52 protein-coding genes and 1 tRNA gene (1 of these 53 running past the window's edge) are annotated in these 57671 nt (G+C 68.2%); 18 read left to right on the forward strand and 35 right to left on the reverse strand.

Going from position 1 to position 57671, the window contains the following annotated elements; translation table 11 throughout:
• The first annotated feature begins 592 nt into the window (after positions 1-592).
• From glgC to GLP40_RS31720, 3 genes are all read left to right on the forward strand, one after another.
• Positions 593-1807: a glucose-1-phosphate adenylyltransferase gene (glgC, locus tag GLP40_RS31710; protein ID WP_328290892.1), complete on the forward strand. Its 1215-nt coding sequence runs from the start codon at positions 593-595 to the stop codon at positions 1805-1807.
• Positions 1808-1935: 128 nt separating this feature from the next.
• Positions 1936-3120, forward strand: coding sequence for a DUF7373 family lipoprotein (locus GLP40_RS31715; protein WP_154791709.1), 1185 nt, complete (start codon positions 1936-1938; stop codon positions 3118-3120).
• A 61-nt stretch (positions 3121-3181) separates the two neighbouring features.
• The gene (locus tag GLP40_RS31720; protein WP_154791710.1) at positions 3182-4393 is read left to right on the forward strand and encodes a DUF7373 family lipoprotein; all 1212 of its coding nucleotides are present in this window, start codon (positions 3182-3184) and stop codon (positions 4391-4393) included.
• Between the two features lie 18 nt (positions 4394-4411).
• Here GLP40_RS31720 and GLP40_RS31725 read toward each other — a convergent pair whose 3' ends face one another.
• The 6 genes from GLP40_RS31725 to GLP40_RS31750 all read right to left on the reverse strand — a co-directional run bounded on the left by GLP40_RS31725 (position 4412) and on the right by GLP40_RS31750 (position 9517).
• The gene (locus GLP40_RS31725; protein WP_154791711.1) at positions 4412-4882 is read right to left on the reverse strand and encodes a hypothetical protein; all 471 of its coding nucleotides are present in this window, start codon (positions 4880-4882) and stop codon (positions 4412-4414) included.
• 72 nt (positions 4883-4954) lie between these two features.
• The gene (locus GLP40_RS31730; protein ID WP_154791712.1) at positions 4955-5173 is read right to left on the reverse strand and encodes a hypothetical protein; all 219 of its coding nucleotides are present in this window, start codon (positions 5171-5173) and stop codon (positions 4955-4957) included.
• A 205-nt stretch (positions 5174-5378) separates the two neighbouring features.
• Positions 5379-7040: an ABC transporter permease gene (locus tag GLP40_RS31735; RefSeq protein ID WP_154791713.1), complete on the reverse strand. Its 1662-nt coding sequence runs from the start codon at positions 7038-7040 to the stop codon at positions 5379-5381.
• Positions 7037-7972 carry an ABC transporter ATP-binding protein gene (locus GLP40_RS31740; RefSeq protein ID WP_154791714.1) on the reverse strand — a complete coding sequence of 312 codons (936 nt, stop codon included), beginning with the start codon at positions 7970-7972 and terminating at the stop codon, positions 7037-7039. The genes GLP40_RS31735 and GLP40_RS31740 overlap by 4 nt, the downstream gene beginning before the upstream one ends.
• Before the next feature lie 33 nt (positions 7973-8005).
• Complete coding sequence (locus GLP40_RS31745; protein WP_154791715.1) at positions 8006-8641, reverse strand: TetR/AcrR family transcriptional regulator; 636 nt, start codon at positions 8639-8641, stop codon at positions 8006-8008.
• 228 nt (positions 8642-8869) lie between these two features.
• Positions 8870-9517, reverse strand: a complete 648-nt coding sequence (locus GLP40_RS31750) for an O-methyltransferase (RefSeq protein WP_328290893.1) — start codon at positions 9515-9517, stop codon at positions 8870-8872.
• 234 nt (positions 9518-9751) lie between these two features.
• Between GLP40_RS31750 and sigE the strand changes: the two genes are divergently transcribed.
• The 5 genes from sigE to GLP40_RS31775 all read left to right on the forward strand — a co-directional run bounded on the left by sigE (position 9752) and on the right by GLP40_RS31775 (position 14362).
• Entirely contained in the window at positions 9752-10441 is a 690-nt protein-coding gene (gene sigE, locus GLP40_RS31755) for an RNA polymerase sigma factor SigE (RefSeq protein ID WP_230330136.1), read from the forward strand.
• 92 nt (positions 10442-10533) lie between these two features.
• Entirely contained in the window at positions 10534-10938 is a 405-nt protein-coding gene (locus GLP40_RS31760; protein ID WP_154791716.1) for a hypothetical protein, read from the forward strand.
• A 10-nt stretch (positions 10939-10948) separates the two neighbouring features.
• Positions 10949-12496: a S1C family serine protease gene (locus GLP40_RS31765; RefSeq protein ID WP_328290894.1), complete on the forward strand. Its 1548-nt coding sequence runs from the start codon at positions 10949-10951 to the stop codon at positions 12494-12496.
• 535 nt (positions 12497-13031) lie between these two features.
• Entirely contained in the window at positions 13032-13469 is a 438-nt protein-coding gene (tatB, locus tag GLP40_RS34275; protein WP_328290895.1) for a Sec-independent protein translocase protein TatB, read from the forward strand.
• Positions 13470-13528: 59 nt separating this feature from the next.
• Positions 13529-14362, forward strand: coding sequence for a hypothetical protein (locus GLP40_RS31775; RefSeq protein ID WP_154791718.1), 834 nt, complete (start codon positions 13529-13531; stop codon positions 14360-14362).
• Positions 14363-14510: 148 nt separating this feature from the next.
• Here GLP40_RS31775 and GLP40_RS31780 read toward each other — a convergent pair whose 3' ends face one another.
• The 6 genes from GLP40_RS31780 to dapE form a co-directional block, all read right to left on the reverse strand.
• On the reverse strand, positions 14511-15434 hold the full coding sequence (locus GLP40_RS31780) for a glucosyl-3-phosphoglycerate synthase (protein WP_328290896.1): 924 nt from the start codon (positions 15432-15434) through the stop codon (positions 14511-14513).
• Positions 15431-16303 (reverse strand): dihydropteroate synthase, encoded by an 873-nt coding sequence (gene folP / locus GLP40_RS31785; RefSeq protein WP_154791719.1) that lies wholly within the window; start codon positions 16301-16303, stop codon positions 15431-15433. Before folP ends, GLP40_RS31780 begins: the two co-directional genes overlap by 4 nt.
• Positions 16304-16445: 142 nt before the next feature.
• Positions 16446-18215 (reverse strand): long-chain-acyl-CoA synthetase, encoded by a 1770-nt coding sequence (locus GLP40_RS31790; RefSeq protein WP_328290897.1) that lies wholly within the window; start codon positions 18213-18215, stop codon positions 16446-16448.
• A gap of 114 nt (positions 18216-18329) precedes the next feature.
• On the reverse strand, positions 18330-18881 hold the full coding sequence (locus GLP40_RS31795) for an LOG family protein (RefSeq protein WP_328290898.1): 552 nt from the start codon (positions 18879-18881) through the stop codon (positions 18330-18332).
• Positions 18875-19681, reverse strand: coding sequence for an LOG family protein (locus GLP40_RS31800; protein ID WP_154791720.1), 807 nt, complete (start codon positions 19679-19681; stop codon positions 18875-18877). Before GLP40_RS31800 ends, GLP40_RS31795 begins: the two co-directional genes overlap by 7 nt.
• 399 nt (positions 19682-20080) lie before the next feature.
• Positions 20081-21184, reverse strand: coding sequence for a succinyl-diaminopimelate desuccinylase (gene dapE, locus GLP40_RS31805; RefSeq protein ID WP_328290899.1), 1104 nt, complete (start codon positions 21182-21184; stop codon positions 20081-20083).
• A 109-nt stretch (positions 21185-21293) separates the two neighbouring features.
• Between dapE and dapD the strand changes: the two genes are divergently transcribed.
• Positions 21294-22256: a 2,3,4,5-tetrahydropyridine-2,6-dicarboxylate N-succinyltransferase gene (dapD, locus tag GLP40_RS31810; RefSeq protein WP_328290900.1), complete on the forward strand. Its 963-nt coding sequence runs from the start codon at positions 21294-21296 to the stop codon at positions 22254-22256.
• A 60-nt stretch (positions 22257-22316) separates the two neighbouring features.
• Here the strand turns inward: dapD and GLP40_RS31815 are convergent, their stop codons facing one another.
• The 3 genes from GLP40_RS31815 to GLP40_RS31825 all read right to left on the reverse strand — a co-directional run bounded on the left by GLP40_RS31815 (position 22317) and on the right by GLP40_RS31825 (position 24548).
• Complete coding sequence (locus tag GLP40_RS31815; RefSeq protein ID WP_154791722.1) at positions 22317-22631, reverse strand: hypothetical protein; 315 nt, start codon at positions 22629-22631, stop codon at positions 22317-22319.
• A gap of 104 nt (positions 22632-22735) precedes the next feature.
• Positions 22736-23104 carry a PPOX class F420-dependent oxidoreductase gene (locus tag GLP40_RS31820; protein ID WP_154791723.1) on the reverse strand — a complete coding sequence of 123 codons (369 nt, stop codon included), beginning with the start codon at positions 23102-23104 and terminating at the stop codon, positions 22736-22738.
• Between the two features lie 34 nt (positions 23105-23138).
• On the reverse strand, positions 23139-24548 hold the full coding sequence (locus GLP40_RS31825; RefSeq protein ID WP_154791755.1) for an acyl-CoA synthetase: 1410 nt from the start codon (positions 24546-24548) through the stop codon (positions 23139-23141).
• A 133-nt stretch (positions 24549-24681) separates the two neighbouring features.
• Here GLP40_RS31825 and GLP40_RS31830 point away from each other — a divergent pair, with 133 nt between their 5' ends.
• On the forward strand, positions 24682-25536 hold the full coding sequence (locus GLP40_RS31830; RefSeq protein WP_154791724.1) for an oxygenase MpaB family protein: 855 nt from the start codon (positions 24682-24684) through the stop codon (positions 25534-25536).
• A gap of 13 nt (positions 25537-25549) precedes the next feature.
• On the opposite strand, the gene GLP40_RS31835 is transcribed toward GLP40_RS31830, so the two are convergent.
• Complete coding sequence (locus GLP40_RS31835) at positions 25550-26182, reverse strand: TetR/AcrR family transcriptional regulator (RefSeq protein ID WP_154791725.1); 633 nt, start codon at positions 26180-26182, stop codon at positions 25550-25552.
• Between the two features lie 146 nt (positions 26183-26328).
• Here GLP40_RS31835 and GLP40_RS31840 point away from each other — a divergent pair, with 146 nt between their 5' ends.
• A complete protein-coding gene (locus tag GLP40_RS31840) occupies positions 26329-27192 on the forward strand; it encodes an oxygenase MpaB family protein (RefSeq protein WP_154791726.1) in 864 nt (287 codons plus the stop codon).
• Positions 27193-27399: 207 nt separating this feature from the next.
• Here GLP40_RS31840 and GLP40_RS31845 read toward each other — a convergent pair whose 3' ends face one another.
• From GLP40_RS31845 to GLP40_RS31875, 7 genes are all read right to left on the reverse strand, one after another.
• Positions 27400-28356: a proline dehydrogenase family protein gene (locus GLP40_RS31845; protein WP_328290908.1), complete on the reverse strand. Its 957-nt coding sequence runs from the start codon at positions 28354-28356 to the stop codon at positions 27400-27402.
• A gap of 70 nt (positions 28357-28426) precedes the next feature.
• Positions 28427-30064 carry an L-glutamate gamma-semialdehyde dehydrogenase gene (pruA, locus tag GLP40_RS31850; protein WP_154791727.1) on the reverse strand — a complete coding sequence of 546 codons (1638 nt, stop codon included), beginning with the start codon at positions 30062-30064 and terminating at the stop codon, positions 28427-28429.
• Between the two features lie 151 nt (positions 30065-30215).
• Positions 30216-31703: a GMC oxidoreductase gene (locus GLP40_RS31855; protein WP_196054876.1), complete on the reverse strand. Its 1488-nt coding sequence runs from the start codon at positions 31701-31703 to the stop codon at positions 30216-30218.
• Positions 31704-32163: 460 nt separating this feature from the next.
• Positions 32164-32237: transfer RNA gene (locus GLP40_RS31860), tRNA-Asp, on the reverse strand.
• 70 nt (positions 32238-32307) lie between these two features.
• Entirely contained in the window at positions 32308-33414 is a 1107-nt protein-coding gene (gene dapC, locus GLP40_RS31865) for a succinyldiaminopimelate transaminase (protein WP_154791729.1), read from the reverse strand.
• 9 nt (positions 33415-33423) lie between these two features.
• The gene (fdxA, locus tag GLP40_RS31870) at positions 33424-33747 is read right to left on the reverse strand and encodes a ferredoxin (protein ID WP_040812194.1); all 324 of its coding nucleotides are present in this window, start codon (positions 33745-33747) and stop codon (positions 33424-33426) included.
• Between the two features lie 143 nt (positions 33748-33890).
• On the reverse strand, positions 33891-36509 hold the full coding sequence (locus tag GLP40_RS31875; RefSeq protein WP_154791730.1) for a bifunctional FO biosynthesis protein CofGH: 2619 nt from the start codon (positions 36507-36509) through the stop codon (positions 33891-33893).
• A gap of 341 nt (positions 36510-36850) precedes the next feature.
• Between GLP40_RS31875 and GLP40_RS31880 the strand changes: the two genes are divergently transcribed.
• The 3 genes from GLP40_RS31880 to GLP40_RS31890 all read left to right on the forward strand — a co-directional run bounded on the left by GLP40_RS31880 (position 36851) and on the right by GLP40_RS31890 (position 40641).
• Complete coding sequence (locus GLP40_RS31880) at positions 36851-38284, forward strand: hypothetical protein (protein WP_154791758.1); 1434 nt, start codon at positions 36851-36853, stop codon at positions 38282-38284.
• Between the two features lie 180 nt (positions 38285-38464).
• Positions 38465-38971 carry a PH domain-containing protein gene (locus GLP40_RS31885; protein WP_154791731.1) on the forward strand — a complete coding sequence of 169 codons (507 nt, stop codon included), beginning with the start codon at positions 38465-38467 and terminating at the stop codon, positions 38969-38971.
• Positions 38968-40641: a PH domain-containing protein gene (locus tag GLP40_RS31890; protein ID WP_154791732.1), complete on the forward strand. Its 1674-nt coding sequence runs from the start codon at positions 38968-38970 to the stop codon at positions 40639-40641. Before GLP40_RS31885 ends, GLP40_RS31890 begins: the two co-directional genes overlap by 4 nt.
• Before the next feature lie 115 nt (positions 40642-40756).
• Here GLP40_RS31890 and GLP40_RS31895 read toward each other — a convergent pair whose 3' ends face one another.
• From GLP40_RS31895 to typA, 6 genes are all read right to left on the reverse strand, one after another.
• Entirely contained in the window at positions 40757-42067 is a 1311-nt protein-coding gene (locus GLP40_RS31895; protein WP_230330137.1) for an FAD-binding oxidoreductase, read from the reverse strand.
• A gap of 91 nt (positions 42068-42158) precedes the next feature.
• Positions 42159-42620, reverse strand: a complete 462-nt coding sequence (locus GLP40_RS31900; protein ID WP_230330138.1) for a hypothetical protein — start codon at positions 42618-42620, stop codon at positions 42159-42161.
• 32 nt (positions 42621-42652) lie between these two features.
• Entirely contained in the window at positions 42653-42811 is a 159-nt protein-coding gene (locus GLP40_RS33450; RefSeq protein ID WP_196054872.1) for a hypothetical protein, read from the reverse strand.
• Positions 42812-42823: 12 nt separating this feature from the next.
• Positions 42824-43717, reverse strand: a complete 894-nt coding sequence (gene mshB, locus GLP40_RS31905; protein ID WP_328290902.1) for an N-acetyl-1-D-myo-inositol-2-amino-2-deoxy-alpha-D-glucopyranoside deacetylase — start codon at positions 43715-43717, stop codon at positions 42824-42826.
• Positions 43714-45435 (reverse strand): ABC transporter family substrate-binding protein, encoded by a 1722-nt coding sequence (locus GLP40_RS31910; protein WP_154791761.1) that lies wholly within the window; start codon positions 45433-45435, stop codon positions 43714-43716. The genes mshB and GLP40_RS31910 overlap by 4 nt, the downstream gene beginning before the upstream one ends.
• A gap of 302 nt (positions 45436-45737) precedes the next feature.
• Entirely contained in the window at positions 45738-47636 is a 1899-nt protein-coding gene (gene typA, locus GLP40_RS31915; protein WP_328290903.1) for a translational GTPase TypA, read from the reverse strand.
• Positions 47637-47805: 169 nt separating this feature from the next.
• Between typA and GLP40_RS33455 the strand changes: the two genes are divergently transcribed.
• Positions 47806-47982: a hypothetical protein gene (locus GLP40_RS33455; protein ID WP_196054873.1), complete on the forward strand. Its 177-nt coding sequence runs from the start codon at positions 47806-47808 to the stop codon at positions 47980-47982.
• A 20-nt stretch (positions 47983-48002) separates the two neighbouring features.
• Positions 48003-48296, forward strand: coding sequence for a 4a-hydroxytetrahydrobiopterin dehydratase (locus GLP40_RS31920; protein ID WP_154791735.1), 294 nt, complete (start codon positions 48003-48005; stop codon positions 48294-48296).
• Here the strand turns inward: GLP40_RS31920 and GLP40_RS31925 are convergent.
• Both GLP40_RS31925 and GLP40_RS31930 read right to left on the reverse strand, forming a co-directional pair.
• A complete protein-coding gene (locus GLP40_RS31925) occupies positions 48238-49458 on the reverse strand; it encodes a mannosyltransferase (protein ID WP_328290904.1) in 1221 nt (406 codons plus the stop codon). The genes GLP40_RS31920 and GLP40_RS31925 overlap by 59 nt on opposite strands.
• 151 nt (positions 49459-49609) lie before the next feature.
• Entirely contained in the window at positions 49610-50809 is a 1200-nt protein-coding gene (locus GLP40_RS31930) for a mannosyltransferase (protein WP_154791763.1), read from the reverse strand.
• 375 nt (positions 50810-51184) lie between these two features.
• On the opposite strand from GLP40_RS31930, the gene GLP40_RS31935 reads away from it, so the two are divergent.
• Together GLP40_RS31935 and GLP40_RS31940 are read left to right on the forward strand one after the other, a co-directional pair.
• On the forward strand, positions 51185-51940 hold the full coding sequence (locus tag GLP40_RS31935) for an Rv1157c family protein (RefSeq protein WP_196054874.1): 756 nt from the start codon (positions 51185-51187) through the stop codon (positions 51938-51940).
• Between the two features lie 175 nt (positions 51941-52115).
• The gene (locus GLP40_RS31940) at positions 52116-52484 is read left to right on the forward strand and encodes a hypothetical protein (RefSeq protein WP_154791736.1); all 369 of its coding nucleotides are present in this window, start codon (positions 52116-52118) and stop codon (positions 52482-52484) included.
• A 67-nt stretch (positions 52485-52551) separates the two neighbouring features.
• On the opposite strand, the gene GLP40_RS31945 is transcribed toward GLP40_RS31940, so the two are convergent.
• The 4 genes from GLP40_RS31945 to GLP40_RS31960 all read right to left on the reverse strand — a co-directional run.
• A complete protein-coding gene (locus tag GLP40_RS31945) occupies positions 52552-53277 on the reverse strand; it encodes a DUF1906 domain-containing protein (RefSeq protein WP_154791737.1) in 726 nt (241 codons plus the stop codon).
• A gap of 293 nt (positions 53278-53570) precedes the next feature.
• Positions 53571-54791 (reverse strand): hypothetical protein, encoded by a 1221-nt coding sequence (locus GLP40_RS31950; protein ID WP_154791738.1) that lies wholly within the window; start codon positions 54789-54791, stop codon positions 53571-53573.
• Positions 54792-54947: 156 nt separating this feature from the next.
• Positions 54948-55586, reverse strand: a complete 639-nt coding sequence (locus tag GLP40_RS31955; RefSeq protein ID WP_230330139.1) for a CHAP domain-containing protein — start codon at positions 55584-55586, stop codon at positions 54948-54950.
• A gap of 90 nt (positions 55587-55676) precedes the next feature.
• Positions 55677-57671: the 3' portion of a BTAD domain-containing putative transcriptional regulator gene (locus GLP40_RS31960; protein WP_154791739.1), read on the reverse strand. 2019 nt of this gene lie beyond the right edge of the window; 1995 of the gene's 4014 nt are visible here — the last part of the coding sequence; its start codon lies beyond the right edge, outside the window; its stop codon occupies positions 55677-55679.

Raw genomic sequence — 57671 nt, forward strand, 5'->3', positions numbered from 1 at the left:
ACCCTGCTAGCTCGGTTCTTCACTCCTCCGCTCAGTCGCTACGCTCCCTCACTCCCTCGCTGCAGAACCGAGCCGGGCCGCGAACCGCATCCAATTGCCTCCGCTCCGCTCCGGCCGTCCGCGACCCTGCTAGCTCGGTTCTTCACTCCTCCGCTCAGTCGCTACGCTCCCTCACTCCCTCGCTGCAGAACCGAGCCGGGCCGCGAACCGCATCCAATTGCCTCCGCTCCGCTCCGGCCGTCCGCGACCCCGCTAGCTCGGTTCTTCACTCCTCCGCTCAGTCGCCACGCTCCCTCACTGCAGGACCGAGCCAGGCCGGGAAGTGTGGGACGCGTCCATCCCAAGGGGTTCCACCTGATGCTCGCACGGGTCCAACGTAGACGTTTACCGGGGAGCCGACCATTCCCCGAGCGCGTGCCCACCGGGTTCGCGGCCGTCTCGATTCTGGACCGACCGAGCGGGGTGCGAAGCGGAGGAGGGAAGAATCGAGACCTCGAGGCCGCGAACCCACCCCGAAGCGAAGCGGAGGGGTTATCGAACACAGCACATGCTGGACATTCGGTGTTGGGGCACAACCGGTAGTTTCAGGAGTGTGAGGAGCCAGCCGCACGTACTCGGGATCGTGCTCGCCGGTGGCGAGGGCAAGCGACTCTTTCCGCTCACCAAGGACCGCGCCAAGCCCGCGGTTCCCTTCGGTGGCGCGTACCGGCTCATCGACTTCGTGCTGTCGAATCTGGTGAATGCGGGTTACCTGCGCATTTGCGTGCTGACGCAGTACAAGTCGCATTCGCTGGACCGGCATATCTCCCAGACCTGGCGGCTGTCGGGCTTCGGCGGGGAGTACATCACCCCGGTGCCCGCGCAGCAGCGGCTGGGCCCGCGCTGGTATACCGGCAGCGCGGACGCGATCATGCAGTCGCTGAACCTGATCTACGACGAGGACCCGGAGTACATCGTGGTCTTCGGCGCGGACCACGTGTACCGGATGGATCCCGAGCAGATGGTGCAGGCGCACATCGACTCCGGCGCGGGCGTGACGGTGGCGGGCGTCCGGGTGCCGCGCAGCACGGCGAGCGCCTTCGGCTGCATCGATTCCGATGAATCCGGCCGCATCATCGGCTTTCTGGAGAAGCCGGTGCACCCGCCGGGTACCCCGGACGATCCGAACGTCACTTTCGCCTCCATGGGCAACTATGTGTTCAGCACCAAGGTGCTGGTGGACGCCATTCGCGCCGACGCCGACGACAACGACTCCGACCACGATATGGGCGGCGACATCATTCCGGGCCTGGTGCGGACGGGCGTGGCCGCGGTCTATGACTTCTCCACCAATGTGGTGCCGGGCGCGACCGAGCGCAGCCGCGGCTACTGGCGTGATGTCGGGACCATCGACGCCTTCTACGAGGCGCACATGGATCTGGTGTCGGTGGACCCGGTCTTCGATCTCTACAACCGGCACTGGCCGATTCGCGGCGCGGCCGAGAATCTGCCGCCCGCCAAGTTCGGCCGCGGCGGGCTGGCCCAGGAGTCGATCGTGGGCGCGGGCAGCATTCTGTCGGCGGCGACCGTGCGCAACTCGGTGTTGTTCTCGAATGTGCTCGTGGAGGATGGCGCGACGGTGGAGGGCAGTGTGCTCATGCCGGGCACCCGCATCGGCCGGGGCGCGGTGGTGCGGCACGCCATCCTGGACAAGAACGTGGTGGTGTCGGCGGGCGAGATCATCGGCGTGGATCGGGAGCGGGATCGGGAGCGTTTCGCGGTCAGCAATGGCGGGGTGGTGACCGTCGGCAAGGGCATCTGGGTCTGACCAGCTGGCATTTCAATCCGTCCTGCCGTCCGGGGCGAGGCGGATAAGAGTGGACAGTCGGCCGATTCTGGTCCGAAAATCTCTGCATTAGGAGCGCCGCCGCCGACGGCCGCGCGGGAGGGATCACCATGGGCCGTCCGGCACGTGTCGTCACCGCCATCACCTGCCTCGCCTTGACCGCGTTACTGGCCGGATGCGGCAAGTCCGGCATCGCGATTCCCGGTGAACTCGATGTCCGCACCCTGGACACCGGGTCCTATCCGGTGAACCGCTACACCTACGACCGCAACAACGGCGGCAAGGGCGACACCCTCGAGGGCATCCGCATGGCCGCGGCTGTCGCGCCGGCGGTGAAGATCGATTCCAAACTGAACATCGGCCGCGGCGGCGTGGTGCTGTCCACGGTCGACGATGTGGTGAATGTCAGCCACCTGTCCACCGCGGTCAAGAGCGTGCTGACGAACCGGGGCTTCATGGCCGGCTTCGCGGCCAGCGGATCGGACCGGGAGGACATCGGCGACAATCCGGATCCGAACGGCACCACCATCACCACCCGCGTGCTGCGCTTCCCGTCCGCCGACAGCGCCAAGCTGGCCGCCCGCGAACTCGAGGACGCCGATTTCAATGTGGCGCTGAACGTGAACCAGAAGCTCACCCTGCCGGACTATCCGGACGCCTACGCGCACTGGCGGCCGGGTGTGCCGAACATCGGGGTGACCATGGCGCGCAAGGACTTCGTGATCTCGCTGTTCGTCCTGCGCCCCAGCGCGGACCAGAAGGATCTGCTGTCCTGGGCCAAGAAGACCCTGGATGCCGAAGCGCCGACGCTGGACGCGTTCTCGGCGACCCCGAACGACCAGGTCTCGCAACTGCCGGTGGATCCCGATCGACTGCTGGCCCGCACCCTGGTGGCCGACCGCGACAAGAAGACCGTCGACCCGGACAATTTCGCGGTATTCCCGGCCAATTGGCTCATCCTGCCTGCCGACGACATGGGCTACTGGACCAAGCTGGTAGCGGACGCGGGCGCGGACGAGATGTCGGTCGCGGACGGTAATTTCGTGATCCGGGTGCGAGATGCCAAGGCGGGCGCGGATTTCGTGACCGGCATGACCGGCAATTTGCACGAGACGGCGACCAGCGCGCCGAACAAGGTGCCCGACGCCACCTGCGTGCACCGGAACTCGGACAAGTCCCCCAGCCGCTGCTATGTCCGCTACAAGCAGTACGTGGGCGTGGTGAACGGCACCAGCGATTCCGACGCGCAGAAGAAGGCGGCGGCGCAGTACGCGCTGCTGGCCAACAGCCTGTAGCGCGAAACCTGCGCGGGGGCGCCGGTCCGGTCCGATAATCGATGGGGTGGGAGGAAGCACCATGGACCGAAGTGCCAGGGGCGCAACGATTGTCGTCTCGATCTGTCTGGCGCTGACCGGGCTGCTGACGGGATGTGCGCAGTCCGGTCATCCGCTCGCGGGTGAAATGGATGTCCGCACCCTGGATGTGGGCGGCAATGCGGTGGACCGCTTCCACTACGACACCGCCGCCAATGGCCACGGCGATGTGCTGGAGGGCATTCGGATGGCGGCGGCCGTGGTGCCGACCATGAAGATCGATCAGAGCCTGAATGTCGGCCGCGGCAGCTTCGTGCACACCAAGATCGCGGATCTGGTCAAGTACGACGGGTTGCCGGACGTGGCCAAGCCGATCCTCGAGCGGCGCGGTTTCATCGTCGATTACGCGACCAGTGGGTCGGACCGCCCCGATCCGAAGGGCAGCGACCACGCCGATCCGAACGCCAATGCGGTGACCATGGTCCTCATGCGCTTCCCGACCGCGGACAATGCCAAACTCGCCGCCCGCGAGATGGAGGACGCCGATTTCGCGGTGGCGTTGCAGCAGAACGTGAAGCTGACCGTCGCCGAGTATCCCGACGCGCTGGCCCACTATCGGCCGGGCGTGAACAATGTCGGCGTGCGCATGGCGCGCAAGGACTTCGTGCTCTCCATTTTCGCCAGCCGCCCCAGCGCCGATCAGCGCGATCTGCTGAGCCTGGTGAAGCGCACCCTGGATGCCGAGGTCCCCGCCATCGACGCCTTCCAGGAGACCCCGGCCGACAAGCTGGACACCCTGCAGCCGGACCCCGACAACCTGCTGGCCCGGGTGCTCGCCGACAAGCGCGACGCGGGTCGCGCCCCGGACCCCGACACCTTCGCGGTGTGGAACACGAACTGGAACATCGACTCGGCGCTGGATCAGGCCGCCCGCAAGGCGCTGCTGGAGAAGACCGGCACGGACGCTTTCGGTTTCGTCGACGACAACGAGATCTTCCGGGTGCGAGATGCGGCGGCGGGCGAGGATCTGGTGAACGGGCTCGTCACCGTGCTGGGCAGCGGCTTCGCCACCGACTCGGCACCGGACAAGGTGCCCGGCACCCGGTGCGGGCACTGGACCGATTCCAGCGCCGATGACGCCTACCGCTGCTGGGTCGGCTACCGCCGCTATGTCGCGGTGGTGTTCGCGCCGAATCTGGCGACAGTGCAGCGCAAGGCGACGGCGCAGTACGCGCTGCTGGCCAACAGCCTGTAGCGATTCCGGTGCGGCGCTTCAGAATCGGAGGAGGTCGGCGTCCAGCAGCCGCCACGCGGCCGGTCGCGATGCCGGGCGGTGCGCCCGCTCGGCGTCCGGCGACTCGGTGTCGGGGCAGCGGTGACAGTCGGCTTCCACGATCGCGCGGTCGCTCTCCTGAACGGTGGGCGCGCCGCGCGAGACCGGATGCCCGGTGCGGGTGAGCCCGCTGCGCGGCGAGCTGTCGTCACGGAACCAGTAGTCGCGGAAACCGAAGGGCTGCAAGAGCGCTCGCAGGAAGGCCGGCCCGTCCGCGGGCAGCACGGCGCGGTTCTCGCCGAGGATGTCGACGCCCTGGTGGTACCAGACGCGTGCGACCAGGCCCTCGATCGGGTCCACCGCCCGGAAGGTGGCGCGACCGTCCGCGGCCAACCGGAATTCGGCGATGCGCCGCCACTGCCCGGCCACGCGGAAGTACAAACCGACCACGGCCGGGATCCGCTGCCCCATGGGAACCCCTACTCGTCGAACTATTCCCGTGGAGTATCCGCGAATACGGTCCGGAAACCTCTACCCGACCGTTCAGTTCGAATGCCCGGGAACCGGAGTGCGTGCACCGCAGAAGGGTTCGCACGCACCGGTCGTCATGGGCACGTAATGCGATGCGTGGTCGTCGAAGCGGGCTCCGCTCACCAGCAGCAGGACCAGCAGCCCCACGAAGAGGATGCCGCCGAAGAAGACCAGTGCCGGCCAGAGCCATCCCGACGGCAGGTGTACCCCGAGGGCCAGCCCCTCGAACATAGTCCCCACCTCCTAGCAAAAATCGATCCCCTTCTGCTGTACCACTTTCGCCGTGACCGTATCCAGACCTCGGCACTGCCCCTGCGCCGCCCTCCCTGCCATTGCGCCACACCTGCGCCGGCAACTGAGGAGTCGCGGGTGCACTGCCGCGCGCTGAAACGGCCACCCCGGATGCCCGGGATGGCCGTTCACGGGGCGGCCGCCGTCAGGCCGAACGCAGATCCCGACGGCGGAAGGCCATGAGCCCCAGCGTGATCAGGCCCACGTCCACCAGCAGCAGGATCACGATAGGGGTCGCGGTGAACGCCTCACCCGGCATCTTCGGCGCGTGCTCGAAGGGATTCAGGTCGCGGAACCACTGGGGCGCCCCGGCCAGCGAACCCAGCAGGAAGACCGCGATGGCGGCGGTCAGCAGGCCCCAGGCCACGGTGCTCCAGCGCGGCAGCAGCCCGAACAGCGCCACGGTGATGGCGGCGAAGGTCCACACCGCGGGCACCTGCACCAGCGCGGCTCCCAGGGTCTCCCCCAGTTTGCCGCCGACGTCACCGGCGGTGCGGCCGTAGATCAGTCCGGCCAGCACGCCCGACACCAGGAGTGCCAGCAGGGGGCCGAACAGCCCATAGACCAGATGCGAAGCCAGCCAGCGGGTTCGGGACACCGCGCCGGTGAGAACGGTCTCCGCGTGCGCGGTGCTCTCCTCGGCGTGCAGGCGCAGCGTCGCCGACACCGCGTACGCGGCCGCGCCCACCGCGACCATGGTGAAGGCGTAGCTGATCAGCGCCTTCTCCAGCGAATCCGAGCCGCCCATGCGGGTGATCAGATCCTTGATCGTCTGGCTGGTCCCCAGCTCGTCGCCGATGCCGTGCACCACGCTGCCGATGAGCAGCCCGTACAGGCCCAGCCCCACGGTCCAGGCCAACAGCGTGCCGCGCTGCAACCGCCACGCCAGTCCGAACGGGCCGCTCAGCGTCTCCCCGGCCGCGGCGGCACCCGGTCGTTCCGCGATCAGGCCCGCGCCGATATCCCGATGCGCCAGCAGGTAATACGCGATCACGGTCAGCACCATCGTGGTGGCCAGGTGCAGCAGCAGGATCGCGAAGTGGTCGTCCGCGAACGGCCGCACCTGCAGCGACCAGCCCTGCGGCGCCATCCAGGTGAACGGGCTGGTGGGTCCGTCGCCGGCGCGCGCGTCACCGATGGCCCGCAGCGTGTAGGTGACGCCGAGCACCGCGAAGGCGACGCCGCGCGCCACCCGGGCGCTGGCCGACAGCTGCGCGGTGACCGCCGCGACCGAGGCGAACACCATGCCGGACCCGGCCAGCGCCAGCCCGAAGGCCAGCGATCCCGAGCGCGGCACCGAAGTGGCCGCGAGACTGAGGAATCCGATGAGCCCGGTGGCCAGTGCCGCGCCGTAGGTCATGATCAGCACCGCGGTGAGTTCCGCGAACCGGCCGACCCGGGTGGCGGCCAGCAGTTCGGCGCGGCCGGTCTCCTCGTCGGCGCGGGTGTGCCGGATGACGGTGAGGATGGTGGCGATGCCGACGAGGGTGTAGAACATCCCCGCTTTCCAGATGCCGACGGCGCCCAGGCTGGTGGGGTTGTAGACCGGTCCGTACATGGCCAGCTGGGCCGGGCTGGCCAGGACGCTCGCCGCGAAGTGGACGAGATCCGCGGGCGTACTGTACACCTTCTCGACGCTCTTGATGTAGACGCTGCCCAGCGGCAGTGACAGCAGCAGCACCCACAGCGGCAGCACGATCCGGTCGCGCCGCAGATACAGCCGCAGCAGCCGCCCGGTGCCGGTGAAATCGACTGTGCGCACCGGTGATTCGAGGGCCCGGGGCGCACCGGCGGTGACGGCGGTCATTTCGACACCTTCTCACGCTCATCGGCGGGCGCTCGACCGTCGAGCGAATAGTGGCGCAGGAACAGCTCTTCCAGCGTCGGCGGCTGGCTGACCAGGCTGCGCACCCCCGCGTCACCGAGCACCCGGATGAGTTCGCCCAGGTGTTCGCTGTCGACCTGGCAGTGCAGGGTACTGCCCTCGATGCTGATGTCCTCTACGCCTGGAATCCGACTGAGATCGCTCGGGCTGCCGAGCATTTCGGCGGTGATGGAGGTGCGCGACAGGTGCCGCATCTCGGCGAGGGTGCCGGTCTCGACGGTCCGGCCCGCCCGGATGATGGTCACCCGCTGGCACAGCTTCTCCACCTCGGACAGGATGTGGCTCGACAGCAGCACCGTGGTGCCGCGCGCCACCGCCTCACCTACGCATTCGTTGAAGATCTGCTCCATGAGCGGGTCCAGGCCGGAGGTCGGCTCGTCCAGCATGAGCACGCGCGCGTTCGACGAAAACGCCGACACCAGAGCGACTTTCTGCCGGTTGCCCTTGGAGTAGGCGCGCGCCTTCTTGGTCGGATCCAGTTCGAACCGCTCGATCAGCTCGGCGCGCCGCCGCTGGTCGATGCCGCCGCGCATGCGGGCCAGCAGGTCGATGGTCTCGCCGCCGGACAGCGACGGCCACAGCGTGACATCACCGGGCACATAGGCGACATCGCGGTGCAGTTCGACCGCATCGACCCACGGATCCTGCCCGAGCACCTGGGCCTCGCCCGAGGTGCGCGACAGGATGCCCAGCAGGATGCGAATGGTCGTGGACTTCCCGGACCCGTTGGGCCCGAGAAAGCCGTGCACCTCGCCCTCGGCGACCTCGAGGTCGAGGCCGTCCAGGGCGCGCACCTGCCCGAAGTTCTTGTGCAGATCCCGGACTTCGATCACCGGGTTGGCAGGAACGTTCATCGAGTCTCCTCATAGGAAAACGACGTTGATGGGTTATTGCTCGGCCTGTGTGGTCAGTGCGTCCAGCGCCGTGGAATCGGTGAGCAGGCCGTGGGTGTAGATCTCCAATGCGGGCAGCATCATGCGGTCGGCGTATTCGCGCAGCGCCTTGCGGAAGTCGATGGGACCGGACTGCTCGGTCGCGTAGAGCTGCAGGAACATCATCATGCCGCCGCCGTTGTTGGTGGCGACGTAACGCGCCGTGGCCCGTACGTCGCGCATCGGCTTGACGGATCCGGCCGCGACACCCGCGCGCAGGTACTGCTCGGTGTCCTCGACCATGTGCTCGAAGAAGGTCTTCATCAGCGATCCGCCCGCTTGGAAGCTGCGCATCAGATAGGCCATACCCGGGGCGAACTCCTCGATCTCGGCCAGCTGCCGCATGAGCCCGCCGGGCGAGGGGTTCTCGATGTACTCCATCTTGGCGGCCCGGATGGTGTCGCGAACCCATTCGTCGCACGCCTCCCGCAGCCCGTCCTTGGACCCGAAATGGTGATTGACCAGCCCGGGAGAGACTCCCGCCGCGGCCGCGATGGCCCGCACGCCGACCCCGAACCCTTGCTCCCCGAACACGGTGATCGCGGCGTCGCGAATCCGCGCTCGGGTTGTCAGATCGTCGGTTGAACGCATGTTTAATACTTTAAACGCGCGTTCAGCAGGCGGGCAAGAGCCATTCGGCTCGAGGAGTGGGGATTTACGAAATCCAGACGCCCGGGCACTTTGTCATCGGAGACTTCCGCGCGCGGAAAACTCTCCGGCCGCAGTGGTTGCGTCGCGGACTATCGACGGGCGGAACACTCCGGTGGAGGCGAAATCACCACCGGGCATTGGGTTTTCAGCCGCGCGAAGCGCGGTCGCTCACCCGCGCGAAGCGCAGAGCAGCCCATCGCCGATCGGAATCAGCACGCTGGTCAGGTCCGGGTCCTCGGCGATCGCACGGGTCGCCGCGCGCACGGCCATGGTCTGCGGGTCGCGCTGCGCCGGATCGGGAACCCGGCCACCGAGCAGGGCATTGTGCAGCAGGATCGCGCCGCCCTCGCGTAGTAACCGCACCGCCTGCGCCACGTACTGCGGGTGCTCGAGCGGCGCCGCGTCGATGAAGACCAGGTCATAGGCCCCGTCGGCGAGCCGCGGCAGCACATCCAGGGCCCGGCCGTTGATGAGCCGGGTCCGCGCGGGCGCGATCTCGGCCGACCGGAACGCCTCCCGGGCCGCCCGCTGGTGCTCGGGCTCGGAGTCGATGGTGGTCAGGGTGCCGTCCTCGCGCATGCCGTCCAGCAGCCACAGCCCGCTCACCCCGGCCCCGGTGCCCACCTCGACCACGGCTCGCGCCCCGAGCAGCTGGGCGTACATGCTGAGCAGCGCGCCGACCGCCGGCGCGATCGGCGCGGCCCCGAGTTCGAGGGCGCGTTCGCGCGCGCCTACGAGGATGTCGTCCTCGGCGACGGATTCCTCCACGTAGGCGAGGTTGCGCTGCAGGTTCTGTGCCGCGGGAGTCTGGCTCACGAAGTAGAGGCTAACGGCGATACACCGGTAAGGCGTGGCGGTGACCGGACGGTGTGGCGATTTTTCTCAGGTGTCCCTCAGCCTCTGCATACGGCGGCCACATCACGACCGGCCAGAGTATTGCTCACGCCAGGCCAGCGACCGTGGGCCCGGAAACGGGAACAGCTGATTCACCCGATCAGTTGTAACCGGAGCCGGGGTTCATGGTCCCGAGTAGGAGGTAACCCCATCCACATGGTCGACGCGGCGCACGAAAACGCCAACACTCTGCACCCGCAGATCACACCGCTGGACAGCGACACCACGCTGGACGGCGATCTTCTCCTCTCCCCCGCCGACGACGAGGCCGCCCTGTCCGGGACCGCCGCCTTCGACGCCACCGGCGACCGCACCATGATGCCGACCTGGGACGAACTGGTCCGCGAGCACGCCGACCGCGTGTATCGCCTGGCCTACCGCCTCACCGGCGATCAGCAGGACGCCGAGGATCTGACCCAGGAAACCTTCATCCGGGTCTTCCGATCCCTGCAGAACTATCAGCCCGGCACCTTCGAGGGCTGGCTGCACCGCATCACCACCAACCTGTTCCTGGACATGGTCCGCCGCCGCAACCGCATCCGCATGGAGGCGCTGCCGGAGGATTATGACCGCGTGCCCTCGGAGGGCCCCGGTCCCGAGCAGGCCTATCACGACGCCAACCTGGATCCGGATCTGCAGTCCGCGCTGGACTCGCTGGCCCCGGAGTTCCGCGCCGCGGTCGTGCTCTGTGACATCGAAGGCCTGTCGTACGAGGAGATCGGCGCGACGCTGGGCGTCAAACTGGGCACCGTGCGCAGCCGCATCCACCGTGGACGTCAGGCACTGCGTGAGCACCTCGAGCATAATGGGGTAGAGCGGCGTTTCGCCGCCGACAAGGTCGGGTGAACGGCGGGCCCTGCGTCCGCGTGCCGTGGGCGCTGCGCCCACGCTCAGGTGTCGCCCGAACAGCTCGAGTCGTCCGGAAGGGTGTGCAGCGTATGAGTGGCGAGGACAGACCGCACCGTCGTCCACCGCGTTTCGCCCCCACCGAGCATCTGGCCAGTGAGGCCATCGCCGCCTACGTGGACGGCGAACTGCGGATGAACGCGTATCTGCGCGCCGCCCACCATATTTCCATGTGCCGGGAGTGCGCGGCCGAGGTGGACGCGCAGCAGCAGGCGCGAATCGCGCTGCGGCAGTCCTCGGATCAGATCTCCGCGCCGCTGAGCCTGCACGACACGCTCAGCCGGATTCCGCGGGCGTTGCTGCAGGAGTGCGGCAACCACCAGACTCCCGATCCCGCGGAACGCGATCGCGGTCCGCTGGCGCGCGGCATGAGTTCCTTCGGGCTGCGCCACGATTCGTTCGACAGCAGGCGGTGGACCTCATGGTGGCGCAAGTAGAGTCCATAGCGTGACCACCGAATCGAAGAACACGGGCCCGGGGCCCGAGCGGGACGCGGCTTCCGATTCGGCGGCCAATCGGGGGAACCTGAGGCCGTCGGACGCACCGGTGCTGGGGCCGCGGCCGGTCTACCGGCCGCATGTCGACAAGCACACCGCGCGCGCCTTCCGCCGCCCGAACGGCCAGCAGGGCTCGTTCGCCACGCGGCCGGGCGGTGCTCACGAGACCGCGCCGCAGGGGGATACCGAGATTCGTAACCGCCCGCCGGACGCGGTGCTGGCGGAGGCGTTCGGCCGACCGGAGGGTTCGACCGAACTGCTGCAGCGGGATCCGGAGGCCAAGACCGAGACGGCTGCCCCGGCCGCGCCCGCCGATCCGTGGCGCGACCCGAATTCGACCGCGCGCCTTGGCACTCCGGCCGTGGGACAGGCTCAGCCGCAGGCGCTGACGCCCGGACCCAAACTGGGCGCCCGGGAGCTGCTGTTCGGTGGTCGAGTGTCCTCGAAGGCGCTGGCGCTGCTGGCGGCCGTCGCGGCGGTCATCGGTTTGATCGGCGGATTCGTCGGGGCGTTCACCGGCTCGTCGGCCTCCGTGCTGACCTCGCGCAAAGTGACCCTGCAGTCCGCGCCCGCGGGCAGCGAGTCGCACAACCAGATCACCAAGGTGGTCAATGCCGTCATGCCCGCGGTGGTCACCGTCCGGGCGTGGCTGGGCGACACCGGGTCCACGGGTTCGGGCGTGGTGATCGACGGGGCGGGCTACATCGTCACCAACAACCACGTGATCTCGCTGGCCGCCAATGACAAGTCGGGCAAGGCCAAGCTGGATGTGGTGTTCTCCGACGGCTCGCGGGTGCCGACCCAGATCGTGGGTCGCGACACCAAGTCGGACCTGGCGGTGATCAAGGTCGATGTGAAGAACCTGTCGGTGATCCAGCTCGGCAATTCCAATGATGTGCAGGTCGGTGACGACGTGCTGGCGCTGGGTTCGCCGTTGGGCCTGGAGAAGACGGTCACCTCCGGCATCGTGTCGGCGCTGCACCGGCCGGTGAAGGTCGGCGGCGAGGGCACCGACACCGATGCCACCCTGGACGCCGTGCAGACCGATGCCGCCATCAACCACGGCAACTCCGGTGGCGCGCTGGTGGATATGCAGGGCCGGCTGATCGGCATCAACTCCGCGATCAAGTCCGAGAGCGGCGGTTCGGTGGGTCTGGGCTTCGCGATTCCGGTGGATCAGGTCAAGCGCATCTCGCAGGCGTTGATCCGCGACGGCTCGGTGCACCACCCGCGGCTCGGGGTGAGCGCCAAGACCAAGATCGTCGCCAATGACGTGATGAGCGGTGCCGCGGTGGCCGATGTGCAGGCCGGGAGCCCGGCGGCCAAGGCCGGCATCGTCGAGGGCGACGTGATCGTGAAGGTCGGCGACCGCGATGTGTCCGGCCCGGAGGAACTCACGGTCGCCGTGCAGTCGCACGAGATCGGGCAGACCGTGACGGTGCGCCTGATTCGCGACGGTCGCGAGGTCGATGTCCCGGTCACCTTGGAATCGGACTGACCCAACCAACCAATCACGTTGGAATCGGACTGAGAGGTCGAACCAGGAGATCGAACAGCCCACAGTTCGCGGCCCGGTCACCGGTATCGCACTGAGCGCGCCCACCACGGCTGACGAAGGAGAACCGCTCTCATATCGAGCACGCTGCCGGAGTCGTCCGCCAGGCCCGTGTGGTGCTGGAATACGAGCGACTGCGAATTGGCCGGGCGGGTCGGCGTCGCCCGGTCAGGAACCTCACAGTCCGGGACCCCGCCGAGGTCGGGAACCGCCCACAGTCCGCGGCCCCGCCAAGGTCAGGAACCGCTCACAGTCCGCGACCCCGCCAAGGTCAGAACCGCCCACAGTCCGCGACCCCGCCAAGGTCAGAAACCGCCCACAGTCCGCGGCCCCGCCAAGGTCAGGAACCACTTACAGTTCGCGGCCCGCCCCGGTCTGGACTGACGGAGCGGGGGAGCGAAGCGGAGGAGCGGAGGAGGGAAGACCTGGTTACAGGGTCGCGAACCGCCTGGAGCGAAGCGGAAGGCAAAATAGACCTGTGTTCAGCAATATCGGCTGGGGCGAGATGTTGATTCTGCTCGTCGCCGCACTTGTGATTCTGGGTCCGGAGCGACTGCCCGGCGCCGTTCGCTGGACCGCCCAGGCCCTGCGGCAGGCGCGCGAGTACGCCACCGGCGCGACGCAGCAATTGCGCAATGAGCTCGGGCCGGAATTCGACGAGATCCGGAAACCGCTGGAGCAGTTGAACGAACTGCGCAGTATGAATCCGCGGTCCATGGTCACCAAACACCTCCTCGACGGGGATGATTCATTCCTGAACAATCTGAGTGGAATGACCAATTTCGACAAGCCGCTCAGCACACCGAACAGCGGAAACGGTTCCACCAATATCGGATCGGGCCCGGTTTCGATGCCCAGGGAACAAAAACCGCTGGAGCGCAACGAACGTCCGCCGGTGGACCCCGACGCCACCTGAGATCACATCTGTCCAGCGGACTTGACACATGATGCTGTCCAGCTATCTAGACTGCGCACATGTCGGCCGACGAGGTGGCACGGGTATTCGCGATCGAGGACAAGGTCGAACGCCTGAAAGCCGCCACCGAAGGCGTGGCAGCCGCGCAGCAGCAGATCAATGAGCTGACTCGCATCCGCCGCGCCGTCATCCGCGAACTGCATGCCGAGGGCTGGACGTTCGCGAGAATAGGTGCGGCCGCGGGGCTTTCCCGGGCCCGCATTCATCAGGTCAGTACGCAGGGTCCGGTACCGGAGGGTCTGTTCTTCGGGCATGGACCGCTCACCATCCTGACTCCGGACGTACGCACCACCCGCGCCGTCGCCCTGGTGGGCGCGCCGGATGCGGCGGCGCCGCACCGGCTGGTGGAGCTGTTGCGGGAGCTCGGCTTCACCGCCAATGTCCAGCGCTTCCTGCCGGGCCGTCCGCTCGACCTCGACCGCGACGGTCTGATCGTGCTCGGCGGTCCCGAGTTGTCGCCCAGCCTGCGCTATCTGGTGGCCGCCGACCCGCGCCTGCGCCGCACGGTGGCGCGCGCCGGACGGGTGCGCCGTGGTATCGAGGACCGCGCCGCCCGCCGGGTCTACCGGCCGGGCGGCACCGAGCCCTACGACATCGCCTATCTGGCCCGCCTGCCCCGCCCGGACGGCAAGGGCAGCGTGCTGGTCATCGATGGCCTGCACCCGCCCGCGTCCCTGGGCGCGATCCGGTTGCTGGCAACCAGACTCGCGACCCTGCACGAGCGCGCGAGCACCCACCCGTTCTCGGCGGTGGTGGGCGTCCGCTACGACCGTTCCACGGGCGAGCCGATCGAGGCCGATCTGCTCACCCCGATCTATCGCCACGACCGCTAGGCCCCGGCATCGTGGCGCACCGGAATCACCTGCCACGTCCGCGAATTCGACAGCGTCGCGGGTGCGGCGCGATCGTCGGGAGGCAAGCCGTCCGGTGTTCGAGGCGACGACGCGGGTGACGCATCGCGCCGCCGTCCCGGCCGTCGGGTCAGGCGGCGGCCTCCTCCGGGCGCAGGGTGTTCATGGGCGGCCGGTCGGCGAGCGATACTTCCGTGGCGTGGGCGATGAATTCGCCTGCCACCATGGGGAATTGGGTCAGCGCCGCGCCCGAGTCCTGAATCCCGCTGCGGCCCAGGACGGTGCCCAGGATCTGGCGGCTCATGACGCCCAGGTCGGCGAGCGGGCGGTTGCGGTGCTGGCGGACACCGAGGTTGACCTGTCCGATGCTGGACAGGCCCAGCAGGTCGTACGTGTCGAGCAGCAGGCCGATTTCGACGCCGTAACCGGGCGCGAACGGCACCGAGGTGAGCAGCTCGCGGGTGCCGGCGTACTCACCTCCCAAGGGCTGCAGCACATTCGACAGTTCCGGGCGAAGCGCGGCCAGCAGCGGGCGGGCCACCAGTTCGGTGACGCGGCCGCCGCCGTGGTGGTCCACCGACTCGCCGGTGCGCAGCGGACGGCGGTAGTACGCCTTGACCAGGTGCATACCGTCGACGGTGAGCAGCGGGCCGAGCAGTTTCGGGACGAAACTCGGGTCCGGGTCGATGAGGTCGGAGTCCACGAAGGCGATGAGGTCCCCGCTGGTGACGGCCAGCGAGCGCCACAGGCATTCGCCTTTGCCGGGGACGGGGTCGAGTTCGGGGACGGCTTGTTCGCGGGTCACCACGTGGGCTCCGGCGGCCTGTGCGCGGGCGGCGGTGGCGTCGGTCGACCCGGAGTCCAGGACGACGAGTTCGTCCACCAGCGTGCCGAGCAGAGGCCGGATGCTGGCCACCACGGCGGCCACGGTGGCTTCCTCATTGAGGGCGGGCAGCACCACGGAGACGGTGCGGTCGCCCTTGGCGGCGGTGAGTTCCTCGACGGTCCAGTCGGGGCGGTCGAAGGTGTTGGTGTTCACCCAGTCTGTTTTCACGCGAGACCTCGCAGGGTACGGGCGGGTGGGCGGTGACCCTGGATGGCGGCGATCATGTCCACCACCCGGCGGGTGTGAGCCACCTCATGCACTCGAAAGACACGAGCACCCGCGGCGGCGGACCAAGCAGTCGCTGCCAATGTGCCCTCCAATCGTTCGGACAGCTCGACACCAAGAGTCTCTCCGATGAAATCCTTATTGCTCAGCGCCATCAAGACGGGCCATCCGGTTTTCACAAGAACGTCTATCGCACGCAACAATTCGAGCCCGTGATAGGTATTTTTGCCGAAATCATGGGTCGGATCGATCAAAATCGAGTCCTTGGCCACCCCCGCTGCCGCAGCATTTTCAGCCGCCGCGACGACCGTCTCGGTGACCTGGGTCACCACATCGGGGTATCGAACCCGGTGCGGACGGGTCCTCGGAATCGCACCCCCGGTGTGTGAGCACACGATTCCCACACCCAGTTCGGCGGCGACGCCGACCAGGTCCGGATCCGCGCCCGCCCAGGTGTCGTTGATCAGATCCGCGCCCTCGGCGACCGCGGCCCGCGCCACCTCCGCCCGCCAGGTGTCCACGCTGACGAGCAACTCCGGATAGCGCTCGCGGATGGCCGCCACGAACGGCACCACCCGGCGGGACTCCTCCGCGGCGTCCACCTCGGACCCCGGCCCGGCCTTCACCCCTCCGATATCGACCAGATCCGCGCCTTCGGCGACCGCCTTGTCCACGGCCCGCATGGCGGCCTCATCGCTGAACGTCGCGCCTTTGTCATAGAAGGAGTCCGGCGTCCGGTTCACGATCGCCATGACGAGCGCCCGATCCGTCGCCACCGGCTTCCCGCACAATGTCGGCAACGGCGCACACATGCCCTCGACTGTACCGAGGGCTGTGGCGCCATTGCTGGGCAGCCGACCGGAACGAATCGCCCGTCATCCCGGCAGGCTGTCGGCCGGGATCTCACCGGCAGGGTGGATTCCGGCGAAAACGCGCCGGAATGACGGGAGGTTCTCAGTTGGCGGGGACCCGACCAGCGGCTACCTCGGCCGGGTACTCGGGGTAGGCGGGAACGTAGCCCACGGTGCGGCCCGCGAGGACGTAGAGCGCGCTCTCGCCGTCGGGGCTGTAGCCCTGCTTGCGCAGTTCCACCTTCCGGTTCTTGAACGTGGAGGTCTGCTCCAGCTCGGGCACCACGCGGATGAACAGCGGCACCGCGTAGGTCGGCAGGTGGTCGAAGAGCGTCTTGGCGGCGACCTTGCCGTCGAAGTGCGCGCCCTCGTGCAGCGTCACCGCGGCCATACCCGCCTTGCCGTCCGTGCCCGGGATGTCGACGCCGAAAACGACTGCCTGCGTGACCGAGTCGATGCCGTCGAAGGCGCCCTCGACCTCGGTGGTGGCGACGTTCTCGCCCTTCCAGCGGAAGGTGTCGCCGAGGCGGTCCACGAACGCGATGTGGCCCCAGCGCTGATCGCGCACCAGGTCGCCGGTGTCGAACCAGCAGTCGCCCGCCTTGAAACCGTCACGCACGAGCTTGGATTCGGTGGCGGAGGCGTCGGTGTAGCCGTCGAAGGGCGAGCGCGAGGTGACCTTGGCCAGCAGCAGGCCCACCCCGCCCGGCGGGACCCGGCGCAGGCGGCCGTCCGGGTGGCGCAGTGCCTTGCCGGTGGCGTCGTCGTATTCGACGATGGCGAAGGGCAGCGGGGTGAAGCCGGCGGTCCGGGGAAGGGAGAAGGCGTTGATGAAGGCGACGTTTCCCTCACTGGCGCCGTAGAACTCGACGATCCGCTCGAGCCCGAAGCGTTGCTGGAACTCGTCCCAGAGCTCGGGACGCAGGCCGTTGCCGACACACAGCCGAAGGGTGTGGGCGCGGTCGGCGGGCGTGGGCGGCTGGTTGAGCAGGTAGCGGCACAGCTCGCCGATGTAGATGAAGGCGGTGGCCCGGTTGGCGATGACCTCGTCCCAGAAGCGGGTGGCCGAGAACTTGCGGCCCAGCGCGAAGGTCGCGCCGCCCGCGATGACCGAGGACAGCGCCACGGTGAGCGCGTTGTTGTGGTAGAGCGGCAGGCAGCAGTACAGGGTGTCCCGGCCGTCGAGCCGGACGCCGAGCCCGCCGATGCCGGCCATGGACTTGGTCCAGCGCAGGTGGGTCATGACGCTGGCCTTGGGCAGGCCGGTGGTGCCGGAGGTGAAGATCAGGTAGGCACGTTCCTTGGCCGTGATCTGTTCGGTCACAGCGGGATTCGACGCGTCTGCGGTGCGGGCCTCGGCGGCCAACCGCTCGGACCAGAGCAGAGCGGGCCGGGCCGCGGTGAGGGTGTCGAGGGCGTCGGTGCACTCCTCGCCGATCACGTCCAGCACCGAGTTCAACAGTCCGAAGCTGTGCTGCAGCACCACGTCCCGCTGATTGTGATTGAGCAGGCCCGCGGTGGCGCCGAGCTTCACGGCGGCGAGCACGGTGAACAGCGTCTCAGGGCGGTTCACCATCAGGATGCCGACCACATCGCCACGCGTGACGCCATGCGCGGCAAGCACATTCGCGTACCGATTGACCTCGGCATTGGCCTCGCCCCAGCTGTACTCGCGCCCTTCGAATCTCAGGAAGGGCCGGTCCGGATGCCGGGCCGCGCCACGCTGGAAGAACAGTCCGATGGACGCCTTGTCACCGGAGTTCACCAGCATGTGCACGACATTGCGGAGCATGCCGGGGGCCTGGATCGCCATGCCGGGCAGACTGCGGGCCAGGTCCATCAGGCTCACCGTCGAACGGGGGTACGTGTTCACTTCGCTGTGCTCCTCACCGGGTCGCGCTCACTCCCCCGATGCCCACCCTTGCCGATTCACCCGATCTTGTCGAGTGAAACTAGTTGGTTTCGCTAGGGGTTCGCTGGTTACCGCTCAGCGACTTGGTCGCAGGGCGGCGAAGGCGGTATCGAAGTCCTTGGTCACCAGCACCCGGTCCACGGCTTCCCGGCCCGCGAACCCGCGCAGCCGCAGCTCCTCGATCCACTCGAACAGCCCCCGGTAGTGGTCCTGCGGATCGAGTACCACCACCGGTTTGGCGTGCACCCCCAGGTACGCCCCGGTCCAGGTCTCGAAGAATTCCTCGAGCGTGCCGATGCCGCCGGGCAGGGTCAGGAAGGCGTCGGCGCGGTCGTCCATCACCTGTTTGCGCTCACGCATGGTGTCGGTGACGATCAGCTCGTCGGCGTCGGTGTCGGCGACCTCGCGGTGCACCAGCTTCTTGGGGATCACCCCGATCGTCTTGGCCCCCGCGGCCCGCGCCGCCTGCGCCACCGCGCCCATCATCGACACATTGCCGCCGCCGGACACCAATTGCCAACCGCGACGCCCGATTTCGTCGCCCACCCGGGTGGCCAGATCCAGCGCCACCGAATCATCCACGCTCGCCGAGCAATACACGCACACCGCGTAGCTCTCGCTTACCACTGTTCCTCCAGCGCACCGGTCTCACTCAGCTCGTGGCGGGCCTGCGCGGCCTCCACGATGATCCGCACGACCTCGTCGACGCTGTCGGTGAGGTGCAGCAGTCCCATGTCGCCGGGCGCGATCTTGGCCGAGCCGAGCAGCGAGTCACGTATCCAATCCATCAGACCCGTCCAGTATTCGGTGCCGAACAGGATGATCGGGAAGCGGGTGATCTTGCGGGTCTGCACCAGGGTCAACGCCTCGAACAGCTCGTCGAGGGTGCCGAATCCGCCCGGCAGGCAGACGAAAGCCTGGGAGTACTTCACGAACATGGTCTTGCGCGCGAAGAAATATCGGAAGTTGATGCCGAGGTCGACCCACTCGTTGAGGTGCTGTTCGAACGGCAGCTCGATGCCCAGTCCGATGGAATAGCCGCCTGCCTCCGATGCGCCCCGGTTCGCCGCCTCCATGACGCCCGGACCGCCACCGGTGATGACCGCGAAACCGGCTCGGGCCAAGGCGCTTCCGATGGCCAAGCCGGCCTGGAACTCGGCCGAGTCGGAGTGGGTGCGGGAGGACCCGAAGACCGCCACCGCGCTCGGCACCTCCGCCAAAGCACCGAAGCCCTCGATGAATTCGGCCTGGATGCGTAGTACGCGCCAGGGGTCGGTGTGCACCCAGTCCACCGGTCCGCGCTCGTCGAGCAGGTGCTGATCGGTGGTGCCTATCCCCTTCTTGCGATCCCGCCGCAGCATGATCGGCCCGCGGAAGCGAGGGGTCTTGGGCGAACGCGCACCTTCGAATTCGGCGTCAGCAGACATGTAGGAAGTATCTATCTTGCCCTCCGCTTCGCTCCGGGCGGGTTCGCGGCGCTGGAGGTCTCGATTCTTCCCTCCTCCGCTCCTCCGAGGCGCAGGTCTATGGAGCCGTTCGCTCCCCCGCTCCAAGCGCGGGGAGGCGAAGCGCAGTCCAGAATCGAGACGCGCCGCGAACCTTTTGGTGTAGGTACCCCAGGTTTGGTCAGCCTTTGACGCCGGGGCGGGGGTTGTGACGCTGGAAGTCTCGATTCTTTTCCCTCCACTCCCCAAAGCACAGGTTTGTGGAGCCGTTCGCTCCCCTGCTCCAAAGCGGAGGTCTATCGAGCCGCAGTCCAGAATCGAGACAGGCCGCGAAACTTTGGTGTGGCTACCCGCAGGTTTTGTCGGCCTTTGGCAGCGGTGTCAGGGTTTGGCACCGGTGAGATAGCTGCGCAGCATCGACGTCACCTGGGTGATCTGGTCGACGGGCAGATGCTCGTCGACCTTGTGTGCCAGGTTGGGGTCGCCCGGACCGAAGTTGACGGCCGGGATGCCGCGGGCGGCGAACCGCGAGACATCGGTCCAGCCGTACTTGGCGCGGACGCCGCCGCTGCCGTACGTGTGCACGATTTCGATGAGGTCCTTGGCGGCCGGGTTGGACAGTCCGGGCAGGGCGCCGGGCGCGCCGTCGGTGCGCTCGAAATCCAGGTCCAGACCGGCGAAGACCTCGCGCACATGTTCGGTGGCCTGGTCCAGGGTGCGGTCGGGGGCGAAGCGGAAGTTCACATCCACGGTGGCCACGTCCGGCACCACGTTGCCGGCGACGCCGCCCTCCACGCGGACCGCCGACAAACCCTCGAGGTAGGTGCAGCCGTCGATCTCGACGGCGCGCGCCTCGTAGCGGGCCAGCCGTTCGAGGATCGGGGCGAGGCGGTGAATGGCGTTGTCCCCCAGCCAGGCTCGCGCGGTGTGCGCGCGCACGCCGGAGGTGGTCAGGCGCACCCGCAGGGTGCCCTGGCAGCCGGCCTCGATCCAGCCGCCGGAGGGCTCGCCGAGGATCGCGAGGTCGCCGTCGAGCCAGCCGGGCAGTTCGCGTTCGATGCGGCCGAGGCCGTTGAACTCGGCGGCGATCTCCTCGCAGTCGTACAAGATGAGGGTCAGGTCGTGCACCGGCTCGGCCACGGTGGCGGCCAAGTGCAGGAAGACCGCATCACCGGACTTCATGTCGACGGTGCCGCATCCCCACAGCTGCCGTTCGCCGTCCGCGGTGGTCTCGAAGTGGCCGGGGACATTGTCGGCGATGGGCACGGTGTCCAGGTGCCCGGCGAGAATGACCCGGGTGGGCAGGCCCCGATCGGTGCGCGCCAGCACGGTGTTGCCGTGCCGCACGATCTCGAATCCGGTGGTCTGTTCCTGCAGCGCCTTTTCGACGATGTCGGCGATGACCTTCTCGTTCTGAGACACGCTGGGAATGTCCACGAGCGCGGCGGTGAGTGAAATGGGATCGGCACTCAGATCGATGGTCACTCGATCCACCCTAAAGGAGGAATATGATCCTTTCTTCACACGGTGTCTGCGCTGGCACAAATCGGCACCGCATGCCGTAGGAATTCACGGCCCGGTAACGTAACGGGACGTGAGTACTCAGGGAGCATCAGCAGTCGGCCTCGCCACCATCACCGTCAATGGCACGGTCCTGGACACCTGGTACCCGTATCCCAGCCTCGGGGACTTCTCCGCCGACGAGGTGGGCACGGTGCGGCTGGACGCCTCCGACCCCGAATACGCGAAGTTCGCCGCCTCGGCCGGCTCGGACGAGGACCGCCGCGTCGAAATCGTAGTGGTGCGCACCGTCATCGCCGATCTCGCCGCGGCGCCGATCGACACCCATGACGCCTACCTGCGCCTGCACCTGTTGTCGCACCGGCTGATTCGTCCGCACGGCGCGAACCTGGACGGCATCTTCGGCCTGCTGGCCAATGTGGTGTGGACCAACCACGGCCCCTGCTCGGCCGAGGAGTTCGAGCTGACCCGCCTGAAGCTGCGCGCCCGCGGCCCGGTCACCGTGTACGGCGTGGACAAATTCCCCCGACTGGTGGACTACGTGCTGCCCTCGGGCGTGCGCATCGCCGACGCCGACCGCGTGCGCCTGGGCGCGCACCTGGCCCCGGGCACCACGGTCATGCATGAGGGCTTCGTCAACTTCAATGCGGGCACGCTCGGCAATTCCATGGTGGAGGGCCGGATCTCGGCCGGTGTCGTGGTCGGTGACGGCTCCGATGTCGGTGGCGGAGCGTCCATCATGGGCACGCTGTCCGGCGGCGGCAAGCAGGTCATCTCGCTGGGTGAGCGCTGCCTGCTGGGCGCCAACTCCGGCCTGGGCATCTCCCTCGGCGACGACTGCGTGGTGGAGGCGGGCCTCTACGTCACCGCCGGCACCAAGGTCGCGCTGCCGGACGGCCAGGTCGCGAAGGCCGGCGAGCTGTCGGGCAAGTCGAACCTGCTGTTCATCCGCAACTCGGTGACCGGCGCGGTGGAGGTCCGGCCCCGCAAGGGCACCGGCATCGAACTGAACGCGGCGCTGCACGCGAACGACTAGGCGAGAGCACGCGAAAACCCCTGCCGGCCTTCGCCGCCAGGGGTTTTCGTCATGTCGCGCTCAGTGGTAGAGCCCGCACCAGGGTGCCGCGGAGCCGTCCATGACGGGGAACGGCATGGTGCCCGAGTTGCACTGGCCCGACCCGGTCTGGAACGCCTTGATCAGGTTCGATGAGCCGGTGGGCGACGGATCGAAGGATCCGGTGCCGGTGGGCCCGGTGTTCACCGAGCCGGTGCCGGTGGTTCCGGCGACCGGCTCGACGGGCTGCTGCATGGGGGTGAGGGGCAGCGCGTCGGCGGTCGCCGCGGCGGCGGGGGCGAGCAGGCCGGCGAAGACGGTGGCGGCCGCCACGGTGGTTCGCAGAGGGGTGAGCATCGGGCGAATCTCCTAGGGAACGTTACTCTTTCGCTTCCAGCAAACTAGCCGTTCACTCGGATTCGCCACGAGACCCCGAAATCTCCGGCACCGGAACTCAGGTGTCAGATACCGAAGGCGATGACCCGCTCCGGGGTGATGCGGATGAGTTCCGGGGACAGGCCCGGGTACCACGGCTCGACATCGCGCAATGCCTGGGCGGTGCCGCGGATTTCGAGGCAGCGCACCGTCCACGGGTCGAGGGACGCGATGTCGTCGACGACGAAGGCGACGCGGTCCTCCTTGGCGAGGTTGCGGAACTTCTGACTCGCGCCCAGATCGCGACCGCCGATGTCGATGGTGCCCAGCGCCACGTTGTAGCGGAAGCCCACCGGGTTGTTCTGCGGTGAGCCGTCGGGGCGGATCGTGGCCAGCCGCCCCAGTCGCTGGCTGTTCAAGTAGTCGATCTGGGCGGGTGACAGGGATGCGGTCATACCGATCACGCTAGGACCTCGAGTGCGCTCGAGGTCAAGACAGCAGCTTCTTCTGCACCTTGCCCATGGCATTGCGCGGCAGCCGGTCCACCACCCGCACCTCGCGCGGACGCTTGTGCACCGAGAGTTCGCCCGCCACATGGGCGATGAGCTCCTCGGCGATGGACTCTCCCGCCCCGTCTCGCAGCACGACGTAGGCGACGATGCGCTGCCCCAGATCGTCGTCCGGGACGCCGATGACCGCGGTCTCGGCCACCGCCGGATGCCCCAGCAGGGCGGTCTCGATCTCGCCCGCGCCGATGCGATAGCCGCCGGACTTGATGAGGTCCACCGATTCCCGGCCCACGATGCGGTGGAAGCCCTCGGCGTCGATGACGGCCACGTCGCCGGTCTTGAACCAGCCGTCGGCGGTGAAGTTCTCGGCGGTGACCTCTGGCTTGTTCAGGTAGCCGTCGAACAGCATGGGACCGCGCACCTGGAGCCCGCCGACGCTCTCCCCGTCGTGCGGCACCGGCGCGCCCGTTTCGTCACGCAGGCGAGTCTCGACCCCCGCGACGGGGGTTCCGACCCAGCCCGGGCGGCGTTCTCCGTCCGGCCGGGTGGAGAGGGTGATCATGGTTTCGCTCATGCCGTAGCGCTCGATAGGCGCGTGCCCGGTGAGCTCGGCCAGCCGCTCGAACACCGGCACCGGTAGCGGCGCGCTGCCGGAGATCAGGATCCGCGCCTTCGCCAATTCCCGTGCGGCCTCTGGTTCTTCGGTAACTCGCGACCACACGGTGGGCACACCGAAGTACATGGTGCCGTGTGCGTCGGCGTACGCCCGCGGAGTCGGCTTGCCGGTGTGGACGAGCGGGCTGCCGACCCGCAGCGGGCCCAGCACGCCGAGGATCAGGCCGTGCACGTGGAACAGCGGAAGACCGTGCACCAGAATGTCTTTCGAAGTCCAGCCCCACGCCTGGATCAACGCGTCGAGCCCCGCGGCGATGGCGTCGCGACTGAGCATCACACCCTTGGGCGCGCCGGTGGTGCCCGAGGTGTAGAGGATGAAAGCCGTTGCCTTCCCGGCGGGTTCGGCGTAGCGATGCCAGGATCGCGCGTGTTTGCGCACCGGGATCACCGGCAGTTCGGAGCCATCCGGAGCCTTCCCCAGCCAGGCCTGCGCTCCCGAATCCCGGAGGATATGAGCCAGTTCCGCGCTGCCCGCGTCCGGCGGCACCGGCACCACGGTCACCCCGGCGATCAGGCAGCCGACCACGGCGAGCACGGTGGCGACGGTCGGTTCGGCCAGCACGGCCACCCGCCGCGCCTGGGCGACGCGTTCGGCGACGGAGGTGGCCGCGCCGAGCAGATCACTGCGCGACAGGGTTTCCCCATCGATGGTGACGGCATCCGGGACATCGGCTCCGGCGGCGATGGCGGCCGGGTTCAGCGAGCTCAGCAACAGCGGCGACACGGGCCCACGCTACCGGAGGCGGTCGGCAACGAAACGCTTGCGAAGCTGCCGAGCCGGTTGACAGGCAACCCGAGTGGGTAAGAAAGTTTCTGTATAACCTTCTCACCTGAGGATGTGGTCAACGATGACCAGGCCGCGGCATGAACCGTTCGAATCCACAGCCCCCGCACCGGAGATCGACGTCCGCCGGTACCTCGACGGCGCGGCCGGCTTCTTCGGCGCGGCGGCGAACGTGATCATGCAGCTCTCCAACCCGCCGGTCGGCTACGGCGTGGTGGAGAGTCCGGTGGAATCCGGGAACGTCATGGTCCACCCGATCAAACGGCTGCGCACCACCCTCACCTACCTGGCCGTCGCCCTGCTGGGCACCGAGGCGGACCGCGCGGCCTACCGGCAGGCCGTGGATTCGGTGCACAAGTACGTTCGCTCCCGCGCGGGCAGCACGGTGAAGTACAACGCCTTCGACCCGCGGCTCCAGCTCTGGGTGGCGGCCTGCCTGTACTGGGGAGCGCGCGATCTCTACGAACGCATGCACGGCCCCATGGACGACGACGCCGCCGATGCCTTCTACCGCTACGCCGCCCGGTTGGGCACCACGCTGCAGGTACGCCCGGACATGTGGCCCGCCGATCGCATCGCCTTCGACCGCTACTGGGACGAGAACCTGGCGAAGACCCGCATCGACCCCACGATCAAGGCCTACTTCGAGGACCTCATCGACCTGAAGATGCTCCCCAGGCCATTCCAGCTCGCATTCGGCGGCCTGCACCGGTTCCTCGTGACCGGGCTGTTGCCGCCACACCTCCGCGACGAGATGGGCATGACCTGGACGCCGCGCCAGGACCAGGCGCTGGCCCGGATGCTGCGGCTGGCGGGTGCGGCCGAGTCCGTCGTGCCGGCGGCGCTGCGGTCGTTCCCACTGAACGTCTATTTGACGGATATGCGCCTGCGCCGCAGGCTCGGGCTGCGGCTGGTGTGAAAGCCGTTGCCGGTCAGAGGATCCGGAACCCCGGGACGATGTGGTCGCGGGCGAACTGTCGCAGTGCGTCCGGATCGTCGAGCGGGATGACGGTCTGCGGCGTCAATGCCAGCGACAGCGCGGCGCGGGCGATCGTCTCGGCCAGCGGCAGCGGATCGTACTGCGGCAGTTTGCCTTCCGCCTGCAGCCGGGCGATGAACTCGGCCAGGTAGTCGCGGCCGAGTTCGATCACCGGCGCGCCCTGGACGGTCAGGTAGGGCAGTACGATCTCGGGTTCGGTCTTGAGCAGCCGGCCCAGCAGTTGGTTGCCGCGCAGGCCCTCGATGAAGGCCACGAACAGCGCGATGATCTGTTCCTCGGCGCTGGCGTCGCGTTCGATGGGCCCCTGCACGGCGGCGTCGACCTCGTCGACGAGCTGGCGGGCCTGCCGCAGCCCGACGGCCTGGATGAGATCGTTCTTGCCGGCGAAGCGGCGATACAGGGTGGCCAGCGAGACTCCGCCGCGGCGGGCGACCTCCACCATGCTGGTGCGTTTGATGCCGAAGTCGAGGAAGGCCATGAGGGCGGCGTCGAGGACCTTGGCCTGGTTGTGATCCTCGGGGCCGGATCCGCGGACGAGCGGCAGTAGTTTGGCCAGTTTGGCCATGGTCCGGGCCCTTTCCGGTCGCAAAGAAACGGTGAGGCACTCATCTTCGCACATTGACACGACCACTCCGCAGTGAGAAGGTGAGGAGCAATATTTCTCACACTCTCCTCACGGATGAGGAGTGACGACGAGGAGCCGAGTCAACGATGACCGCACCCCTGCGCAAGTTCGACGACTTCCCACCGGCCGCCGAGCCGATGACCCCGGAATCGGTGCGCGAGCACATTGACGGCATCGCGGCCTTCCTCGGCGGCGCGTCGAACGTCATCATTCAGCTCTCGCTGAAACCCGTCGCGTACGGCGTCATGGAAAGCGATGTCGACAGCGGCAAGCTGACGCTGCATCCGATCAAGCGGCTTCGCACCACCCTGACCTATCTCGCGGTCGCCCTGCTCGGCACCGAGGAGGACCGCGGCGACTACCGCGAGGCCGTCAACCGCTCGCACCGCAGCATCCGCTCCAAGCCCGGCAGCCCGGTCGCATACAACGCCTTCGACCCCAAGCTCCAACTATGGGTGGCGGCCTGCCTCTACTGGGGCGTCGACGACCTCTACCACCGCATGCGCGGCCCCATGAATCCCGAACTGGCCGAGGCCTTCTACCAGTACTGCGCCCGCCTGGGCACCACGCTGCAGATGCGCCCCGAGATGTGGCCCGCCACCCGCGACGAGTTCTACGTGTACTGGGAGGAGAACCTCGCGACCAAGTCGATCGACGGTCCCACCCGCAAGTACTTCAACGATCTCGCCGACCTGAAGATGCTCCCCTGGCCACTCCGGATCGCCTTCGGGGGTTTCCACCGCTTCATCGTCACCGCCCTACTCCCCCCGCACCTGCGCGACGAGATGGCCATGACCTGGACCGCCCGCGACGAACGCATCTTCGCCGGCTTCCTCCGCCTCATCTCCGCGGTCTGGAACCGCCTGCCCACCCCAATCCGCCTGTTCCCCTACAACTTCTACCTGGCCGACATGCGCCTCCGCCGCCGCCTCGGCCGGCCACTGGTCTAGCCGGCGCAAGAGTCCCCGATCTCCCATTGGAGTAGCCCACCGACAGTGGCAACGTCGCAGCCGAGGTTGTCGGCGACGGAAGTCTCGCAACAGCGAAGTCCGGGCTGTCATCGAATGTCGATGTGTGGGCGCCGACGTCGCATGCTGTTCCAGAAACCGACGACCACGCCGCTGATCTTCGTTTCGTTCTGGGGTGAGCCGGCGGTCTCAGCGGTCGGTCAGGGCGCGGAGGAAGAAGGCCAGGTTGGCGGGGCGTTCGGCCAGGCGGCGCATGAGGTAGCCGTACCACTGGGTGCCGTAGGGGATGTAGACGCGCAGGGCGTGGCCTTCGGAGACCAGGCGACGCTGTTCGGCATCGCGGATGCCGTAGAGCATTTGGAATTCGAAATCGCCTGGTTTGCGGTTGTTTTCAGCCGCCAGGGCGAGGGCGGCGGCGATCATGGCGGGGTCGTGGGAGGCGATCATGGGGTACCAGGCGGTATGCATGAGGACGGCGAGGCAGCGCAGGTAGGAGGCGTCGACCTCGGCTCGGCGCTGGTAGGCGACCGTCCCCGGCTCCTGGTACGCGCCCTTGCACAGGCGGATTCGGGTGCCGGCGGCGGCCAGGTCGCGGGCGTTGCCCTCGGCCTGGCGCAGGTAGGTCTGCAATGCGACGGCGAGCCAGGGGAATTCGGCGCGGGCCTGGCGGACCGCCTCCAGCGTGTCGGCGGTGGTGCTGTGGTCCTCGGCGTCGACGGTCACCCAGACGTGACGTTCGACGGCCTTGGCGCACAGCTTGTGCAGGTTCTCGGCGGCGATGGCCGGACCATCCTGACCGAGGGACTGGCCCAGTGCGGACAGTTTGAGCGAGACCTCGACGCGCGGGATGTCGCTGTGCGCGCCCGGTACCGTGTGGTCGGCCTCGGCCAGGTCGTCGATGAGCGATAGGTATTCCGCCACCGCGGCATCGGCTTGCCCGCGATCGGTGGTGTATTCGCCGAGGAAGTCGACGCTCACCGCGCGGCCGCTCTCCAGCAGCGCCCGCGCCACCGGCACCAGTTCGGCGCGGGTCTCCCCGGCGACGAACCGCCGGACCACGGCGGCCGTCACCGGTACCCGCGTGATGGCCCGCTTCATCCGCGCGGATCCGGCCGCGGCCAGGATCGCGGGGCGCAGGGGGTTCACCGCCACGCCCGAACACACTGGCGCGGAGCGGATGCCGCCGCGCGTCGAAGCTGCCCGGTGCACCGATTGGTCATCGCGTCTCCATGTGGGGGTAGCGGTAATCGGTCGGTGGAACGAAGGTCTCTTTCAGCGTGCGGGGCGCGACCCAGCGCAGCAGGTTGAGGTAGGAGCCCGCCTTGTCGTCGGTGCCGGAGGCGCGGGCCCCGCCGAAGGGCTGCTGTCCGACCACCGCGCCGGTGGGCTTGTCATTGATGTAGAAGTTGCCCGCCGCGAATCGCAGTGCTTCCGAGGCGGATTCGACCGCTTTGCGATCGCGGGCGAAGATCGCGCCGGTGAGAGCGTACGGCGAGGTCGCGTCCACCACCTCGAGGATATCGGCGAAGGCGTCGGGGACGCTGTCGTCGTAGATGTACACCGCCAGGATGGGCCCGAAATACTCGGTCTCGAAGGCCTCGTCGCCCGGATCGTCGCCGAGCAGCACCGTCGGCCGCACGAACCAGCCCTCGCTGTCGTCGTAGTTCCCGCCGGCGGGGACGGTGAACCCCGCTTCCTTGGCGCGCTCGATGGCGGTCACGCACCTGTCATAGGAGCGGTTGTCGATCACGGCCCCACCGAAATTCGACAGGTCGGCGACGTCGCCATAGGTCAACGATTCCACCTCGGACAGGAAATCCTGCCCCATCCGCTGCCATACCGACCGCGGGATGTAAGCCCGTGAGACGGCCGAGCACTTCTGCCCCTGGTACTCGTAGGCGCCGCGAATCAACGCCACGCGCAGCGCATCCAGATCGGCGGAGGAGTGGGCGAGGATGAAGTCCTTGCCGCCGGTCTCCCCCACCAGCCGCGGATATCCTTGGTAGCGGCCGATTTTCGAGCCCACGCGCTGCCACAGGTACTGGAAGGTCCGGCTCGACCCGGTGAAGTGGATGCCCGCCAGCCGCGGATCGGCCAGGGCCACCTCCGACAGGTGAATCCCGTCGCCGGTCACCATATTGACGACGCCCGGCGGCAGTCCGGCCTCCTCCAGCAGCCGCATGGTGTGGTAGGCCGAAAGCGTCTGCGTCGGTGCGGGTTTCCACACGACGGTATTGCCCATGAGCGCGGGCGCGGTGGGCAGGTTCCCGGCGATGGCCGTGAAGTTGAACGGCGTGATGGCGTAGACGAACCCCTCCAGCGGCCGGTAGTCCATCCGATTCCACACGCCCGCCGCCGATTCCGGCTGGGCCTGCAGGATCTGTCGGGCGAAGGCGACGTTGAACCGCCAGAAGTCCACCAGCTCGCAGGGTGCGTCGATCTCGGCCTGATGCGCCGTTTTCGACTGGCCGAGCATGGTGGCGGCGGCGATGGTCTCGCGACGAGGTCCGGCCAGCAGATCGGCGGCCCGCAGCAGGATGGCGGCCCGCTCCTCGAAGGGCATCGCCCGCCAGTCGGGCGCGGCGGCCGTCGCCGCCGCGATGGCCGCCCGCGCTTCGTCGTGGGTGGTGGTCGTGTAGGTCCCCAGCACATGCCGGCGCCGGTGCGGCATCACGATGTTCAACCGTTCTCCGCCGCCGGGCTGATGCTTGCCGCCGATGACGAGCGGAACATCGACGGAGTCGGCGGAGAGTTCGGCGAGCCTGCCGGTCAGCAGCTCGCGTTCGCGGCTGCCCGGAGCGTAGGTGTGCACCGGTTCATTGGCGGGAGCAGGGACAACCGTGACAGCGTCCATATCCAAGGCTAACCCGCCTCCGCGCAAATTCAGCGGACGCCGGGGCGGCGTTTACCGCCGGCAACCCGTGCCGGCGGTAAGGAGCCGAACCTGGCGCGGACGTACCCGGTGAGTCACCCGCACCGTACGAAACCCGTCGTCACCTCGGGATTCAGTGGAAGTCCTCCGCGATGATCTTCTCGATATTGCGTTCCGCGAGCGCGGTAATGGTGACGAATGGGTTGACGGTGGTGAGGCCCGGGATCAGCGAGCCGTCGATGACGTACAGGCCCGGATACGGAGTGAGCCGCCCGTAGTTGTCGGTGGACACGTTCAGCACGCAGCCGCCGAGCGGGTGGTAGGCGAAGTCGTCGCCCCAGGTCTTGTATTCGCCGAACAGGTCGGTCCGGTAGATGGTGCCTTCCTTGCTGTTGATCTTGTCGAAGATGCGCTTGGCGCAATCGATACTGGGCTGGTTCCAGGCGGTCTGCCAGTTCAGGTCCACGCCACCGGTTCCCGAGTTGTAGGTGAAGGTGCCGCGGTTCGGGTTCTTGGTAATCGCCAGGTACAGGCTGGCGAAGGTCTCGATGCCGGCCGGGAACGGCGACACCTCCGCGAAGGCCGGGCCGCCGCTGTCGGCCCAGTTGTCGATGCCGACACAGGGTATGCAGGACTGCAGGCTGCCGGTGGCGTCCCAGGCCTGGTTCTGCCGGGCCACCATCACATTGCCGTTGTTACCCCAGCCGGTGCCCACCGAGTCCGGCAGGTTGGGCAGCTTGCCGGTGGCCTTCTGCGTAACCAGCAGCTTGCTGGTGCCGACGCTGCCCGCCGCGAAGAAGACCTTCTGCGCCGTAACGGTTTTCGCCTTCACGGTATTGCCGCTGGTGTCGATCTGGTTCATCGACACCGAGTAGCCACCGCCATTGGCCGGCGCCACGGTGGTGACCACGTGCTGCGGCACGATGGTCACCTTGCCGGTGCCCGACGCCGCCGCCAGATAGGTCTTGTCCAGCGAGTTCTTGCCGTAGTTGTTGCCGTAGATGACCTCGGCGTCGAGCGCCGACCGCGGGGCGGTGCTGGCCTGCTCCTGCTTCATGTAGTTGAAGTCGTAGACGTTGGGCACGAAGGTGTACGCGAACCCGGACCGCTGAGCCTGTTTGATGCCGACCCGCGCGAACTGATAGCAGTCCGCGCCCTGGAACCAGGTCTGGTCGATATTGTTCACCTTCAGCCCGGCGTTGGCGCGCGGATAGTAGGTGCTGTACATCGGGCCGGCGTCCACCGACGGCAGGATGCTCGCGAAGTTCTCCTGCTTGGGCGTCACCGCCATGCCGCCGTTGACCAGCGAGCCGCCGCCCACGCCGCGTCCCTGATAGATCCGGATCCCGCTGAACTGCTCGGAATCCAGCACGCCGGTGTAGCTGGAGATGGACTTGTTGTAGGGCGCGCCCATGAAGTGGTTGATCGGCTGGTCGGTCTCGGTGCGCAGCCAGTAGGACCGGCCGTCCGGATTGAGCATGTTGCAGAAGACCTTGCCGTCCGAGCCGGGCTGGGTCCAGGACATGCCCTTCTCGACCATGATCACGTTCTGCCCGGCCTGCGCGAGCCGCAGAGCCGCGACCGCGCCGCCATACCCGGTGCCGATGACCAGGACGGGCATGGTGTCGCCGTCATTGATGGATCCCGTGGGTAGGGCCCGAGCCAGAGGCGCTTTCGGTAGTAGCGCAGCCGCCCCCAAAATGACACCTGTTGCAGCTAGGAACCCACGCCGGCTGACATTGCTGCCATAGACGCTCTTACCGGGGATTTCATAAGAAAGACCACGCACTGAAAGACTCCTCATCGAGTTGCGATGAGAACCTGTTATAGATGGAGTGAAGAGAACGTGTGTCAGTTTTGCGAAAAATCGAGAGGCGCCCACTGATTTCGCGAGGAGGCGCCCACAGATTTCCGAGGAGGCCCACTGATTTGGCGAGATGGGGGTAACTCCCCGGGTACGCCCAGAATTGGTTCGGCACCCAACGCCGACACGGGTTGCCAGCCGTAAACGAATCTCAGCCGTCCGCAAGTTATGCGGGGAGGCGGAGCCGTGAGACGGAGCCGTGAGGCGGTACAGCCAGCGACCCTGACGGGACTCGAACCCGCGACCTCCGCCGTGACAGGGCGGCGCGCTAACCAACTGCGCCACAGGGCCTTGCACGTCGCTCGGCCACAAGGCCTCGCAACGTCGTAGACGCTATCACGGGCCCGGTGGTAACGGAAAATCAGCTGGTCAGGCGATCAGCGGCCGCGGCGATGCGCTCGTCCGTCGCGGTAAGCGCAATGCGCACATGCTGATTCCCCCGCGGGCCGTAGAACTCGCCGGGGGCCGCCAGAACGCCGCGCTCGGCCAGCCAATCCAGCGTTGCGCGGCACGCCTCGCCGCGCGTCGACCACAGGTACAATCCGGCCTCGGAATGGTCGATCCGGAAGCCCGCGCGCTGCAAGGCATCTCGCAGCACGACGCGCCGCGCCCGGTAGCGGTCCTTTTGCTGAACCTCATGCGCGTCATCGCCGAGGGCAGCGGTCATGGCGGCCTGAATCGGGAAGGGCAGCATCATGCCGGAGTGCTTGCGCACCTCGAGGAGCTCCGCGATGAGCGCCGGATCGCCGGTCACGAAACCGGCCCGATAACTGGCCAGATTCGAGGTCTTGGACAGCGAGTGGATGGCCAGCAGGCCGGTGTGGTCGCCGTCGCACACCTCGGGATCGAGGATGGAGACCGCGCGGCCCTCCCAGACCAGGCCGAGGTAGCACTCGTCGGAGGCGACGATCGCGCCGCGCTCCCGGGCGAACTGCACCACCTTGCGCAGGTGGTCGACGCCCAGCACCTTGCCGGTCGGATTGGACGGCGAGTTGAGGAAGATCAGTGCGGGCCGCTCCGGGCCCAACTGCGCGGTGCCGTCGGCGCGCACGTAGCGGGTCCCGGCGAGCAGCGCGCCGACCTCGTAGGTCGGGTAGGCGACCTCGGGGATGACGACCAGGTCCTGGGAACCCAGGCCGAGCAGCCGCGGCAGCCCGGCGATGAGCTCCTTGGTGCCGATGGCCGGCAGCACCGCCGCAGGGTCCACCCCCGTGATCCCGAATCGCCGCTTCAGCGCCGCGACAACGGCTTCGCGCAATTCGGGTGTGCCGTGCGTGGTCGGGTAGCCGGGCACCTCCGCCACCGACGAGAGTCCCTCGCGGATCAGCGGATCCACCGGATCGACCGGCGTCCCGACCGACAGGTCGACGATGCCGTCCGGATGCGAAGCCGCCTTCGCCTTCACCGAAGCGATGGTGTCCCAGGGGAAATCGGGTAGCAGAGCGCTCACCCGGCCACGCGTGGTCAAATGCTCGTCCTACTCGCTGGCCATCGGCGGCAGCGCGGCGATGAACGGCGGGTCGTAGTCGACCTTGCCGACCTTGGTGGCGCCGCCCGGCGAACCCAGGTCGTCGAAGAAGTCGACATTGGCGTTGACGTAACCGGCCCACTGATCCGGGGTGTCGTCTTCGTAGAAGATCGCTTCCACCGGGCAGACCGGTTCACATGCACCACAGTCCACGCACTCGTCCGGTTGGATGTACAGCATGCGACCGCCCTCGTAGATGCAGTCCACGGGGCATTCCTCGATGCACGCCTTGTCCTTCACGTCAACGCACGGTTCAGCGATGATGTACGGCACTGCCGCTCTCCTAGTCTGTCCTCACCTGCGGGATACTCCGCCCGACAAAACCCTAGCAGTGTCCAATTTGCCCTTCGCTTCGCTACGGGCAAGGCGCAGGTCGATGGCGCCGGTCGCGACCCTTGCGCCCCCGTCGCTGCAACTCAGACGAGCAAGCTCATGGACGAGCGGTGCGGCGGCACACCGTAGGTGGTGGTGCGCTGCCGGACCGGCCTGCCGATGCCCGAGGCGATCTCCGTCAGTTCCTCGACCGTCTTGGCGGATCCGTGCTCGGACCCCGCCATGCGGGAGATGGTCTCCTCCATGAGCGTGCCGCCGAGGTCATTGGCTCCACCATCGAGCATGAGCCGGGTTCCCTTGACACCCAGTTTGACCCAGCTGGTCTGGATGTTGTCGATACGGCCGTGCAGCATGATGCGGGCCAGGGCATGGGCGGCCCGGTTGTCGCGCACGGTGGGGCCCGGCCGCGACGCGCCCGCGAGGTAGAGCGGGGCGCTCTGGTGCACGAACGGCAGCAGCACGAATTCGGTGAAACCGCCCGTCTCGTCCTGGATTCCGCGCAGCACGTTCAGGTGGCCGACCCAGTGCTCCGGATTGTCCACGTGCCCGTACATCATGGTCGAACTGGAGCGCAGGCCCAGCCGGTGCGCGGTGGTGACCACGTCGACCCAGGCCGAGGCGGGCAGCTTGCCCTTGGTCAGCACCCAGCGCACCTCGTCGTCGAGGATCTCGGCCGCGGTGCCCGGAATGCTGTCCAGCCCGGCCTCTTTCAGCGCCGACAGCCAGTCGTGCACCGACTGCCCGCCACGGGAGGCGCCATTGACGATCTCCATCGGGCTGAAGGCGTGCACGTGCATCTCGGGGACGCGGTCCTTGATGGCGCGCACCAGGTCGGCGTAGCCGGTGACCGGCAGTTCCGGATCGATGCCGCCCTGCATGCAGATCTCGGTCGCGCCCTCGACCCACGCCTCCCAGGCGCGGTCGGCGACCTCGGCCGGGCTCAGGCTGAAGGCGTCGGCATCGCCCTTGCGCTGCGCGAACGCGCAGAAGCGGCAGCCGGTGTAGCAGATATTGGTGAAGTTGATATTCCGGTTGACGATGAAGGTGACCTCGTCGCCCACGGCGTCGCGGCGCAGCTGGTCGGCCAGCGCGGTCACCGCCTCCAGGGCCGGGCCATCGGCGGTGGCCAAGGCCAGGTACTGGTCGTCGGACAGGCCCGCCGGATCCTGCTCGGCGGCGCGCAGCGCGGCCAGTACATCGGCGTCGACGCGCTCGGGGGCGGAGACGGACAGCTCGTGCACCTGCTCGCGAATGCTCTCCCAGTCGCCGAAGGCGCCAAGCGAATCATCGGCAATCCCCGAGTCGCTGCGGAATTCGGTCCGGCGGCCCTCGGTGTCGACGGCGGTGTTCAGGTCGGTGCGGCCGACCGATTCCCAATCGTGGTCGGGCTCCTGCCAGGGCAGGCCGACCGGCTTCACGTCGGCGGCCAGGCCGGTCTTCGGATCCATCAGCGCGGCAACATGTTCGGCAATTCGCGGATCAATCCAGGGATGGCCCGCCAACACGTATTTCGGGTGGGCGGTCATGCGCTCGGTGAGCACATATCCGCAGTCGGCGGTGATCTGTGCGAGGGTCTCCAGATTCGGCCACGGCCGTTCCGGATTCACATGGTCCGGAGTCAGCGGCGAGACCCCGCCCCAGTCGTCGATACCCGCCGCCAGCAGGGCCCGGCATTCATCCAGCGACACCAGATTCGGCGGGGCCTGAATGCGCATCTTCGGCCCCATCAGCAGCCGGGTCACGGCGATGGCGGCGCGGAACTCCTCGAGCCCGGCGTCCGGGCTGTGGCGCATCGCGGTGTTCCGCTTGGCCAGGAAGTTCTGCACGATGACTTCCTGCACGTGACCGAAAGCCTTGTGCACCTTACGAATCGCCAGAATGGACTCGGCGCGCTCGACCACGGTCTCACCGATGCCGACCAGGATGCCGGTGGTGAACGGCACCGAGAGCCGACCGGCGTCGGTCAGGGCGCGCAGCCGCACGGCCGGGTCCTTGTCCGGCGAACCGTAGTGCGCCTGACCGGGTTCGGTGAACAGGCGGGTGGAGGTGGTCTCCAGCATCATGCCCATGGACGGCGAAACCGGTTTGAGCCGGGCGAGCTCCTCCCAGCTCATCACGCCCGGATTCAGGTGCGGCAGCAAGCCGGTCTCCTCCAGCACGCGGATCGCCATGGCGCGCACATAATCCAGGGTGGAGTCATAGCCGCGCTCGTCGAGCCACTGCCGGGCCTGCGGCCAGCGCTCCTCCGGGCGATCACCGAGGGTGAAAAGCGCTTCCTTGCAACCGAGTTCGGCACCCTGCCGGGCGACCTCGAGAATCTCGTCGGGCTCCATGTACATGCCCTTGCCCTGCGCGCGCAGCTTGCCGGGCACGGTGACGAAGGTGCAGTAGTGACAGCGGTCGCGACACAGATGCGTGATCGGGATGAACACCTTGCGGGAGTAGGTGATCGGCAGCACCTCCCCCGCGTAACCGGTCTCCCGCAGCCCGGCGTCGCGCACCCGTGCGGCCGCCGCGCACAGCTCCTCCAGCTCCGCGCCGCGCGCCTGCAGCAGCACCACGGCCTCGTCGAGGTTGAGCGTCGCACCGTCCCGGGCCCGGCGGAGTGCGCGCCGCATGGCCGAACCGGCGGGCGCGGCCGTATTGCTGACCGGGCTCGGCGGCAGGCTCGGGTTCGGTAGATCCGTCACGGTCTCGATCATGCGCCATCCATCCGGCTGGTCCGACTCGGGTGCCATGGAACGAGCCAACCGGCCACCCTCGTCCGGTATTCCGTTCCGCGTCCCGGGCTCTTCAGCGAACGGCTGAGAGCCTCGACCGCCGAGCATCCGTGTCGGCGGTCAGGCGCCGACCCGAATTCGGGCGCACCCCCACGAGATACCCGGGGCGTCAGCGGAATCAGTCGCGCCGACGCGTGCACCGTCGATTTCAGCTATTCAAATTTCAGTCTCGATGAAATAGCCTCGCGGGCGACCACCTCGCAGAAGAAGAGGGAGAGACCTTCGTGCTCGCGAGAATCCGCCGCGCGGCCGTCGTCACCGGCATGGGCGCCGCCGCTGTGCTGACCATCGCCGCCAGCACCGCCTCCGCGTTCGGACCGGTGCCGCCCGCCAATCCATATCTGGGGCCGGCGGGCACCGCGACCATGCACGGCGACGCCGAGGCCTCCGACACCACACCACTACCCGGCGTGGGCGCCGGCGGGGTCGACGCCGACTTCCACGAGGAGGGCGCGGCCTGCCCGACGATCCTGCAGGGCGCCGACGGCTTCCCGCAGGCCCTGTGCACGAAGATCACCGACCGCGCGCCGGAGGTGCTGCTACTGGACCCGGGCAACGGCGAGACCCTCGCCCGCCTCGACCTCACCAAGGGCAGTCTGCTGGGCGGGGTCTACGCCTACCTGGACAATCACGACCGGATGGTCACGGTGGACGGCTCGGGCAGCCTGCTGCGAATCGGGCACCAGCGCGGCTCCGACGGCACCTGGTCGCTGTCGATCGCCTCCAAAACCGATGTGACACAGGCGGTTACCGGGCACTGCGGGGGCGGCGCCTGCGACGCGGTCAGTTCGGTGTCCCCCGACTACCAGGGCCGGGTGTGGTTCGCCACCGACAGCGCCGCGGCCGGATTCGTCAACACCGACGGCACCGCGCACTCGATCGTGCTCGCGCCCGGCGAGAACGTGGCCAACAGCATCGCCACCGCACCCCGGGGCATGGCCGTGGCCACCGACCACGCGCTGTACCTGCTGAACGCGGACGCCGACGGCAACCCGCAGATCGTGTGGCGGCAGGCCTACGACCGCGGCCCGGCCCGCAAGCCCGGCCAATTGAGCTGGGGCACCGGCGCGACGCCGACCTTCTTCGGCCCCGGTAACGGCACCGAATACCTGGCCATCACCGACAACGCGGCGACCAAGGAGAACCTGCTCGTCTTCGACACCGCCACCGGCCGGCAAGTCTGCTCCGTACCCGCCATCGACGGCACCGAGAACTCCCCCATCGGGTCGGGCAACAGCGTTTTCGTCGCCGGCACCTACGGCTACCCCTACCCGGCGCTGCCGCCCGACGCCGGAACCAGTCAACCGGCGAGCGCGCCGATCTCGGGCGGCATGACCCGCATCGACGTCACCGATTCCGGCTGCACGGTGATCTGGACCAACACCGTGCCCTCCTCGGCGGTTCCTCGACTGTCCGTGGCCGACGGCAAGATCTACACCTTCACCCGGCATTCCCTGCTCGCCGGCGGCAGCAGTTCCCCGGGCAGCGGCAGTAGCGGCCTCGGGAGCGGCAGCGCGGGGGTGACCGACAACTACAGCTTCGCCGTGATCGACGCCGACACCGGCAAGGTCGACACCGAGCAGTCAATCGGCGCGACCACGGTGGACGACACCCTCGAGATGGTCGGCACCATCGCACCCGGGCGAATCCAGTACCAGGGCACCACGACCGGACTGTTCCGCATAACGCCACACTGACCACGAACGGCGCAATGTGCGGTCGCGACAACCGATCTCGTCAGGCGAGGGCAACTCGCCGGGTACGACCGGAATTGTTTTCGGCGCTCAACCGCCGGCACGGTTTGCCGGCCGTGAACGGCCCCTGACCGCCCGCTGGAGATACGGGGAGGCGGCACCGCGAGGCGGTACTGTGCCAGCATGTCCCAGCCCCTCGCTCCCGGCGGCATCCTGGCCGACCCGTCGCGGCGTCCCAGCCCCCGCGCCAAACTGCTGTGGGCGGTGAGCGCCGCGCTGTCCTGGCTGGTGCCGATACTCGGGGTGGGGATCTGGGCGCTGTTCGATACGCACCGGCGCGGTGCGCAGGCACTGGTCTTCGGAATCGTGCTGCTGGCAGCGGCATTCAGCATCGTGGCCATCCCGCTGTGGCGGTACGCGGTGCACCGGTGGGAGATCACCGACGAGGCCGTCTATACCCGGACCGGGTGGTTCACCCAGGAAAGCCGAGTCGCGCCCATCACCCGGGTGCAGACCGTGGACACCTACCGGGGACCGCTGGAACGGCTGCTCGGACTGGCCACCGTCACCGTCACCACCGCCTCCTCGGCCGGGGCGGTGCACATCAGCGCGCTCGCGCTGGCCGACGCGCGCGACACCGTCGCCCAACTCACCGCCATCGCCGCACAGCACCGGGGGGACGCCACATGAGCCGGCCGCCGAAGCCCGATCCGGACGGGTACTCGGATTCGTATCCGACGGAAGTACTTTCGCCGGTCTCCGCGGCGGTCGGCCCCGCCGCCGCGACCTGGCAGCGGCTCGACAAGCGCATGCTGTTGGTGCATCCGGTCACCGAGCTCATCCGCTTCATCCCGGTCCTGATCGCCACGCTGATAGCGGGAGCCAGCCAGGACAATCCGCTGTGGAGCCTGAGCGTGGTGGCGATCATCGTCGGCTTCGCGCTCACACGCTGGTTCACCACCGCCTACCGGATCACTCCGGACAATGTGGAGCTGCGCACCGGGCTCGTCAAGCGCAAACAGCTCTCGGTGCCGCGCAACCGAGTGCGGTCGGTGGACGTACAGGCCGACCTGCTGCACCGGGTGCTCGGGCTGGCGGTGCTGTCCATCGGCACCGGGCAGCACGCGGACAAACGGGAGCAGTTCAAACTGGACTCGCTGGACGCCAAGCTGGTGCCGGAACTTCGGCTCGCCCTGCTGGCGCACACCGGCTCGGGCACGGAATCCCCTGACTCCCCGGCGATTACAACGGAGGGCGAAGCGCCGCACACGGCAGCGCAGCCCCGATCCGTGGAAATCGCGCACTGGCAACCGGATTGGGTGCGCTACGCCCCACTCTCGTTGACCGGCTTCGCCATTATCGCCCCGGTCGTCGGTCTGGCCTTCCAGTACGGCTTCGCCCAGCTCTTCCTGAAATCCGGCACGGTCCAGGATGTCGGTCACCGCGGCGCGACCGTCATCGCCGCCGTGATCGCGCTGCTCGTCGTGATCCTGGTGGTCGTGGTCAGCCTGGCCGCCTGCGCGCGCTACCTCATGACCTGGTTCGGGCTGAACGTCCTCGACGACGGCAAGACCCTCACCATCCGCCACGGCCTGTTCACCACCCGGCAGACGACCCTCGACCTGGCCCGCCTGCGCGGGGCGACCGTCAACGAGCCGCTGCTGCTGCGCGTGGCGGGCGCCGCCGAGCTCGAGGCCATCATGACCGGCACCAGCCCGCGGCAGAAGATGCTGCCGCAGGCTCCCCGCACCGCCGTCCACCGCACCCTCGCCCACCTCCTGGGCGCCGCGGCGGCCACACCGGCGCAGGAACCGGCATCCCCTGCGACACAACCCATCTCGGCCGTTCCGGCCGCGGGCGCGCTGCCGGTCCCCGCGCTGGTCACCGTGCCGCTGCTGCCCCACGGTCCGGCCGCGCACCGCCGCCGCCACACCCGCACCCTGGGTCCGCTCGCGCTGATCGCGGCGGTCCTGCTCGCCATTTCCCTTGCGGGCGGCCACATCCCGCTCTGGCTGTGGATCGTGCTCGCGATCGCCACGCCCATCGCCGCCGCCCTCGCATGGGACCGTTACCGCGGCCTCGGCCACGCCGTGCTCCCGGCCACCGACAGCGCCCCCGCCTGGCTCATCACCCGCAGCGGCTGCCTGGACCGCGACCGCGACTGTCTGGAGGCCCCCGGCGTCATCGGCTGGACCGTGCGTCAGACGTTCTTCCAGCGCCGCGCCGGGGTCGCCACCGTGGTTGCGGCATCGGCGGCGGGCAAGAAGCGCTACCACGTCATCGATCTGCCGCTCGATCAAGCCTGGTCGCTCATCGAGGCCGTCACTCCCGGCCGGCTCGGCACACCCACCCGACGCTGATCACGAATGTTCCGGCCGCGGATCGAATGATCCACCGCCGGAACGTGATTCGCGGTGCGAAGACAATCGGCACCGGGCCGGGCGAGGTACAGGGTGCGTTCTCCCGCGCCGTGGATCAGCCGAGCACCGGGTAGTTGGCGCGGATCACGGTGTGCGGGTCGCGCTCCCGCTTGATGGCGCGCAGCCGGTTGAGGGTCGCCGCGTCGAAGGCGGCGGCGGCCGTCTCGCCCGGAGCCAGGAAGGTCAGGGGCTTCTTGCCGGTCAGCAGCCCGCCGAACTCCGCCACGACGGCGTCCGACTTGGCCAGCACCGCATCGCGCAGGTGCGGCAGGCCGAAGCCGAGCGTGGAGATGAGGAAGCCGTCGGCCAGCGCGCCCCGCGCACCCGACGCCGGCCGAGCCAGGGCGCCGCCGAGATGGCGGACCTGGATGCTGACGAGCGGGGCGAGCGATTCGCCGAGGATGATCTTCTCCGCCTCCGGAGACAGGTCCGGCAGGAGTTCGGAACGGGTCATAGCCGGGCTGGGATCGGCGGGTTCGGTCGTGATGTCGCCGAGATCGGCCACCGACATGGCGCCACGGGTATCGCTGACCGCGCCTTCGATGCGGTCCAGTGCGGACACGAGGACCCGCCCCTGCTCGGGATCGCCCAAGTAAGCCAAGTCCACGCCGACCATCTCGGGCGCCTGCGGGAACTGGAAGCGGCTGAACCACACCGACAGCTCCTCGGGAGCCCGCGACGTCAACTCGCGGAAGGCATCCCAGACCTCGGTCAGCTTCGCGGCGGGCCACATGACACGGCCGCCGTACAGACCGGGTGCGGGGAACAGCTCGAACTCCAGACCCGTCACCACCGCGAAATCGCCACCGCCGCCCGACAGCGCCCAGAACAGATCCGGATCGCTGTCCACGGTCACCCGCGCCGGGCGACCCTCGGCATCCACGATCTCGAAGGCGCGCACCGCATTCGAGGCCCAGCCGTACTTACGGCCGAACCAGCTCTGACCACCGCCCAACGTGTAGCCGGTCACCCCGACCACCGGATTGCTGCCCGCCAGACCGGTCAGCCCGTGCTCGGCCGCGGCCGCCTGCACCCGACCCCACTGCACGCCCGCGCCGACCCGCGCCACCCGGGCGACCGGATCGATCTCGAGCCGGTTCAACGCGCCGGTGCGCAGCAGGATCGCGGTGTCGACACCGCCCGCCGCGCCGTGCCCGGTCGGCTGGATCACCACCGGGCGGCCCGCGGCGCGCGCGTACCGCACCACCGCCGCCACGTCCTCGCCGTCGGCGACCTCGGCGACCGCGGCCACCGGCTGCGTCACCGCCAGGCTCCATGGCCGGGCGGCCGCCTCGAAGTCCGCGTCACCGGACTCCAGAACGCGGCCCCGGACGGTGTTGCGCAGTTCTTCGAATCCCATCGTCATCCCTCGTTCCTGATCGTGATTGCGATTCATGAGGATGACGAGACAGGACGGCGAAGTGTGACAGCGCCGCGACAAAGACGCGAGGATTCGGTCAGCCTCCGGTCCCGGCCAGCCGGACGGTCGCGCGGTAGTAGAGGTACATGCCCGCGGGCAGCAGACCACAGATCAGCAGCAGCATGGTGGGCCAGTCACCGATGAGCAGGGCGTACCCGCTCGGGCTGAAACCCGCGCAGATCAGGAAGCCGAAGGCCCACACCAGGATCGGCAGCGCCATCACCCCGATCCGCTGGGTCAACACACCCATGCCCATCACCAGCAGCACATTCACCACCGCGGCGGCCAACGCCGTGAGCGGCACCGGAATCGCGCCGTCGGTCATGCCCGAGGCCAGGCTGCTCGCGGCCAGCACCGGCGTCGGCTCCGGAATATGAGCCTGGCCGGCGTAGATGGGCAGGAACAGCACTTCGAACCCGAGCGTGATCACCGCGTCGATCAGCAACAGCGCGCCGATCACCGCGGTGAGCACCCCGTGCACCGGCCCCGCCGCCCTCACCGCGTCACCCGTCCGGGCACCGACGGCCGCCGTCACGGCACCGGTGGGAAACCGAGCAGCGTCAGCAGCTGACTCTGCATGTCCACGAAGCCGTACAGCACCGACAGGTACAGCTCATGCTGCCACTCGAAGTAGGGCCGCTGGCTCTCGACGAACGCCACGATCGCGTTCTGGAGGTCCCAGTTGTACATAGCCTCAGTCTCTCATTCCAGCCCGCCGAAGAGATCATGTTCGCGACCGTCGGGGCCGAGCGGGCCGCGCTCACCACGCACCAGAATGTAATGCTCCTCCGGCAGCACCGGCTGGGCGACATCGTTCGACAGCGCGAACTCCCGGCCCGACGGGGCGACCGTGACCTGGGTGGCGTGGGCGCGAAGGGCGGCGCGTTTGGCCGACAGGGCATCGGACACGTCGATCGCGGTGGTCACCGATTCGGCGGAGACACAGGCCAATTCGCCGGTGTGCGGCAGCCGCCAGCCGCGCGGCAGCGCGCCCGGCAGCTGATCCACAGTGCGCCGCTTGAGCGCCTCGGTGTGCATGGACAGCGCGGCGCCGTCGGTGACCGTCCAGTACAGCTTCGGGACCGTCCAGCCCCGGTCCGACGCCGCGTGCACGGCCGCCATGGTGATCTCGTGCGCGCGAATGTGATCCGGATGCCCGTAGCCGCCGCGCGGGTCATAGCCGATCACCACACGCGGACGCAGCTCCAGGATCACCCGTACCAGCGCGTCGACCGCCGCCGGGCCGGAGTTCACGAAGGCGCGCGGGTTACGCGCCGACGGCGTCCCGGCCATCCCGGAGTCCCGCCAGCGGCCCGCACCACCCAGGAAGCGCGGCACGCCGGCATCCAACTCGGCCAGCGCCCTGGTCAATTCGAGAATCCGGTACCCGCCCAGCTGATCGGCCTGCCCGGCCACCAGGTGCGCGTAATCGTCCCCGATGACCTCGCCCTCCTCGCCCAGCGTGCAGGTCACGACGGTGACCGGGACGCCCCGCTTGCGGTAGTGGGCGATGGTGCCGCCGGTGGTGATGGACTCGTCGTCCGGATGCGCGTGCACCAGCAGCAGGCCGTGCCGGGAGGCGTCGAGCAGGTTCACGGCAGCCTCCGCCAGTTGGCGGCATCACCGAAGATGCCGGTCTGGATGGCGCCGCTCAGCGAAGCACCGTCCACGCGCGGGCCCGCCGCCGCCACCTGGGTGTCCTGCACGATGGGCAGCACGGTCGCGAGCTCCCACAACTTCGGTTCGGTCTCACCGATCACCTTGCCCGCATCGATGCCGCGCAGGGCGGCGTCGATACCGGGCTGCAGGCTCGGATCACACACACCGGACAGGTTCGACGGGGACTTCTTGGCGCCGTCCGCCACGGTGGTGTCGGCGGTGTCGCCGGGCGGAGCCGCCGGCGTGCACCCGTAGCGCGACGCCAGCACCGTGGCCGGATCCTCGCCGGTGCGTTCCCAGCCGACCACGGCGTCGATCCCGCCGTCGGTCAGCTCCTTGCTGTACAGCTGCGCGGCGGTGACGCTGCTGACCATGACATCGATTCCGGCACTACGCAATTGGTCCGCCGCGGTATTGGCCACCGCCAGCGTGGTGGTGTCGCCGTCCACCGCGCCGATCCGCACCGTCAGCGACTTGCCGTTCTTGGCCAGCGAACGCGGTTGCGGCGCGGGCGAAGTCGCCGACTGGGCAACGGGAGTCTCGGCGGCCCGGGCGAATCCGGCCGCGGCCAGCAGCCCGAACGCCTCCTCCTGACTGAGACGCGGCGGCTCGGTGGCGACATAGCCGGGATCCGAGGGCGAAAGCACCTGCGCCCGCACCGGTTCCACCCAACTGCCGGTCTGCGCGCCGACCGTGGCCAGCAGCACCGGATCCAGCAGCGCCAGCACCGCGCGTCGCACCCGGACATCGGACAGGTCACCGGCGCGGCCATTGAGCACCAGCTGCATTTCGCGAGACTGCGGCATCATGGCGGTGCGCACCGACGGAATCGCCGCCAGCTGCGCCTGCAACGCCACCCCGCCGTGCACCAGCGCCATCTGCGCGTCCCCGACCCGCAGCGACTCGGCCACCTGTGCGGGAGTTCCGCCGCGCCGCAACAGAATCTGATCCGGTACCGCGGGCTGACCCCAGTACCGGTCATTGCGTTCCAGCAGAATTTCCTCGCGGCCGCGGTCCGCCTGCTTGATGCGGAACTGACCGCCCGAGATCCGGATGGTGTCGATGAGCCCCTGCTCGAAACCGGAGTCCTTCACCAGGTGCTGGGGCAGCAGATCCGCGAACAGCTGCCGCCAACCCGGAAACGGCTGGGTCATGGTGACGGTCACCGTCTTACCGCCGGCCGAGGAACTGACGTCCGAGATCAACCGGTAGCCCGCGGGATCCACCGCGCCCGGCTGCGTGATCATCTGCTGCCAGAGGTATCTGAAGTCCTCGGCGGCGATGGGCGCGCCGTCGGACCAGGACGCCTCGTTCTTGATCTGATAGGTGATGGTGAACGGCTCCTGCGCCGTCACATCCGCCGACACCATGAGAGCCGGATCCAGATTCCAGTCGGTGCCGCCCGGCACACCCGGCGTCGGACCGGGCCGGAACGGGCTCGGCAACACCATGGACGCGACGGCCGCCGTCGCCGGCGACTGCTGCGACCGCAGATGCGGATTGAACCCGATGCCGATATCGTCCACGGCCACCACGACCGAGTTCTTCCCCGGCTTGGCGGGCTGCGTCTTGGGACTGTCGGTCGACTCGATGGGCGGCGGCGGATTCGCGGTGCACCCGGTCGCAACCATCAGCAGGGCCGCCACCATCAACATCACCACACGCCACGATGCGCGCACCCGGGGCCCCGTTCTCACCTTCGGCACTTTACTGGATCCACTTTCCAAGGCCCGGCCGTCAACGGCGCCCGCATGGTGTCCGCCGCCCGAGCGACGAACGACGGGCACCATGCCGGGTGATCACAGCTCGCCGCCACTGACACTCTCTCGATTTCCCCGAACAGCACCTGCAGGTTCGCGGCCCGCCCCGATCCTGGACTGCGCTCCGCCTCCCCGCGCTCGGATCGGGGGACCGAACGGCTCCATGGACCCGCGCCTTGGCCGGAGCGAAGCGGAGGCTAGTTCGACACAGCGCGGTCGCGGGCCTTGCGGCGGGAGATTTCGCGCTGGCGGTCGTTGGCGTTCAGGATGACCTTGCGCACACGCACGATCTCCGGGGTCACCTCGACACACTCGTCGGCGGCGCAGAACTCCATGGCGCCTTCGAGATCCAACTGCAGCGGCTTGGCCAGAGTCTCGAGCACGTCACCGGTGGCGGACCGCATATTGGTCAGCTTCTTCTCGCGGGTGACGTTGATGTCGAGGTCCTCGGCGCGCGGGTTGATGCCGACCACGTGGCCCTCGTAGGTGTCGGCGCCCGGCTCCACGAAGAACTGGCCGCGGTCGGCCAGCTGGATCATGGCGAACGGGGTGACCGAGCCCGAGCGGTCGGAGACCAGCGAACCGGTGTGGCGGGCGCGGATCTCACCGGCCCACGGGGCGTAGCCGTCGAATACGGCGTTGGCGATGCCGGTGCCGCGGGTCTCGGTGAGGAAGTCGGTGCGGAAACCGATCAGACCGCGCGAGGGGACGATGAACTCCATGCGCACCCACCCCGCGGAGTGGTTGCTCATCTGGACCATCTTGCCCTTGCGAGCAGCCAGCAGCTGGGTGACGGCGCCCAGGTACTCGTCCGGGCAGTCAATGGTCAGCTCTTCGAAGGGCTCATGCACCTTGCCGTCGACCTGCTTGGTGACCACCTGCGGCTTGCCGACGGTCAGCTCGAAGCCCTCGCGGCGCATCTGCTCGACCAGGATGGCCAGCGCCAGCTCACCACGGCCCTGCACCTCCCAGGCGTCCGGGCGGCCGATGTCGAGCACGCGCAGCGACACATTGCCGACCAGCTCCTGGTCCAGGCGCGACTTCACCATGCGGGCGGTCAGCTTGTGGCCCTGCACCCGGCCGACCAGCGGCGAGGTGTTGGTGCCGATCGTCACCGAGATGGCGGGCTCGTCGACGGTGATGCGCGGCAGCGCGACCGGGTTGTCGACGTCGGCGAGGGTGTCGCCGATCATGATGTCCGGGATGCCCGCGATGGCGACGATGTCACCGGCCACGGCCTCCTCGCCGGGCTGACGCTCGACGCCGATGGTCTTGAGCAGCTCGGTGATCTTGACGGTCTTGACGCCGTCACCGTGCATCCAGGCGACGTTCTGGCCCTTCTTCAGGGTGCCGTTGTGGATGCGCACCAGGCCGATGCGGCCCAGGAACGGGGAGGCGTCGAGGTTGGTGACGTGCGCCTGCAGCGCCGCGTTCGGGTCGCCCTTGGGGGCGGGGACGTACTTCATGAGGACCTCGAACAGCTCGTCGAGGTTCTCCGCGTCCGGCACCTGGCCATTCTCGGGGCGGCTGGTGGAGGCCACGCCCGCGCGGCCGGAGGCGTAGAGCACGGGCAGGTCGAGGGCCAGCTCGGCGGCTTCGGAGGCCTCGTCATCGAGGTCGGAGGCCAGGTCCAGCAGCAGGTCGTGGGATTCCTCGACGACCTCCTCGATGCGGGCGTCCGGGCGGTCGGTCTTGTTGACCACCAGGATCACCGGCAGCGAGGCGGCGAGAGCCTTGCGCAGCACGAAACGGGTCTGCGGCAGCGGACCCTCGGACGCGTCGACGAGCAGCACGACGCCGTCCACCATGGACAGGCCGCGCTCGACCTCACCACCGAAGTCAGCGTGGCCGGGGGTGTCGATGACATTGATGACGGTGACCGATCCGTCGGCGTTATGCCGGTGAACAGCGGTGTTCTTGGCGAGAATGGTGATGCCCTTCTCGCGCTCGAGGTCACCGGAGTCCATCACTCGGTCGACGAGCTCGGCTCGTTCGGCGAACGCACCGGATTGCCGGAGCATGGCGTCGACCAGTGTTGTCTTGCCGTGGTCGACGTGCGCCACGATGGCGACGTTGCGGAACTCGACAGACGACACGTTTGATTCCTCCTGGTGAAAAAGTCTGATGCCGACCCGGATGGGTCTCATGCGTGGGGCTGCCTACTTCGAGACATGGCGAACTCCACCGGGCATGCGGCGCGCTACACATTACCGGCCGCACTTCCTCACCTGTTCAATGGGCTGAGGTTAGGTTAAGCTAACCAACATGGGCAAGGTGAAGGCGAAGGACGTCTCCGGTCTGAAGCCGAAGAAGAAATGCTGCCGCAAGAAGACGCGGTGCGTGAAATGCCCTGTGGTCATCATACGTATGAAGAAGGCCGAGGCCGCCGGCTGCCATGGCAAGGAACTGAAGAAGTGCCTGAAAGTCGCGCGCGCTGCGTGAATCCGGAGTAGACCGGATTCATGAGTACTGCGCTGCTCTCCGACGACGACATCGCCAAGGCCCTCACCGAACTGCCCGACTGGGCCCGCGAAGGCGACAGCATCAGGCGCACCATCGAGGCCTCGTCGTTCCTGGCCGGCATCGAACTGGTACGGCGGGTGGCCGCCGCGGCCGAGGTCGCCGATCACCATCCCGATATCGATATCCGCTGGCGGCGGGTCACTTTCACGCTGTCCACCCACTCCGCGGGCGGCCTCACGGCACGGGATATGGCTCTTGCTCGCGAGATCGATCGACTGCACGCTCAGGGCTGAGCCGCCCGGCCCGGATGATCCACGCATAGAGGACCAGCACGCCGATCACATTGGCCGCGCCCAGCCAGGACAGATAGCCCGGGCGCGAGATGTCCCACATCGATTTCTGGAGCGTTCCCAGCACGAACGGCACGCCGATCACCGTTGTGACCAGCCAGAATCCTGCCATGACGCGTGCACCGGGGGCCTCGCGCAGCGGGCCGTGGAGCAGCCACAGCATCGTCGGCACCAGCCACACCCAGTGATGCGACCAGGAGATCGGCGAGGCCATCAAGCCGAACAGCTGCACGATGATGAGCGTGCCCAGCCGGTCGTCGAAACGCAATGCGCGCCAGGCGAAGAACGCGAGCACGGCCGTCACCAGCACGGACGTCTTCCATAACAGGCCGGAGCCCACGTCGTGCCCGGCCAGGCGGGTGAGCGCGCCGCGCAGCGACTGATTGATCACCGAACCGACCGGCCCGATGCGATGTGGATCGCCGACAAGTTCCCCGAAGTACCTACCGGTCTCACCGGGCGTGAGCAGGTAGGTCACGCCGATGGTCCCGAGGAAGGCCGCCGCCGAACAGATCACCGCGAGCCACCGCCGCCGGGCCGTGAAATACAGCCCGGTCACGGCCGGGGTCAGCTTGACCCCGGCCGCCAAACCGACCAGCGTGCCCGACACCCACCAGCGGGTACTGCGCACCGCGACCATGGCCGACAGCACCAGGAACACGTTCACCTGGCCGTAGTCGAGGGTGGACCGCACCGGTTCCAGCCACATGCCTGCCGCGGTCCACGCCACCGCGGCGGTACGCCACGACTGCTCGCGCATGGCCTCGCGGCCCACCATCATCTCCAGTGAGATCCACACCACGCCGAACAGCGCCGCGACCGTGGCCAGCAGCCATCCGACGGCCACCACGTCGAACGGCAGGTAATGCAGCGGGTACAAGACGAGCGCCGCGAACGGCGGATAGGTGAACGGCAGCGGAAATTGCGGTGATCTACTGGAATCGGTCCAGTCGTAGAGGTTTCCGCGGAACAGGTTCGCGGCCCCCTCCACGTAGACGTGCAGGTCCACGAGGATCAGGTCGCCGGGCCAGAACAGCGCCCACAGCAGGCGAACCAGCACCGAAACGCCGAGCGCGGCGGCAGCCAGGCGGAAACGTCGAGTCACAATACGGACTTTCGGGTCGGGTGGAGCTCACCGACCGGAGTTCACGGCTGGCGAATGTGGCTTGCGGGCTGCCGACAACGCTAGTCGCACAATGGAATACGCCGCGGCCCTAAGATTCGGGGCATTGCGGACCCCCGCCGCACGCGCTATGTCACCGGCCGATCGGCTCGCGCTCGCGAGGGCGATCGACCCGACGCCCGGAGTTGAGCCGGCCCGCCCGGATGATCCAGACATAGAGGGCCAGCACGCCGATCGCGTCCACCGCCCCCAGCCAGGCCAGAATGCCCGGCCGCGAGATGGTCCAGATCGAGTCCTGGAAGAAGCCCAGCACCCAGGGCACGCCGATGAGCGTGACCACCAGCCAGTACCCGGCCAGCACCCACGCGCCCGCCGCCCGCCGCAGCGGGCCGTAGAGCAGCCACAGGATCACCGGAATGAGCCAGATCCAGTGGTGCGACCACGAGATGGGCGAGACCATCAGCCCGAACAACTGCACGATGATCAGCGTGCCCAGTCGATCGTCGGAATCCAGTGCACGCCAGGCGAAGAAGGCCAGTACGGCCGTGATCAGCGCCGCCGCGATCCACACCGGCCCGGACACCACGTCGTGGCCGAGCAGGCGGCTGAGCGCGCCGCGCAGCGACTGATTGGTCGACGAGCCGACCGGCCCGATGCGGTGCGCGTCGCCGAGCAGCTCACGGAAGTACTTGTCGGTCTCACCGGGGCTGAACAGATGCGTCAGCAGGATGGTCCCGAAGAAGACCACCGCCGACCAGACCGCCGTCAACCAGCGCTTGCGGGCCGCGAAATACAGCCCGGTGACCGCCGGGGTCAGCTTGATACCGGCCGCCACGCCGACCAGCGTGCCCGACACCCACCACCGGGCGCTGCGCACCGCGAGCATGGCCAACAGCACGAGGAACACATTGACCTGGCCGTAGTCCAGGGTGGTCCGCACCGGTTCCAGCCACATGCCGATCGCGGTCCACGCCACCGCGGCCGTGCGCCAGGACCGTTCACGCATGGCCTCGGTCCCGACCAGCATCTCGAGCGAGAACCACACCACGCCGAACAGCGCCGCGACCGTGGCCAGCAGCCATCCGATGGCTACCATGCTGAACGGAAGGAAATGCAGTGGATAGAAGACCAGGGCCGCGAAGGGCGGATACGTGAACGGCAGCGGAAAGTCCGGTGTCTTGCTGGAATCGGTGTACTCGTAGAGGTGGCCGCTGCCCAGATTCGCCGAGCCGTCCACATAGACGTGCAGGTCCACGAAGTTCATGCCATTGGGCAACAGCAGCACCCACGCCAGACGGGCCAGCACCGAAATGCCCAGTGCCGCGGCGGCCATGTGGAAGTGTCGACTCACGGCACTGTCTTTCAGCTCGGGCGGGTCACCGGCCGAGGGCACGGCTGGCGAATGCGGCTCGCGGGTTTCGCTAATACGGCGTTACGGCCGCGACAAGCGTAGTCGCACAGTCGAATGTGCCGCGCAGCGCGGACCCCGATCTGTAACATTTGCATCACTGACCACATCTGTAACACGTAATCCGACGGTCCGTTCGATAGCGTCAGCTGATCTAGTTCGCCAAGATCACACTGCGGCTGTACAACACGGCAGCCCGGTCCCTAGAGTGGCGCGGAGCGATGGCTCCATCGCCGTATGATGTCCCTGAAGGTAAGGACGGCTACACCAGTGCTTCGCACCCGAGGATCGCGGTTCGCAATGTCCGCGTTGGCCCTGGCGGCCTGCGCCACCGTCGCCGTGCCGACGGCCTATGCGAAGCCCGCGCCCGCACCCCAGAGCACCTCGTCGATTCCGATGATCCCCGAAGGGGTCCCGGTCGATGCCCTGGCTTCACTGGTCCCCGCCATCATCGGCGCGGCGACCGGCCCCGCCGACATCGCCGACGCGGGCCCCAAGAACGCCATCCTGGCCCAGGCCAAGCAGCTGCTGGAGAACAGCAACCTGCCCGATCAGGTGAAGACGACGCTGCTCGCCATCATCACCTTCCTGGACGGCAGCGGTGGTGGCGGCCCGGACATCCCGAAGGACGGCCCGGTCATCGCGCAGTTCCTGTGGCCGACCGTCGGCAAGGGCTGCATCTCCTCCTCCGCCGACTCGGTGGGCACCGCGCTGGCCGTTCCCGGCCCGGCGCAACTGCCCCCGCCCGGACCCGCGCAGGGCCAGGCCGGTTTCGTGTTCACCGCACTGGGCACCAAGCAGCCCACCGATGTCCAGCCCACCCCGATGACGGTGCAGTGGCTGAACGTCGACACCCGCGCCACCGGCACCATGAACCTCACCAACGAGGCCCACATCAACCCGGACGGCCCGGCCACCCTGTCGGCCATCGCCAACACCGGTTCCGGTCGCGTGGTCGCCGTCGTCTCGGGTTCGCTGACCACCCAGGCCGATCCGGAGTCGCAGCCGATCACCTGTTCCTTCCTGCCCACCGTCGGTTTCTTCACCGTCGCCTAGCTCTACCGCGTCTCCGCATATTCAGCGGGCGACCGAAAGCCCTTCACCGTCCGGCACCCGTGCCGCCGGTTCGGGAGCCGAACCGATTGTCGGCACAGCCGGTGAGTTGCCCCGAAACTCACCGGATCGGTTGTCACCATGCTCTCTCGGGGTGTGGTGTGGTAGACCGACATCTATGGCCGCTGTGACCAACCCCGTGCGGGGACTGCATTCGCGCCGATCGATCCTCTCGATTCGTTCGGAGGGATCGATCCTGTCGATCGGCTCGGCCTATTCGATCCTGTCCATCGGCAGCGTGGGTTCGGTGCTGTCGATCGGATCGGTGGGCTCGTTCGGCTCCCTCCTATCCTCGGCGTCCTTCGGTAGCCTCGGCTCCGCCTTCTCGGCGCTGTCCCGCTGGTCCCTGTTCTCCTGGAACGGGAACGGTGAGGTCTTCGCCGACGGCGGCGCCGACAACGAACACGCCGATCCCCACCTCATGTTCCGGGTCGTCGCGGAAGAGCCGGACCTGGCGCTCGACCCGACCTGCCACTGCCAGACCTAACCGGTCTCTTTGAGCGTCGAGTGCGGCTGCCGAGGGCAGCGGCACATCACGGTTCGGAGAGTCGGCGTCACCACCACTGGCCGTACCGCGGAGTCAGTACGGCGTTCACGTCCACCGAGACGCCATCCACCTCGCGCTCGTCGATCTCGAACTGGTGCAGGTGGGCGGCGGGGTGGACGTATCCCTTCGGGGTGCCCCAATTGTGTTGCCAGAAGAACGAGCACAGGCCCGCGTCGCGAATACTGTCGATGGTCGGCGAGTTCGCGTAGACGCCCGTGCGGCCGTGTCCGATCACGGTCTCCCAGCCCCGCAGGTACGGCTCGATGTGCTTGTCGAAATCGTCGTCGCCCGGGTTGTCATCGATGGACGCGTAGATGGGCGCGTTGTCGGGCCCGCCCGCGGCCTTGTGCAGGATCAATCCCCGTGCGGCGTGCTTCAATCCGGCCTCGTAGCCGCCGCGCCAGTCGGCGGTCGGCCCCTTGCCGAACTGATAGCAGGACACCACCGACAGGCCCGCGGCGCGCAGCGCGTCGACCTCGCGGGCGAGCAGCGGCTTGCCTTCCATCCATTCGGCGCCGGGCCGCCGGTCGGAGACGTAGCGGATGACGCCGAGATGCCCGTCGTCGCTGATGGATTGGGCCGAGGGGACGCCGCCGGCGTAATCGAGGAGGGTGCCGAGCCGGTCCTTGGCGGCGGCGGTGCCGGCCGGGAGGGTCAGTCCGGCGGTGATTCCGGCGGCGAGCGCCGTCGCCCCTGAGAGGAAGTTCCGTCGGTTGACATGGTCAGAACGCATCACGGGCTCCTTCGCACACTCGCTGGTCGAACATTCCGGTCGTGAGGATTGGGAGACGATGTCTCACCATTGACCGGTTGGAACTACATGCGGCGTGCCCGGCGCACCTTCCCCGATGAACAACAAGATCATCTGTGCGCCGGGAGCCCTGAACGTGCCCTCATTTCACCATATTCACATTGGAATCGCCAGGCTCATCGAGCACATAGGCACCATATGTCACATCGGGCTGAAACCGGGCAACGACCGGCCGATAGCGAATTTACAGCTACCGAAACGGGGAGCGCGGTCCCTCAGACCCGCGTGGAATCCAGGCGCGCGCCCACATCGATGGTCCGCCGTGACACGTCGGCAACCTCGGACCGCACGACCGTGGCCACCTGCGCCGCGATCTGCTTGCGCATGCCCGCCAGCTTGCCCAGTGCGGCGGCCCGCCAGCCCTCGGCGGTCATCTCCAGATCGATGTCGCGGGCCCGCGGCGGCACCGCGTCGATAACGATCAGCAACGGCTCCGCGGCGCGCGCGGTGAGCGCCACGGGCACCTGCACCTCGGCGCGATAGCGGTTGGTCTTGAGCACATCCACGGAGATGTCCAGGCTCACCGGAATCGTCAGGTCGAAGCGCACCAGCGAGGGATCATGGGCGCGCGAATGCTCCTCGGCGGCGGCCGCCGATTCGGCTGCGGCATGGGGCAATTCGGCGATCCGCGGCTCGGGCGCGGGCGTGACGGTGACCGGGCCGGCCTCGGCGACCCGGGGCAGCCGTACGCTGCCCTGCACCCAGACCTCGGCCTTGTTGCCCGGGCCGGTGCGCAGCGGCCCGACCTCGATGGGCTTGCCCGCCATGGACTCGACCACCTGCCGTACCCGTTCCGCGGTGACGATGCGGGCGAAGAACCGGCGGCCGAACTCGTCGTAGCCGATCCACTCGTGGGTGGGACGGCCCCGGTAGGGCGAGCGGGTGTTGTCGAGGATGGCCTGCACGTCGAAGGTGCGGGCACGCTGCGAATCCGGGTCCGCCAGAATCCCGTTGATGCGGTTGGCGACCTCGCGCTGCACCAGTTTGGCGATGGGGTCGAGCAGCAGTTCCCAGGCGGTGCCGATGGCTTGCGCACGCATGACGAAGCTGACGTCGCGACCGGTGACCGGGGGAATGTCGATGACGATGAGTAGCGGATCGGCGGTGTGGGCGTGCAGGGTGAGGTCGATCTCCACGACCGCTTCCAACCGCAGCCGCTGCCCGCCGAGGGTGACGTCGACCCGCAGTTTCACCGGAAGCATGACATCGAAGTGGACATGCGGCCAGCGCCGGATGATGGTGGGTTTGCCGATGCTGCCCTTGGCCACGAACCGGGCGAGTCCGGCGGGGCCGATGCCGAAGGGGCCGATGGTGATACCCCGCCCGGCCACACTGGAGACCGCGGATTCGATCCGGGATTCCGTTACCGCCGCCGCCACGAAACGTTCGCCGAATTCGGCGTAATCGATCCAGGTCGGTTCGTCGGACGACGTCATCCAGCTACTTTCGTCGGGCGGGACCCCTGTCCTGCCGATGAGGGGGCAGCAGGACAGGGATCAATCGACGGCGCTGCCGGGCGCCGCCGAAACCCATCGTAGGCGGAAGACGCGCTCAGTAGTACACCCCGCCCCGTGTGTTTCCAGAATGTGGAATCAGCGTGTTCCCAATCGCCCGAACCCGACCAGCCCCGATGTGCCGGACGGGCGGAATTTGTGGATTGCGACACCCCCGGATTCGCCGGCCTCGTTGCCGCCGACCGTGGTGATCGTATCCGAATCCACCGCGATCACAATATTCGTGTGCTGGTGAAACACACTGGAATCCGAGTACATCACCACATCTCCGACACGCGGCGTATAACTCGAGTTCCCCTGCTCGAAACGGTCCTGTCCCCGGAAGTACTCCTCCAAGGTGTAGACGCCCGGTATGCGCCACGATCCGGAATTCGGATTGGCGAGTGGTTGTCCAGCGGCGCGCATCACCCAGCTGACGAAGTCGGCACACCACGGTTCGTCAATACCCTCGGAGTATTTGTCGCGGCCGCTCTGCTCGTCGAATTGTTGTCGCAGTACATCCACGATCCGCGTCTGTTCGGCACTGAGGGCCGCGGAATCGACCTCGGGAAAATCGTGTATCAGGCGTCCGTCCATCACCCGCGGGCCCTCGGCGATGTGCTCCCGCTGCTGCCACCAGCGCACACCGGCCGCCAACGCCGAAATGACCACCAGCGCCATGACCGCCGCCGGCCAGCGGCGGCGTCCGCGCGGCGGCGGCGCGATATCGGTCGTCATGTGTCCTCCCCGTCCCCGGCCGACCGTCGGCCTCGACAAAGAGGACGTCCCAGACCGCCGCGGAGTTCCGTGCGGCCCCGCCGAATTCGGTCAGGGCCGCCGGACCAGGCAGCTGCGGCCCACCGGGCCCAACCGGCCGGCCCGCATGAGACCCGCGCCGGGGGACGCGAGTGCGACCAGTTCGGATTGCAGCCGGGCCTGCAATTCCTCGGCTGCGGTGCGATGCCCGGCGGCCCGCTCCTGGTCGCCGAGGTAGGCGGCCAGCTCGGCGAGGATGTAGTCCATGGGCCCGAGCACCGAGGCCCCGGTCTCCAGGCCGCAGATGGTGCCCGCGTACGGCAGCAGCTGCCGGTAGACGGCGTGCGCCTCGACCGGATCATCGAGGGCGATGGCGAGCCGGGCCTTGACCCCGGTGAAGGTGGACCAGAACTGCGGGGCCAGCGGCGGCGCGGCGGCCAGGACTCGGCGAGCCTCCTCGGGGCGGCCCGAATGCACCAGGGCCAGCGCGTATCCATACACGAACAGGTCGGGTTTGAGGGCCGTGCGCTCGCGCAGATCGGTCAGGTAGTCGGACATGTCGTTGCGCAGCCAGCCGATGGAGACGGCGATGCCGACGTGTAGCGCGTTCGGGTCGCGGGTCGGTTCGGCCGCGCCCTCCCCGGAGTGCGCTACCAGATTGTCCAGTTCCCCGGAGCCCTCGGCGAGCAGACGCAGCACCTCGTCGATATCGCCGCGCAGCAGTTCCAGCACCATTCCGAAGGGTGCGAGGGCGTCGAGCAGGTGCCGCAGTTGCCCGTCGGTGGAGTACGCGCCGGCGTGCTCGGCGTGTTCGGCGGCGGCCGCCAGGTCGGCGTCGGCCAGGGTGGCGCGGAACAGCAGATAGTGTGCGAGCGCACGGAATTCGGTGAGCTCGGCCTCGGTCGACACCTGGAGCAGGTGTCTCGCATGCCTTCTCAGGTCGTGGGCGCGCAGGAAGCCGCCCGCCGCGAAGGCCGCGAACGCCTGGGCGTTGATGACCGTGCACAGCAGATCGGGGTCGCCGAGCGGCTCGGCCAGCGCCATGGCCGCGGCGGCGATGATGCGGGCCGCCGAGGGATCCTCGATGGCGCGATCGAAGGCCGCGGTGACTTGCACGCGAATTCGGGTGCGCACCGACAGGTCGGCATCGGCGGAGGCGATGCGCAGTGGCTCGCGGATGCGCGGGTCCGGGGTGTGCCAGTCGTGCACGGACCAGATCAGCGGCGTCGGCCAGCAGGTGACCGCGTGCGCGAGCAGCCCTGTCCCGCCGAGTGATTCGGCCAGGTCCAGCGCCTGCTCCCGTACCGCCCGCGCCGCGATGTGCTGCCCGTCGTAGGCCAGCGCCACCACCAGCTCACACCGCGCTTCCAGCACGGCCAGTCGATTTGCGAGCTCCGCCTCCCCGGTGGCATGCCCGGCCAGATCGTGCAGCGCCAGCACCGACCGCCACCGCCGCACCGCATCCGCCCGCATCCGCCGCTCCACACATCGGCGGGCGGCCGCCCGCACGTAAGGCAGTGCCACAGCGGCCGTTTCGGCATCGGCCCCGAGTGCCGCGTGATGCGCCAGGGCGTCGATGTCCCGCCCGTGCGGGACGTGCACCTCGTCCCGCGTCGATCCGGTTCCCGCGACGGTCGGCGAACTCTTTCCCTCGCTACGGGTTCCGGCATCCGAGCGGGCACGGTGAGACTCCGGGTGCCGAACGACCGGATCGCCGACGCCCGGCACCTCGCCGGACGCCTCGGGCCATCCGGGGTTCTCCCTATCGCCTGTCCACGCTCGAGCGTCAGAGGCATCATCGAGGCCGTCCGAAGGCGAAGCCGCCTGACGATCTCCCACTACGTTCTGCCCGGATCCAGCTGCCGCGCCGTGGTTCTCGGCGTTCGCGGCGTCGATGTCGAGCCGATTCCCGGCTGCCCGCGGCTCCCCGTTGTCCGACGCGGCGACTGTCATGTCGCCGGCGCCCCCACGTCTCATCGCTCCGGATGGATCAGTCGCGACCTCGTCGGCTCCGCGCAGCGCGGAGAGTGCCCGCTGCCGGGGGCGCGCGGTCGCGAGTCGCGCCGT

Origin of the sequence: Nocardia aurantiaca (assembly GCF_009708175.1) — a bacterium.
Classification (GTDB): domain Bacteria; phylum Actinomycetota; class Actinomycetes; order Mycobacteriales; family Mycobacteriaceae; genus Nocardia; species Nocardia aurantiaca.

Coding starts and splice junctions, on each gene's coding strand:
- GLP40_RS31715 (WP_154791709.1), top strand. CDS start 1,936: ATGGGCCGTCCGGCACGTGTCGTCACCGCCATCACCTGCCTCGCCTTG.
- GLP40_RS31720 (WP_154791710.1), top strand. CDS start 3,182: ATGGACCGAAGTGCCAGGGGCGCAACGATTGTCGTCTCGATCTGTCTG.
- GLP40_RS31725 (WP_154791711.1), bottom strand. CDS start 4,882: ATGGGGCAGCGGATCCCGGCCGTGGTCGGTTTGTACTTCCGCGTGGCC.
- GLP40_RS31730 (WP_154791712.1), bottom strand. CDS start 5,173: ATGTTCGAGGGGCTGGCCCTCGGGGTACACCTGCCGTCGGGATGGCTC.
- GLP40_RS31735 (WP_154791713.1), bottom strand. CDS start 7,040: ATGACCGCCGTCACCGCCGGTGCGCCCCGGGCCCTCGAATCACCGGTG.
- GLP40_RS31740 (WP_154791714.1), bottom strand. CDS start 7,972: ATGAACGTTCCTGCCAACCCGGTGATCGAAGTCCGGGATCTGCACAAG.
- GLP40_RS31745 (WP_154791715.1), bottom strand. CDS start 8,641: ATGCGTTCAACCGACGATCTGACAACCCGAGCGCGGATTCGCGACGCC.
- sigE (WP_230330136.1), top strand. CDS start 9,752: ATGGTCGACGCGGCGCACGAAAACGCCAACACTCTGCACCCGCAGATC.
- GLP40_RS31760 (WP_154791716.1), top strand. CDS start 10,534: ATGAGTGGCGAGGACAGACCGCACCGTCGTCCACCGCGTTTCGCCCCC.
- GLP40_RS31775 (WP_154791718.1), top strand. CDS start 13,529: ATGTCGGCCGACGAGGTGGCACGGGTATTCGCGATCGAGGACAAGGTC.
- folP (WP_154791719.1), bottom strand. CDS start 16,303: ATGTGTGCGCCGTTGCCGACATTGTGCGGGAAGCCGGTGGCGACGGAT.
- GLP40_RS31800 (WP_154791720.1), bottom strand. CDS start 19,681: ATGTCTGCTGACGCCGAATTCGAAGGTGCGCGTTCGCCCAAGACCCCT.
- GLP40_RS31815 (WP_154791722.1), bottom strand. CDS start 22,631: ATGCTCACCCCTCTGCGAACCACCGTGGCGGCCGCCACCGTCTTCGCC.
- GLP40_RS31820 (WP_154791723.1), bottom strand. CDS start 23,104: ATGACCGCATCCCTGTCACCCGCCCAGATCGACTACTTGAACAGCCAG.
- GLP40_RS31830 (WP_154791724.1), top strand. CDS start 24,682: ATGACCAGGCCGCGGCATGAACCGTTCGAATCCACAGCCCCCGCACCG.
- GLP40_RS31835 (WP_154791725.1), bottom strand. CDS start 26,182: ATGGCCAAACTGGCCAAACTACTGCCGCTCGTCCGCGGATCCGGCCCC.
- GLP40_RS31840 (WP_154791726.1), top strand. CDS start 26,329: ATGACCGCACCCCTGCGCAAGTTCGACGACTTCCCACCGGCCGCCGAG.
- pruA (WP_154791727.1), bottom strand. CDS start 30,064: ATGGACGCTGTCACGGTTGTCCCTGCTCCCGCCAATGAACCGGTGCAC.
- GLP40_RS31855 (WP_196054876.1), bottom strand. CDS start 31,703: ATGCCCGTCCTGGTCATCGGCACCGGGTATGGCGGCGCGGTCGCGGCT.
- GLP40_RS31875 (WP_154791730.1), bottom strand. CDS start 36,509: ATGATCGAGACCGTGACGGATCTACCGAACCCGAGCCTGCCGCCGAGC.
- GLP40_RS31880 (WP_154791758.1), top strand. CDS start 36,851: ATGGGCGCCGCCGCTGTGCTGACCATCGCCGCCAGCACCGCCTCCGCG.
- GLP40_RS31885 (WP_154791731.1), top strand. CDS start 38,465: ATGTCCCAGCCCCTCGCTCCCGGCGGCATCCTGGCCGACCCGTCGCGG.
- GLP40_RS31890 (WP_154791732.1), top strand. CDS start 38,968: ATGAGCCGGCCGCCGAAGCCCGATCCGGACGGGTACTCGGATTCGTAT.
- GLP40_RS31895 (WP_230330137.1), bottom strand. CDS start 42,067: ATGACGATGGGATTCGAAGAACTGCGCAACACCGTCCGGGGCCGCGTT.
- GLP40_RS33450 (WP_196054872.1), bottom strand. CDS start 42,811: ATGTACAACTGGGACCTCCAGAACGCGATCGTGGCGTTCGTCGAGAGC.
- GLP40_RS31910 (WP_154791761.1), bottom strand. CDS start 45,435: ATGTTGATGGTGGCGGCCCTGCTGATGGTTGCGACCGGGTGCACCGCG.
- GLP40_RS33455 (WP_196054873.1), top strand. CDS start 47,806: ATGGGCAAGGTGAAGGCGAAGGACGTCTCCGGTCTGAAGCCGAAGAAG.
- GLP40_RS31920 (WP_154791735.1), top strand. CDS start 48,003: ATGAGTACTGCGCTGCTCTCCGACGACGACATCGCCAAGGCCCTCACC.
- GLP40_RS31930 (WP_154791763.1), bottom strand. CDS start 50,809: ATGGCCGCCGCGGCACTGGGCATTTCGGTGCTGGCCCGTCTGGCGTGG.
- GLP40_RS31935 (WP_196054874.1), top strand. CDS start 51,185: ATGTCCGCGTTGGCCCTGGCGGCCTGCGCCACCGTCGCCGTGCCGACG.
- GLP40_RS31940 (WP_154791736.1), top strand. CDS start 52,116: ATGGCCGCTGTGACCAACCCCGTGCGGGGACTGCATTCGCGCCGATCG.
- GLP40_RS31945 (WP_154791737.1), bottom strand. CDS start 53,277: ATGCGTTCTGACCATGTCAACCGACGGAACTTCCTCTCAGGGGCGACG.
- GLP40_RS31950 (WP_154791738.1), bottom strand. CDS start 54,791: ATGACGTCGTCCGACGAACCGACCTGGATCGATTACGCCGAATTCGGC.
- GLP40_RS31955 (WP_230330139.1), bottom strand. CDS start 55,586: ATGACGACCGATATCGCGCCGCCGCCGCGCGGACGCCGCCGCTGGCCG.